The sequence below is a fragment of the Mameliella sp. LZ-28 genome (assembly GCF_012274245.1).
GTDB lineage: Bacteria > Pseudomonadota > Alphaproteobacteria > Rhodobacterales > Rhodobacteraceae > Antarctobacter > Antarctobacter albus.
This window is the reverse complement of record NZ_JAANYX010000014.1, coordinates 1-50,690: the sequence shown is the minus strand read 5'-3', so window position 1 is coordinate 50,690 and position 50,690 is coordinate 1. Positions and strand designations below refer to the sequence as shown.

35 protein-coding genes and 1 pseudogene are annotated in these 50,690 nt (G+C 69.9%); 19 read left to right on the top strand and 17 right to left on the bottom strand.

The window, feature by feature from the left end:
- From G9Q80_RS11560 to G9Q80_RS11550, 3 genes are all read left to right on the top strand, one after another.
- Positions 1-1,334: calcium-binding protein (locus G9Q80_RS11560; protein WP_282593845.1), on the top strand; the 1,334-nt coding region annotated here is incomplete at its 5' end.
- A 189-nt stretch (positions 1,335-1,523) separates the two neighbouring features.
- Positions 1,524-2,960, top strand: a complete 1,437-nt coding sequence (locus G9Q80_RS11555; RefSeq protein ID WP_210426192.1) for a calcium-binding protein — start codon at positions 1,524-1,526, stop codon at positions 2,958-2,960.
- Positions 2,961-2,998: 38 nt separating this feature from the next.
- The gene (locus tag G9Q80_RS11550; protein WP_168246484.1) at positions 2,999-3,958 is read left to right on the top strand and encodes a sulfotransferase domain-containing protein; all 960 of its coding nucleotides are present in this window, start codon (positions 2,999-3,001) and stop codon (positions 3,956-3,958) included.
- A 43-nt stretch (positions 3,959-4,001) separates the two neighbouring features.
- Here G9Q80_RS11550 and G9Q80_RS11545 read toward each other — a convergent pair whose 3' ends face one another.
- The 5 genes from G9Q80_RS11545 to G9Q80_RS11525 all read right to left on the bottom strand — a co-directional run bounded on the left by G9Q80_RS11545 (position 4,002) and on the right by G9Q80_RS11525 (position 11,816).
- Positions 4,002-4,808 (bottom strand): FkbM family methyltransferase, encoded by an 807-nt coding sequence (locus G9Q80_RS11545; protein WP_043147246.1) that lies wholly within the window; start codon positions 4,806-4,808, stop codon positions 4,002-4,004.
- A gap of 53 nt (positions 4,809-4,861) precedes the next feature.
- Positions 4,862-5,671: a sulfotransferase domain-containing protein gene (locus G9Q80_RS11540; RefSeq protein ID WP_043147247.1), complete on the bottom strand. Its 810-nt coding sequence runs from the start codon at positions 5,669-5,671 to the stop codon at positions 4,862-4,864.
- Between the two features lie 155 nt (positions 5,672-5,826).
- Entirely contained in the window at positions 5,827-8,070 is a 2,244-nt protein-coding gene (locus G9Q80_RS11535) for a glycosyltransferase (RefSeq protein WP_069211132.1), read from the bottom strand.
- Positions 8,071-8,086: 16 nt separating this feature from the next.
- Positions 8,087-8,683 carry a hypothetical protein gene (locus G9Q80_RS11530; protein WP_168246483.1) on the bottom strand — a complete coding sequence of 199 codons (597 nt, stop codon included), beginning with the start codon at positions 8,681-8,683 and terminating at the stop codon, positions 8,087-8,089.
- A gap of 229 nt (positions 8,684-8,912) precedes the next feature.
- Complete coding sequence (locus G9Q80_RS11525; protein ID WP_168246482.1) at positions 8,913-11,816, bottom strand: tetratricopeptide repeat protein; 2,904 nt, start codon at positions 11,814-11,816, stop codon at positions 8,913-8,915.
- Positions 11,817-11,984: 168 nt separating this feature from the next.
- Between G9Q80_RS11525 and gmd the strand changes: the two genes are divergently transcribed.
- From gmd to G9Q80_RS11505, 4 genes are read left to right on the top strand one after another with little or no spacing between them, the layout of a single operon-like run.
- A complete protein-coding gene (gmd, locus tag G9Q80_RS11520) occupies positions 11,985-12,998 on the top strand; it encodes a GDP-mannose 4,6-dehydratase (protein ID WP_167647043.1) in 1,014 nt (337 codons plus the stop codon).
- Positions 12,991-15,447 (top strand): glycosyltransferase, encoded by a 2,457-nt coding sequence (locus G9Q80_RS11515; RefSeq protein ID WP_168246481.1) that lies wholly within the window; start codon positions 12,991-12,993, stop codon positions 15,445-15,447. Before gmd ends, G9Q80_RS11515 begins: the two co-directional genes overlap by 8 nt.
- Before the next feature lie 3 nt (positions 15,448-15,450).
- Positions 15,451-17,214 (top strand): SGNH/GDSL hydrolase family protein, encoded by a 1,764-nt coding sequence (locus G9Q80_RS11510; RefSeq protein WP_168246480.1) that lies wholly within the window; start codon positions 15,451-15,453, stop codon positions 17,212-17,214.
- Positions 17,215-17,244: 30 nt separating this feature from the next.
- The gene (locus G9Q80_RS11505) at positions 17,245-18,654 is read left to right on the top strand and encodes a mannose-1-phosphate guanylyltransferase/mannose-6-phosphate isomerase (protein ID WP_167647046.1); all 1,410 of its coding nucleotides are present in this window, start codon (positions 17,245-17,247) and stop codon (positions 18,652-18,654) included.
- 299 nt (positions 18,655-18,953) lie between these two features.
- Here G9Q80_RS11505 and G9Q80_RS11500 read toward each other — a convergent pair whose 3' ends face one another.
- Both G9Q80_RS11500 and G9Q80_RS11495 read right to left on the bottom strand, forming a co-directional pair.
- Positions 18,954-19,241, bottom strand: coding sequence for a hypothetical protein (locus tag G9Q80_RS11500; RefSeq protein WP_168246479.1), 288 nt, complete (start codon positions 19,239-19,241; stop codon positions 18,954-18,956).
- 11 nt (positions 19,242-19,252) lie between these two features.
- A complete protein-coding gene (locus tag G9Q80_RS11495) occupies positions 19,253-20,299 on the bottom strand; it encodes a DUF2793 domain-containing protein (RefSeq protein WP_168246478.1) in 1,047 nt (348 codons plus the stop codon).
- A 465-nt stretch (positions 20,300-20,764) separates the two neighbouring features.
- Between G9Q80_RS11495 and G9Q80_RS11490 the strand changes: the two genes are divergently transcribed.
- On the top strand, positions 20,765-21,193 hold the full coding sequence (locus G9Q80_RS11490; protein ID WP_069211540.1) for a nuclear transport factor 2 family protein: 429 nt from the start codon (positions 20,765-20,767) through the stop codon (positions 21,191-21,193).
- A 98-nt stretch (positions 21,194-21,291) separates the two neighbouring features.
- Here the strand turns inward: G9Q80_RS11490 and G9Q80_RS11485 are convergent, their stop codons facing one another.
- Positions 21,292-22,308, bottom strand: coding sequence for a replication initiator protein A (locus G9Q80_RS11485; RefSeq protein ID WP_168246477.1), 1,017 nt, complete (start codon positions 22,306-22,308; stop codon positions 21,292-21,294).
- 482 nt (positions 22,309-22,790) lie between these two features.
- On the opposite strand from G9Q80_RS11485, the gene G9Q80_RS11480 reads away from it, so the two are divergent.
- Both G9Q80_RS11480 and G9Q80_RS11475 read left to right on the top strand, forming a co-directional pair.
- Complete coding sequence (locus G9Q80_RS11480) at positions 22,791-24,167, top strand: AAA family ATPase (RefSeq protein WP_168246476.1); 1,377 nt, start codon at positions 22,791-22,793, stop codon at positions 24,165-24,167.
- Positions 24,168-24,450: 283 nt separating this feature from the next.
- Entirely contained in the window at positions 24,451-25,440 is a 990-nt protein-coding gene (locus tag G9Q80_RS11475; protein WP_043147260.1) for a ParB/RepB/Spo0J family partition protein, read from the top strand.
- 23 nt (positions 25,441-25,463) lie between these two features.
- Here the strand turns inward: G9Q80_RS11475 and G9Q80_RS11470 are convergent, their stop codons facing one another.
- From G9Q80_RS11470 to G9Q80_RS11460, 3 genes are all read right to left on the bottom strand, one after another.
- Positions 25,464-26,594 carry a hypothetical protein gene (locus G9Q80_RS11470; protein ID WP_168246475.1) on the bottom strand — a complete coding sequence of 377 codons (1,131 nt, stop codon included), beginning with the start codon at positions 26,592-26,594 and terminating at the stop codon, positions 25,464-25,466.
- Positions 26,591-28,774 (bottom strand): glycosyltransferase, encoded by a 2,184-nt coding sequence (locus tag G9Q80_RS11465; protein WP_168246474.1) that lies wholly within the window; start codon positions 28,772-28,774, stop codon positions 26,591-26,593. Before G9Q80_RS11465 ends, G9Q80_RS11470 begins: the two co-directional genes overlap by 4 nt.
- 307 nt (positions 28,775-29,081) lie before the next feature.
- Positions 29,082-29,909 carry an ABC transporter permease gene (locus tag G9Q80_RS11460; protein ID WP_082024844.1) on the bottom strand — a complete coding sequence of 276 codons (828 nt, stop codon included), beginning with the start codon at positions 29,907-29,909 and terminating at the stop codon, positions 29,082-29,084.
- 410 nt (positions 29,910-30,319) lie between these two features.
- Here G9Q80_RS11460 and G9Q80_RS11455 point away from each other — a divergent pair, with 410 nt between their 5' ends.
- Both G9Q80_RS11455 and G9Q80_RS11450 read left to right on the top strand, forming a co-directional pair.
- A complete protein-coding gene (locus G9Q80_RS11455; RefSeq protein WP_043147269.1) occupies positions 30,320-31,441 on the top strand; it encodes a KpsE/RkpR family capsule polysaccharide export protein in 1,122 nt (373 codons plus the stop codon).
- Positions 31,442-31,660: 219 nt separating this feature from the next.
- The gene (locus tag G9Q80_RS11450; RefSeq protein WP_043147270.1) at positions 31,661-32,329 is read left to right on the top strand and encodes an ABC transporter ATP-binding protein; all 669 of its coding nucleotides are present in this window, start codon (positions 31,661-31,663) and stop codon (positions 32,327-32,329) included.
- A gap of 68 nt (positions 32,330-32,397) precedes the next feature.
- Here G9Q80_RS11450 and G9Q80_RS11445 read toward each other — a convergent pair whose 3' ends face one another.
- Positions 32,398-33,354 (bottom strand): glycosyltransferase, encoded by a 957-nt coding sequence (locus G9Q80_RS11445; RefSeq protein WP_168246473.1) that lies wholly within the window; start codon positions 33,352-33,354, stop codon positions 32,398-32,400.
- Positions 33,355-33,524: 170 nt separating this feature from the next.
- Between G9Q80_RS11445 and G9Q80_RS11440 the strand changes: the two genes are divergently transcribed.
- On the top strand, positions 33,525-36,383 hold the full coding sequence (locus G9Q80_RS11440) for a DUF4214 domain-containing protein (protein ID WP_168246472.1): 2,859 nt from the start codon (positions 33,525-33,527) through the stop codon (positions 36,381-36,383).
- A gap of 59 nt (positions 36,384-36,442) precedes the next feature.
- On the opposite strand, the gene G9Q80_RS11435 is transcribed toward G9Q80_RS11440, so the two are convergent.
- Entirely contained in the window at positions 36,443-38,533 is a 2,091-nt protein-coding gene (locus tag G9Q80_RS11435) for a calcium-binding protein (RefSeq protein ID WP_168246471.1), read from the bottom strand.
- A gap of 174 nt (positions 38,534-38,707) precedes the next feature.
- Between G9Q80_RS11435 and G9Q80_RS11430 the strand changes: the two genes are divergently transcribed.
- Both G9Q80_RS11430 and G9Q80_RS11425 read left to right on the top strand, forming a co-directional pair.
- Positions 38,708-40,597, top strand: coding sequence for a DUF4214 domain-containing protein (locus G9Q80_RS11430; protein ID WP_168246470.1), 1,890 nt, complete (start codon positions 38,708-38,710; stop codon positions 40,595-40,597).
- Between the two features lie 59 nt (positions 40,598-40,656).
- On the top strand, positions 40,657-41,340 hold the full coding sequence (locus G9Q80_RS11425; protein WP_168246469.1) for a M23 family metallopeptidase: 684 nt from the start codon (positions 40,657-40,659) through the stop codon (positions 41,338-41,340).
- Between the two features lie 77 nt (positions 41,341-41,417).
- Here G9Q80_RS11425 and G9Q80_RS11420 read toward each other — a convergent pair whose 3' ends face one another.
- The 3 genes from G9Q80_RS11420 to G9Q80_RS11410 form a co-directional block, all read right to left on the bottom strand.
- Positions 41,418-42,386 (bottom strand): sulfotransferase family 2 domain-containing protein, encoded by a 969-nt coding sequence (locus tag G9Q80_RS11420; protein ID WP_043147133.1) that lies wholly within the window; start codon positions 42,384-42,386, stop codon positions 41,418-41,420.
- 15 nt (positions 42,387-42,401) lie between these two features.
- The gene (locus tag G9Q80_RS11415; protein ID WP_168246468.1) at positions 42,402-43,628 is read right to left on the bottom strand and encodes a glycosyltransferase; all 1,227 of its coding nucleotides are present in this window, start codon (positions 43,626-43,628) and stop codon (positions 42,402-42,404) included.
- A 246-nt stretch (positions 43,629-43,874) separates the two neighbouring features.
- Positions 43,875-45,377: a glycosyltransferase family 4 protein gene (locus tag G9Q80_RS11410; RefSeq protein WP_043147138.1), complete on the bottom strand. Its 1,503-nt coding sequence runs from the start codon at positions 45,375-45,377 to the stop codon at positions 43,875-43,877.
- A 137-nt stretch (positions 45,378-45,514) separates the two neighbouring features.
- On the opposite strand from G9Q80_RS11410, the gene G9Q80_RS11405 reads away from it, so the two are divergent.
- Positions 45,515-46,690 (top strand): hypothetical protein, encoded by a 1,176-nt coding sequence (locus G9Q80_RS11405; protein WP_043147139.1) that lies wholly within the window; start codon positions 45,515-45,517, stop codon positions 46,688-46,690.
- On the opposite strand, the pseudogene G9Q80_RS28435 reads toward G9Q80_RS11405, so the two are convergent.
- Positions 46,687-46,863, bottom strand: a pseudogene (locus G9Q80_RS28435) (hypothetical protein); the annotation flags it as partial. The gene G9Q80_RS11405 and the pseudogene G9Q80_RS28435 sit on opposite strands and share 4 nt — an antisense overlap.
- Before the next feature lie 292 nt (positions 46,864-47,155).
- Here G9Q80_RS28435 and G9Q80_RS28430 point away from each other — a divergent pair.
- The 3 genes from G9Q80_RS28430 to G9Q80_RS11385 all read left to right on the top strand — a co-directional run.
- On the top strand, positions 47,156-48,598 hold the full coding sequence (locus G9Q80_RS28430; RefSeq protein WP_168246467.1) for a calcium-binding protein: 1,443 nt from the start codon (positions 47,156-47,158) through the stop codon (positions 48,596-48,598).
- Between the two features lie 214 nt (positions 48,599-48,812).
- Entirely contained in the window at positions 48,813-50,297 is a 1,485-nt protein-coding gene (locus G9Q80_RS28425) for a calcium-binding protein (protein WP_168246466.1), read from the top strand.
- 181 nt (positions 50,298-50,478) lie between these two features.
- Positions 50,479-50,690: hypothetical protein (locus G9Q80_RS11385; protein ID WP_168246465.1), on the top strand; the 212-nt coding region annotated here is incomplete at its 3' end.

Below are 50,690 nucleotides of genomic sequence, written 5' to 3'. Positions count from 1 at the left end.
GCCTGCAGGTCTTCAACACGCCGGTCATCGCCAATGCCGCCAACGCGCTGCTGGTGCAGGGCTCGATCCTGGGATTCTCCGTGGGTGTGAACGCGCTCAACGCCTCCGCGCTGGAGGTGGTGGTGGGGCAGAACGGCTCGATCCTGTCCAACGGCCGCGGCATCCAGGCGGATGTTACCGACAACACCCGCATCATCAATCACGGCAGCATCAACGGCACCATCACCGCGCTGGAGCTGACCTCGGACAGCGCCGCCGTCCTCGCGATCAATCATGACGTGGTCAACACCGGGGTGCTCAGCTCGACCCGGGGGCCGACGGTGCTGCTGGAAATGGCCAACACCGGCTTCATCGAGTTTTCCAACAGCGGCCAGATCGTCTCGTCCTCGGACGCGATCGACAATTCCATGAGCGTCTCGGGGCTGGCGATCTTCCGCAACACCGGCGAGATCCTCGCCGGGCAGGATCTCGATGCCTTCGGCAACGTGGACTTCGCCTTTCTCGGCGGGTCGGTGGTGGAATATTTCATCAACCAGGGGGTCGTCAGCGGCGAGATCAACATGGGCGGCGGGGCCGATTTCTTCAACGGCAACGGCGGCACGGTCTCGGGCACGGTCAAGGGCGGCACCGGCAACGACACGTTGCAGGGCGGCGAGAACGCCGACGTGCTGGAGGGCGGCGAGGATGCCGACCTGCTGATCGGGCGCGGCGGCGACGACGTGCTGGCGGGGGACGCCGGCAACGACATGATGCTGGGCGGTGCGGGCAACGACAGCATGACCGGCGGCAACAACAACGACACGATGAACGGCAACGCCGGCGACGACACGATGGAGGGCGGCGCCGGCAACGACATCCTGGTCGGCCAGGACGGGTCGGACGTGATGGACGGCGGCGCGCTCGATGACACGATGGACGGCGGCAACGGCGATGACATCCTGGAGGGGGGCACCGGCAACGACATCCTGCGCGGCCGCGCCGGCGAGGACGAGCTTGCGGGCGGCGACGGGCGCGACTTCCTGACCGGCGGCCAGGACGCGGATGTCTTTGTCTTCCGGTCGCTGTCGGAAACCGTGGTCGGCGCCAACCGCGACCAGATCCTGGATTTCGAACAGGGGCTGGACAATATCGTGGTGGCGGGGCTGTCGCCGGGCGTCTTCGAGTTCCGCGGCACCTCGCCCTTTGCGCCCTCGGGCAACCCGGAACTGCGGCTGGTCGAGACGGCCACGGGATCGACCATCGTGCAGCTGGATGCCAATGGCGACGGCACCGCGGATGCGGAAATCCGCGTGGCCAACGTGACCGGGCTGACGGCGGACGACTTCACGCTCTGAGGGCCTGGGCGGGGGTCTGCCCGCCTTTTCCCGAAGGTGTTGACGTTCCGGGGCGGGTTCGCAAGGCTCAGCCCCGGGGGCATGGCCATGTGGTCGCGCCGATTTTCCGGCTGCGCAGGGAGGCATCGCGTCCCGGTTCGAAACCGCCGGCCCGACCCGTTCAAGCAAGACCTGACAGGACAATAGATTATGGCCATACGCACAATTGTGAGCACCACCTCCGGCATCGACGTCGACACCTCCGGCGATCTCTGGGTCCTCCGCGACGGCTTCAGCCTCGGCAACGCGGGGGATGCCTTCGATTTCCTGGCGTTCAGCAACAGCAGCCTGCTGGTCGAAGGCCTCGTCTATTCCCAGACCGATGCGATCGATTCCGACGCTGGCTCTTCCTACAACACCGTCACGGTGACCGCGACCGGGACGGTCTATGGCGACAGCGACGGCATCGAGCTGGGCGGGGACAACCACGAGGTCTTCAATTACGGCACGGTCACGGGTGTCAATGACCGTGGCATCCAGCTGATCGGCGACGGGGGCGAGGTGGTGAACACCGGCACCGTCTCGGGTCAAAGCGACGGCCTGTCGCTCGAGGGGGACAACGGGGTCCTGGTCAACCACGGTTCGATCAGCTCGGCCGCCTTCGACGGCGTGAATGTCAACGGGACCGGCAACTACATCAGCAACAGCGGCCAGATCGTGGGCGCGCGCTACGGGGTCGAGTTCAATACCGTGCTTGCCGAGACCAATACCCTTGTCAACACGGGCACGATCACCGCCAATGTCACGGCGGTGCGCGGCGATTTCGGCGACGAGACGGTGATCAACAGCGGCACCATCCTCGGCCTGGTCGAGCTGCTGGACGGGGCCGATTTCTTCAACGGCAACGGTGGCACGGTTTCGGGCGCGGTCAGGGGCGGCGCCGGCAACGACACGCTGCAGGGCGGCGAGAACGCCGACGTGCTGGAGGGCGGCGACGATGCCGACCTGCTGATCGGGCGCGGCGGCGACGACGTGCTGGCGGGGGACGCGGGCAGTGACATGATGCTGGGCGGTGCGGGCAACGACAGCATGACCGGCGGCAACAACAACGACACGATGAACGGCAACGCCGGTGACGACACGCTGCAGGGCGACGCCGGCAACGACATCCTGGTCGGCCAGGACGGGTCGGATTTCCTCGACGGCGGCACGCTGGAAGACACGCTGGACGGCGGCAACGGCGACGACATCCTGGAGGGGGGCGCCGACAACGACATCCTGCGTGGCCGCGCCGGCGAGGACGAGCTGGCGGGCGGCCTCGGCCGCGACTTCCTGACCGGGGGCCAGGACGCGGACCAGTTCGTGTTCCGCAGCACGGCGGAAACCGAGGTCGGCGCCAACCGCGACCAGATCCTGGATTTCGAACAGGGGCTGGACACGATCGTGGTGGCGGGGCTGTCGCCGGGCGTCTTCGAGTTCCGCGGCACCGATGCCTTTGCCCCCTCGGGCAACCCGGAACTGCGGTTGCTGGAAACCGCCACGGGCTCGACCATCGTGCAGCTGGATGCCGATGGCGACGGCATCGCGGATGCCGAGATCCGCGTGGCGGGCGTGACCGGCCTGACGGCGGAGGATTTCACGCTCTGACGCTTGTGCGGCGTCCCGCCCGCTGCCAGAAAGCGGGCATGGACGATCCCGCCGAGACCCTGAACCTGGCCCTGCTGGAGGTGCTGCGCGACCGCGTGACCGAGGCGGGCGCGGCGCCGGGCGTGGATTTCGACGCCTGGGTGCTGGAGCTCTTGCAGGGCTACCGGCTGTTGCGCGGCACGGGCCGGATCACCGCCGGCGAACAGCGGCTGATCCTCGAGGTCATGCGCGGGCTGGAAACCCGCCACGGGCCGCCCCGCGACCAGGTGCCGGCCCAGCCGCAGCGCTACATCGCCTCCTACCCGCGCTCGGGCAACACCATGACGCTGGGCATGCTGAAGGCGCTGACCCCGGTGCTGACCACCTCGGACATGCGCGACAGCAAGCTTTGCACCATGCCGGCGCTGGAACGCCCCGGCTTCCCGGCGCTGCGCCTTGCCAAGACCCACCAGGTGCCGGCCTGGCGCCCGGAAAACCGCTATCTCTTCGTCTTCCGCGACCCGCGCGACCTGCTCCCCTCGCTGGCCTACATGACGCTGAAGGCCGGGGAGCACGCATTCACCGAACGCCACCAGATGGCCGAGTTCATCGCCTTCCTGCATGAGCGCTACGTCTTTGGCAGCTGGCTGGACTTTGCCCGCGCGGCGCTGGCCCTGCAGGGGCATGAGAACGTGGCGATCGAACAGTACGACGCGCTGGACGGCGACTGGCGCGCGCTGGCGCGGGTGGCGGCGTTCCTGGGACTGGACGTGACCGAGACCCGGCTGCGCGCCGCTTTTGCCGACCGGGGCCGGACCCTGGAGAAGATGCGCGACAAGCCGCGCTGGGGGCTGGACGGGGCCGCGCCGCCGGGCAGCCTCTACGAGGCCTGGATGGCGGCGCGCGGCGGCAGTTCCTGGCGCGAGACGCTGGACGAGGCGGCGAAGGAGGCGCTGAAATCGCGCGGCTATACCCCGGCCCTGATCGCGCTGGGATATGCAGAGGACGACAGCTGGTAGGGGACGGGGTGTTTCGCGCGCGAAACACCGGGCGCCGCAGGCCTCAGGCCTCGGCCTTGTCCATGAACTCCTGCGCCACGGCCTCGGCGCCGGCGATGAACTCCGGTGCCAGCTCGCCGCGTTCCGCCGGGCAGGCCAGGTAGTAGCTGGGCAGGAACTTGTCATAGGCCATCCGCCGCCGCGTCACCTTGTTCAGGAAGATGTCGTAGAGCGTGTAGTCGAGATCCTCGAAGAAGCCCGAGAACTCGGCCATCGTGTAGCCGTTCAGCTGTGCCGCGTGGCGCGGCGTGTTCTCGAAGCAGATCACCGGGCGCAGGTCCTTCAGCAGCTGACGGCCGCCGCGCAGCGCCGGGAACTCGGCATGTTCGATGTCCAGCTTGATGAAGGCGCAGGAGGTCAGCCCCTCGTCGCGGGCAATCTGGTCAAGCTGCACGAAGGCCACGTCGACGGGCTTTTCCTCGCCTTCCTCGCCGGGGTGGACGTGGTCGGAGTAAAGCGACGACCAGCCCGAGAAATTCTCGCGGACGTAGAAGGTGGCGTGCCCCTCGCGGTCGGCGGCGGCGCCTTCGACGATCTTGAGCGTGTCGCGGAAGGCCGGGTCCTTTTCGATCCGCTCGACCAGGGCGGCGGCGACGCCGGGGCTGGCCTCGATGCCGATGCCGCGGCCCGAGGGCCCCACCCGCCGGGCCATCGGGAAGAGGTGGTGGCCGACCCGCGCGCCCACGTCGATGAAGGTGTCGCCCGGCTGCAGGACCTCGGTGTAGTAATGCGCCAGCAGGCGTTCGCAGAAATCGTGGTGCGTGCGCTGGTAGAGGATCAGGTCTTCGATCCGGGCGGGGTCGTTCAGCATGGGCAAGGCTCCGGTGGCGCCCGCCCCGGTGACCGGGGGGACGCCGGTCAAGGTCAGATGTAGTTGTAGCGCAGCAGGGTCGAGGAATAGGTCTTGTTGATCTCGGCGATCGTCTCGGGGCTGAGCTTGGTCATGTAGTTCTGCGGGTGCACCTGGCGGATGTGCTTGGAGGCGTCCTCGGCCTTGGGCACCACGTTGAAGCGGTTGGCCAGGTTCATCGGCTGGCCGGGCTGCATCTTCCATTCGAGGAAGTTGAGCATCGACATGATCCACTTCTTCTTCATGTAGATGATTTCCTCGTACTGGAAGAGCCGGGCCTTCGGGTGCGTCTTGAGCACCTCGGAATAGGTTTCCAGCTTCTTGACGAAACCGCCGACCTCGCGCAGGGCGAACTCGTTGATGTCGCTGCCCAGCGTCTTCTTGCGCTGCTCTTCCATGTGCTTGTAGAGCTTGTCGTCCGCGTCCTTGCCCGGCATCGGGTGGCTCTGCGACAGCGAGAAATACTGCGACACGACCGCGTCGCGCGGGTCGCGCACCAGCACGATCAGCGGGCAGTCGTTCAGGCAGGGGATCTCGTACTGGTTCGGGAAGTAGCGGAAGCCCGAGTAGACATAGCCCCTGGGCTTGAAGATCTGGCTGGTGTCGGCGGGGATGTCCGCGTCCGAGATGCCGGTGTTGAAGAAATGCGACTGGATGTCGACGAACTCGTAGTCCAGCATTTCGCAGGCGGCGCGGATGAGATTGTTCATCAGCGTCGAGCCGGACTTGTGCACCGACATGAAGAAGACGGAGGGGATCTCGGGGCTGCGCGACTCGGGCAGTTCGTAGATCGTCTTGCCCTTGTAGGCGATGCTGGCGGTCATTGGTGTCTTGTCCTCGTCTCTTGCCGGCCCCGGTTGTTCCCCGGTCTCTGGCGTGATCTCTGCCCTGGTCCCTGCCCGGCTCTCTGCGCGGGGGACCGCGGCCTTGCGGCCGCGCCAAAGCCTCATGTTTCTTGCCATTCTCGTCAACGCCCCATCTAGAGGTCCCGCAGCACCGACAAAAGCCGGTCTTTCGGTGTGGCGGCCAGGATACGTTCCAGCCCGTCCAGGTCGGCGCTGTGCCAGGGGTAGAGCCGCTTGAACCGGCTCATGGCCTCGCCGTCGCCGGCCCCTTCGGCATCCCAGTCATAGGTCGGGCGGGTCTGGTCGCGCCCGGTCATGACGTAGTGGACAAAGGGATTCATGCCAGCATCCGCCACGTCGGAATTGCGCAACAGGTAATGGCGGCCGTCGAAGAAGGGGTTGGGCTGCGCGCCCATGTCGTGCCCGACCTCGAGGTAATGCAGGATCGGGTCCTTGAAGGGACTGTCCGCGCCCATGTAGCGCGCCCGGTACCAGTCCTCGTAGAAGAGGCCCGAGCGGCGCAGCAGTTCGGCCTGGCTTTCCATCTGTTCGGGGTTCGACAGGATCGCGCGTTCGCCGAAAAGCTGCAGGTAGAGCCGTTCCACCGCCTTGACCGAGGGCGTGTTGGTGCGCGCCACGCGGAAACTCTCGCGCATGCATTGCAGGGTGCGCTTGGCCGACATGCCGCCGCCGACATAGGTGGCGATGACCGAATGGCAGTGCACGAAGCTGGCGCCCTTCGCCCGCATCGAGAACATGAAGTTGTGGTCGGCGGTGATGTCGAAGCTGAGGTCGTAGCCCTCGGTCGCCAGCAGCGCGCGCCGGGTCAGCGTGGCCTGGTGGCAGGGGATGCCGGTCCACCAGCCGGGCTTGAACTTGCCGGCCTGCAGCTGCGCCCAGGTGTCGGTGAAATCGGCGGCCTTGTGCAGGTTCGATACGCCGGTGTCATGGCGGTAGATATGGTCGCCGGTGATGAAATCCGGCAGTTCGCGCCGGCCCAACCAGGCCCCGGGCCCGCCGAAGACATTGTGCATCGCCACCTCCAGCGAGGTGGGCAGGTGGAAATAGTCGCCGGCGTTGATGAAGATGACGTAATCGCCGGTCCCCATGCGCGCGGCCTTGTTCATCGCGTCGTAGACACCCTTGTCGGGCTCGCTGACATAGTGGTCGAACCGGCTCTTGTGGCGTTCGAGGATCTCGACCGTGCCGTCGTTCGAGGCCCCGTCGACCACCACCACCTCCATGTTGCGGTAGGTCTGGGCAAAGATCGAGGTCAGGGTCTCCTCGACCTCGTCCTTCGAATTGTAGCAGACCACCGCGACCGAGACCTTTGGCAGCGGCTCGCGGGTGACGCGTTTTTTCGCGAATCCCTTGCCGAGACCCGCGCGGACATAGGCGCCCAGCTCGCGGTAGGCATCGGGATCGCCGAGGTCGTCCTTGAACAGCAGGTCCGACAGGCGGTTCTTCATGTCCCACTGCCATTCGCGGTGCCCGTGCACCACGGTGCGCCAGGCGCGGCGGCCGATGCGGGCATGGTTGGCCAGTTCCAGCGGTTTCGGCCGGTCCACGTCGTAGAGCAGCCCGTTGACCCCGTGGGTGATGTATTCGTTCATCGTGGGGTTGTCGGGGGCGATCACGCATTTGCCCGCCGCCATCGCCTCGAGGAAGGACATGCCGATGCCCTCGAATTCCCGGGGGGCGACGTAGATGTCGCACTCGTCGACGATGCGGCGATAGTCCGAGGCCTTGTCGAACCAGGTCGAGACGGTGAGCGGGCGCTCTGCCTGTTCCGCCTCCACGTCGACCGCGTCGCGCAGCGAGGGATCGCCGGCCAGGTGCAGGTGGAAGGGCAGGTCCGGCATCTTCGAGACCAGCGTCTTGACCGTGTCCCAGCTGGGCCGGTCGGTGCGCTGCCAGAAAAACGCCTTGGGCGGGCGCGGTTTCTTCAGCCGGTCCCAGACCGGGGTGGAAACCGGTTTCGGGAAGTAGCGGAAGAAGAAGGAATTGACGCCCAGGCTGGCGACGCGGAAATGCAGCGTGGGCGAGAAATTCACCACCCGCACGTCGTCGCGATGCGCCATCGACTGCCAGTAGTCGTCGCCCAGCATCCGCGCGCCGTCGTACATCGGCACGAAGACCAGGCGTTTCGCCAGCCGCCGCTCGGCGATGGTGCGGGCCAGCATCTCGATCTGGAAGACGCAGATCAGGTCGTAGTTCTCGGCCTCGAGCGCATCGAGGTCGAAGGCCGCCAGCGTCGCCGGGTCGGGCAGCGTGTCGCGGCGGTGGAAGGTGGTGGCATTGGCCTCCAGCAGGTCGGCCATGAAGTTGGTCGAGGCCGTCTTGCGGTGGTATTCGTGGCCGATGTAGCAGATCTTCATCGGTGGCCCTCCCGGATCAGCTGTCGCGCTTGTCGAGCTGGTTGAGCAGCGAGAAGATCACCGCCTCGTAGCGCGCCTCGCGGGCGCGGGCATCGTGCAGGCGCATCAAGGCCTCGGTCATGTCCAGCGGATCGGGCTGTGCCGGGCGGATCGCCACGCGGCGCTGGGTGACCACCAGGCTCAGCGGGCGGTGGCCCTGGTCGGCGCCCCAGAACTGGCCTTCCTTGACCAGGTCGATGTCCAGGATCAGCTCTCCGGGGACCTCCGCGGGGACGGTGACCAGCATGTTGCGGGTGTAGTGACGGCCCTTCTGGGCGGAAAAGGCATCGCTTTCGGCGCGGTATTCGCCGACCAGCGCGCCGCGTACCGGTTCCTCGGGCAGGCCGGTGTTGACGTAGAGCTTGGCGCCGATCTTCACCGGCTCGGAGTCGTCCCCGTAAAGCGCCAGCGGCGCGCCCTTGCCCACCGACAGCGTCACCGGGACCGATGTCGTGCCTTCGCCGCTGAAACAGAAAAAGGGCTGCTCGACGCGCAGGTCGTAATGCAGGCTACTGGAATCGAAGAGGTTCTCGGCGGGGCTCGACTGGTCCATGTGGTTGGCAGATCCGTCCATGGTGGTTCTCAATATGTCCTCGGCCTCGGAAACATCTGCCCCGGGACCGCCTGCGTGCAGGAGATCCAGAGGCCCCGGGCGAGACCTGCCCGAAGAGGCGTCTTGCAACCCCTGCGGGTTACCCGGGCGACGTATGCATGGGCCAAAACCGAGTTACAAGGTGCAAAAATGTGCCGTTGGCGGGCCTATGCGCGGGCCATTGCCGGTTTCGGCGGCAATGGCCCGGAATTTAATCGTTCGAATTGTTCCCGCCGTGCGGTGTCAGCCCGGAGAGCGCCGAGACCAGCGCCCCGGGGGCATGGGCGTCGCGGGCGTTCCAGTAGCTGCCCGAGCTCTTGTAGCCCAGCCGGACGTGGGGATGCACATGGGCGCGCAGCTGCGGCAGGCTGAGCAGGGTCAGCCCCCGCTCCGCCGCCGGCCCGGCCTCGGCCAGCCAGGAGGCCACCGCCCGGGTCACCAGCCCGGGGCCGGTCTTGAACCAGGTGCCGTCGTTTTCCCGCGCCAGGAGCGAGCGCCCCGCCGCCTCCAGCGCCCAGAGCAGCAGCGGGTGCCCCTGGGGGGCCACGATCACGTTGTTGGCCACCGCGCCCCAGGGTTCGCGCGCCAGGATCAGCCCCGGCCCCTCGGCGATGAGCGCGCCCGCGTCGCCGGTCAGCCGGTCGTCCGCATCGGCATAGATCCCGCCGTGCTTGTAGAGCAGGCAGAGCCGCAGGAAATCGCATTCCTCGGCCGGCGAATTGGCCAGCTGGAAGGCGCGGGCATGGCCGGTGCCGAAGGCCTTGCGCAGGAAGGCCAGGGCGCGGGCGCGGTCGTAGAGATGGTGTTCGAACCCCGGCGCGTCGCGCCAGCTCTGCATCAGGGCGCCGACCTCCTCGGGGACCGCGGGGCTGTTCCAGTACTGGAAGATCTGCCGCGGCACGCTCTCGTCGCTTCCCGGAGCGGGCCGGGAATCAGACCGGGAATCGGGCCGGGAATCGGACCGGGGGCCGAAACGGTCGGCATGGGCGGCGACGATGCGCTTGGCCGGAAAGAAGAAATCCCGCGCCAGCCGCGCCTCGACCTCCGCCTCGGGCTCCCCCGCCTGCAGCGCGTGGTCGCGCGCCGCATGGTAGAGCCGCAGCTCGTTGAACTGCGCCCCGTGCAGCGTGGTCGAGAAATGCGCCGCGTTCTGGCGCCCCGCGCCCGGTTCGCGCTGGACCTCCTGCGCCGCCCGGGCCGAGGCCTCGAGATCCCCCAGCGCCAGCGCCAGGTCGAGGAACTGCCGGGGCGAGAGCGTCCGCAGCCCCTGCGCCGCGCGCGCCTCGGCCAGGGCGCGGGTCTCTTCCAGGCGGCCTTCCTGGGTCATCAGCGCCATGCGTTCGGGGCCGGTGTCCAGGTCGGGGTCGCGGGTCTCCAGCCGGTCCAGCCAGGCATGGCCCGCCGCCAGCTGCCCGGTCTCGATGCAGGCGCGCAGGAACTGGCGGCGCAGGTGCGGGGCGGCGGGCCAGCGCGCCACGCAGGCCCGCAGGTAGCGAAAGCCCAGCCGCGGGTGGCCCGCGTCCAGCAGGCGTTCGCCGATGAGGGCCGCCCCCTGGGTATCGCGGGGGCCGGGCAGGTCGGCGCGGGCCTGGGCCAGCGCCTCTTCGGGGCCGGAAAAGAGCGCGGCGGACACGGCGCGGAACTCGGGCACGCGCGAGGGCGGCAGCCGGCTTTCCAGCGCCGCCTGCAGGGCCCGGGCGCGGTCCGGCGGGACGATGACCCGGGCGCGGGTCATCAGGAACTGTGCCAGCAGCGGCGAGATCCGCGCCCGCTGGTCGAGACTGTGGACCACCGCCAGCGCGGCGCCGGCGTGATCGGCCTGCTCGCCCAGCTTGAACAGGCGCAAGAGCTCGGGCTCGCTCATTCTCGGGGCCATCCCGGCCAGCCGGTCCAGCAGCGCGGCGCGGCCCGCGACCTGCCCCGCCTGCCCCATCAGCTCGGCCGCCTTCAGCCCCGGCGCGGGGCCGTCGCCCATGTGATCGGCCAGCACCGCCAGGCCCTTGTCCGGCGCGCCCTGCGCCTCGTGGGCCTCGGCCAGGCCCAGCCGGGCCTGGGCATTCTCCGGCGCCGCCTCCAGGCAGGCGGCATAGCGCGCCCCGGCCGCCGCCGCGCGGCCCGCGGCCAGTTCCGCCCGCGCCAGTTCCAGCATCAGCCGCAGCTCTCCGGGCCGGGTCTCCAACGCCGCCTCCAGCTGGGCGATGGCGGCGCCGGACTGGCCCATGTGCACCAGCAGCCCGGCCCGGCGCGCGATCAGCGCCAGGTGATCCGGGCAGGCCCGCACCCCGGCCTCGGCCAGGGCGCGGGCGCGGTCCGGGTCGCCGGCGGTCTGGGCGATGTCGATCCGGCCCAGCCAGGCGCCGGCCTGGCCCGGGTCCCGCTCCAGCACCCGGGCATAGGCGGCTTCCGCCCCCGCCAGGTCGCCGGTGCGGCGCATCAGCCCGGCCTCGAGCAGCGCCAGCGGCAGGTCCCCGGGCGCCCCGGCGCGCAGCGGCGCCAGCCGGTCCAGCGCCTCGGAGAGCCGCCCCTCGGCGTCCAGCGCGCGCACGCGCTTGATCTCCAGCGCCCGGGCCTGGCCGGGCAGCAGCGGCAGGGCCGCCTCGATCAGCTCCAGCGCCCGGGCCGCCTGGCCCCGGGCCAGGGCGATCTCGATCCGGGCCAGCCAGGCGCCGGGATGATCCGGGCGCAGGTCCAGCACCCGGCCATACATGTCGAAGGCCCCGTCGAGGTTGCCGGCGCGGTGGCGCATCCCGGCCAGCGTGGCCGCCAGCGGCACGTCATCGGCGGCCTCTTCGGACAGATCCTCGAGCAGGGCCAGCGCCTCGGGCCGGGCGCCGCCCGCCTCCAGCGCGCGGGCCCGCTTGGTCCCGATGGCGACCCGGTGGCCGGGACAGTTCGCCAGCGCCGCCTCGCAGAGCTTGCGCGCCCGCCGCGCCTTGCCCCGGCCCAGGGCGATCTCGATCCGGGCCAGCCAGGCGCCGGCGTGATCGGGGCGCCGCTCCAGCACCTGTTCGTAGAGCCGCGCGGCCCGGGCCGCCTCTCCCGCCTTCTGGGCGGCCTGCGCCTCGGCCATCAGGCCGGGGATCGTCACGGTCCCGGCGGGGTGCGGGTTCGGCATGGGGTACCTCTTTGTCCTCTCAACTCACCGGCGCAACTCTGGTCGGGGCATCCGCGGCTGTAAAGCACCCCTCGCGCAAGGCTCCGCGGAGCGCGCTGCAAACCGATTGCCTTTCGCAGCCCTGCAAAGTAGGCAACCTGCAATCTGCGCCGAGGGGACCCCGAAGACATGAAAAAAGCATTCATCACCGGTGTCACGGGACAGGATGGCAGCTACCTGGCGAAACTCCTGCTCGACCAGGGCTACGAGGTGCATGGCGGTGTCCGGCGCATCAGCCAGGTCGAGACCACGCGGCTGGACATCCTGGGCATCACCGGGGAGGTGCAGCTGCACGAGTTCGACCTGGGCGAGGCCAACAACATCTTCCGCACCATCAAGACCGTGCAGCCGGACGAGTTCTACAACCTCGCCGCGCAAAGTTTCGTCGGTGCCAGCTGGGACCTGCCGGTCTATACCGCCGAGGTCGACGGCGTGTCCGTGGTGCGCATCCTGGACACGCTGCGCACGCTGGTGCCCGAGTGCCGATTCTACCAGGCCTCGACCTCGGAGATGTTCGGCCTTGTGCAGGAGGTGCCGCAGACCGAGACGACGCGGCTTTACCCGCGCTCGCCCTATGGCGTGGCCAAGGTCTTTGGCCATTACATCACCATGAACTACCGCGAGAGTTTCGGCATGCATGCCTCCTCGGGGATCCTGTTCAACCACGAGAGCCCGCTCCGGGGCAAGGAATTCGTCACCCGCAAGATCACCCTGGGCCTGGCCCGGATCGCGCATGGCGGCAATGACCCGGTGGAACTGGGCAACATGAACGCGCAGCGCGACTGGGGCTTTGCCGGCGATTACGTCGAGGGCATGTGGCGGATGCTGCAGCAGGACCAGGCCGACGACTATGTGCTGGCCACCGGCGTGACCACCACGATCCGCGATTTCTTCACCTATGCCGCCACGGCGCTGGGGATGGACCTGGAATGGACCGGCGAGGGCGAGGGCGAGACCGCCCGCTGCCGCAGCTCGGGCAAGCAGGTGATGCGGGTGAACCCGAAATTCTACCGCCCCGCCGAGGTCGACCTGCTGATCGGCGATGCCTCCAAGGCGCGCGAGAACCTGGGCTGGGTGCCGCAGGTCACGGTGGAACAGCTGGCCGAGATGATGGCGAAATCCGATTACGATGCGCTTGCCTGATGTCCTCCGCCGCCGGCTGCGAGGGCCGGCGGCACGTTTGCGCGGCTTCCGCGGCAACCTGGATGGCGAGATCGGCGGCGCGCTGGTGGGCTGGGCGCTCTTGGCACGGGGCGGGCCGGCCCGGGTCGGGCTTTACGTTCGCGGCGCGCTGCTGGCGCAGACCCCTGCCCATGTCTTTCGCGGCGACCTGGCGGCACAGGGAATCGGGCAGGCGCCGGGCGACGGGCGCGCCGGCTTCACCCTGCCGCTGACCCCCGAGATCCGCGGCATGCTGCGCGCCAATGGCGGCAGGGCCGAGCTGCGGGTGATCGGCCTGCGCGGGGGGCTGCTGGGCCATTGGTGCCCTGACGACGCGGACAGCGGCGCCTCCCTGCCTATCACGCCCCTGCCCGTCACGCCGCTGCCAGAGGACAGCCCGCCCCTGGCCCGCCGGCTCTACGGCGACCTGCAGCGGCTGGCGCTCTGGCAGGAGGGGCCGGCCCCGGACCTGGCCCCGCGCCCCGCGCCGCCGGTGCAGGCGCGGCTCTTTGCGCCCGAGGACGGCGCGGGTGGCCCCCTGCCCGCGCCCCTCTTTGCCTATGCCGAGTTCCTGCGCCTGCGCGACCGGCTGGAAAGCCGGTTCGACCCTGCCCGCCGCCCCGGCGACCTGCTGCCCTTCCTGCGCCATTACCTCGACGATTACGGCAGCGCCCGCGCCGGGCTGCGCATCCCGCTCTCGGCACAGGCGATCGACTGGCTGAACGCGCCCGGCAACGGGGATGCCCCGTCGCGCGCCATCGGCGCCTTCCGCGACGAGGCGCCGGGGTTGCAGGGCACGGCGCTGGCCTATTGGTGGGCCGCCCACCGCGCGCCCGGGATGGGCTGCGAGGACTGCCTGGTGCCGGAGGATGTCCTGGCAAGCCTCGCGGCCCCCGCCCCCGGCCAGCCGGCGGGCGACTGGCCGCTGTCGGTCTTCATGTCGCGCTTTTGTGCCGAGCTGCCGGAGCTGGCGGCGCTGGACCCCGCGCGCCCCGAGGGGCGCCGCGCGCTGACCTGCGCCCTGATGGTGCTGGCGCTCTCGCGCCCCGATCTCTTGCGCTACATCCCCGGGGCGAGCCGCACCGCCGCACTGGAGGGGGACGCGCTGGCGGGGTTCTGCCGGGACATGGGCGGGCCGGAGATCACCCCGGCGGGCTATGCCCGGGCGCTGGCGCGGGCGGGCTTCGACCTGCACGGCCTGTCCTTTGCCTGCCGCACCGCCGAGGGCCACCGGGCGGAATTCGCCCGCCACACGCCCCCCGAAGGGGGTCCGGAGGCCGAGGTGCAGGTGATCGGCCCCTTTGCCCGCGCCTCGGGGCTGGGCCAGGCCACCCGGCTGTCGGCGCGGATGCTGGATGAGGCGGGCTTTGCCGTGCACCGGGTGGATTGCGCGCTCGACGATCCCTCGCCCGGCGACGGCGGCCAGGGCACGGCCTGGCGCCCGGCGTGCGTCAACCTCTGGCATCTCAACGTCGAGGCGCTGCCGCTGGCCGCCGCCTACCTGCCGGACGTGTTTTCGGGCAGCACCAATATCGCCTATCCCTTCTGGGAACTGGACAGCCCCGCCGCCTGCCATTTCCTGGGTCTGCAAATGGTCGACGAACTCTGGGTGGCGGCGCCCTTCGGCGTCGAGAGCTTTGCCCCGCATTGCGCCTGCCCGGTCCACGAGGTCGGCATGAGCTATGAGCCCCTGCCCGAGATCCCGCGCGAGACGGCCCGTACCACCCTGCGCGCCCGGACCGGCGCCGGGCCGGAGGACTTCACCTTTCTCGTCAGCTTCGACAGTTTCTCCTTCCTGGGGCGCAAGAACCCGCAGGGCGTGCTGGCCGCCTTCGAGAGCGCCTTTCCCCGGGACGTGGCCGACGGCCCGCCGGTGCGGCTGCTGATCAAGACCCAGAACCGGGCGCGGGTGGCCGACCCGGCCCAGGCCCGCATGTGGCAGGCGGTGGACGCGGCGCTGGCGCGCGATCCGCGCATCACCCTGCTGGACGCGACCCTGCCCTATGACGAGGTGCTGCACCTGGTGCGGGGCGCGGATGCCTATGTCTCGCTGCACCGCGCCGAGGGCTGGGGCTTTGGCATGATCGAGGCGATGAACCTTGGCGTGCCGGTGCTGGCCACCGCCTATTCCGCCAACATGGCCTTCTGCAGCGAAGAGACCTGCTGGCTGGTCGACTACCGGCTGACCGAGGTCGGCCCGGACGACTATATCTTTGTCCGCCCGGGGCAGCACTGGGCCGAGCCCGACATCGCCCATGCCGCCGCCCAGATGCGCGCCCTGCATGCCGATCCGGTGGAACGGGCCGCCCGCGCCGCCCGGGCGCAGGCGCGGATCCGCCGCGACTTCTCTCCGGCGGCGGTGGGCGCGCGCTATGCCGCCCGGCTGCGGCCCCTGCTGGCGCATCCGCCCAGGCAGGCGGCAGAGGGCTGAACGATGGCAGAGCGGCTGATCCTGCAGGCGGGCTATCACCAGGCCGGGGCCGGGCTGATCCGGCAATGGCTGGAGGATCACGCCGAGACCCTGGCGCCGCAGCTGGCGCTTTACGGCCCCGACCACCCGCAGGTCGTCCCGCTGCGCGCGGCGGCGCTGGCCACGGCGCGGGGGCGGTCGGGGGGACGGGCGGCCCTGGCCGAGGCCGCCCGCGCGCTGGCCGGGGCGCTTGCCAGGGAACCGGCCCCGCAGGTCTGCCTGAGCGAGGAAGACCTGCTGGGCCCGCCGCTGGGACACGCCGAGGAGGGCCACCTCGAGACCGAGATCTATCCCGGCCTCTGCCCGATCCTCGACGTGCTGATGGCGGAACTGGCCGGGTTCGACCCGGTGCTGGCCCTCTTCGAGCGGGACCCCGGGGCCTGGCTGGAGAACCTGCACCGGCAGGCGGTGAACCGGGGCGGTTTCGCGGGCGATCTCGACAGCTACCTGGCGCAGTTCGACCCCCGGCCCGACTGGGCCGGCCTGCGCGACGAGATCACCTTTGCCCTGCAGGGGCGCGGGCGCCTGGCGGCCTGGTCCTTCGAAGAGGAGTTTCCCCGCGGCGCGGTGGCGGAAATGGGGTTCTTCCGGCTGCTCGACATCCCCGACCCCCTGATGGCGCAATGCCGCCCGACCCTGCGCGCCCGCCCGGTGGCCGCCCCCCACCCCGACGCGGGGCCCGCGGCCCCGCCCCCCGTCCTGCTGATGGGCGGCGCCAATGCGCTGGTGCCCGAAGGCTGGGGCCATGTGCTGCGGCGCGACCATGCCCGGCAGGTCGCGGGGCAGACCCTCTCGGGGGCGGCGGGCACCACGGCCACGGCGCTCTACCGGCTGCTGGAGCAGGGCGATGACTGGCCCGGGGCGCCGGTGATCTGGGAACAGGGGATCAACGAGTACACCCACCTGACCGGCGGCCAGGACCTGGACAGCCTGATCCACCACGTCGAATGGCTGTTGCAGCTCTGTGCACGGCAGGGAAGGCCCTTCGTGGCGCTGCTGACACGGACACGGATGCAGGCGGGCATGGCGCGGGACGACAGCTATGTCACCCGGCTGCGCGCGCTTTTCGCCGATTACGGCGTCACGGTGCTGGATGACGGCGCGCTGATCCGGGTGCTGGAGCGCGGCCCGCCCGGGGACCTCGACGCCTGGTATGCGCGCAACGCGGTCCACGACACGACGACCCCCCTGCCCCGGCGGCTGGCCGAGGCGGCGCTGGTGGCGCTGGAAACCGCCCCGGTGCCGCGCCCGCCCCGGGACCGCGCGGCGCATTTCGACGCGCTGGACCTCTGCCTGCGCGCGCCCGCCTCCCGTCCCGACAGCTTTGCCCTGGCCGGGATGGACTGCGCCTTTGCCCCTTTCGGCGAAACCCTGCCCATCGAGACCCCGGGCCGGGCGCTGGCGGCGATCCTCGTGACCTCGGGCAGCGGCCCGGTGATCCGGCTATCGGCCGGGAAAACCCTGCTGGGGTGCTACGTGACGCAGGTTCCGCACGGTCCCGGCCACCCGCCGCAGCAATTGCGCCAGCTGGTGCTGGGCCAGGGCGGCGGCGGGGTTGAGATACCCGGCGGGGTGGTGCAGATAGACACCGACACCCGTCACGATACCCCGCCCGACAAGCTGATCATCCAGACCATGTATCACCAAGGCGATCCCCCCTCCGATCCGCGGCCCGCCGGGCTGGTGGCGCTTTTGTGCGAAGAGCCGCGCAAGGGGGCGGCCCGATGATTTTGCTCCAACTCGAAGGATATTGATTCAATGATCTTCCCGGTTCTTCTCTGTGGCGGGTCCGGCACCCGTCTCTGGCCCCTCTCGCGCAAGTCCTACCCCAAGCAGTTCGCCGACGTGGTGGGCGAGGAAAGCCTGTTCCAGGCCTCGGCCCGGCGCTTTACCGGCGAGGGGTTCGCGGCGCCGCTGGTGGTCACCGGGGATCCCTTCCGCTTCATCGTGACCGAGCAGCTGGACGAGATCGGGCTGGACCCCGCGGGCATCCTGATCGAACCCGAAGGCCGCAACACCGCGCCCGCCGCCGCCGCGGCCGCGCTGTTCGCCCTGGCGCAGGACGCGGATGCGATGATCCTGCTGGTGCCCTCGGATCACGCCATCTCGCAGCCCGGGCTGTTCCGTGACGCGGTGCTGGCCGGCGCCTCCGCCGCCGAGGCGGGCCAGATCGTCACCTTCGGCATCGCGCCCACCCGTGCCGAGACCGGGTACGGCTGGCTGGAAACCGGCGCCGAGCAGGACGGCGTGTCGAAACTGGAACGCTTCATCGAGAAGCCCGATGCCGAGACCGCCGAAAAGCTGTTCTCCGACGGGCGCTACCTCTGGAACGCGGGCGTCTTCCTGGCCCGGGCCTCGGTGCTGGTCGAGGCCTTCCGCACCCATGCCCCCGCGATCCTCGACCAGGTCGCCGCGGCCATGCAGGCGGCGCAGGGCGACCTGGGCTTTACCCGCATCGACCCGGAACTCTGGGCCCAGGTCGAGGACCAGTCGATCGACTACGCGGTGATGGAAAAGGCGCCCAACCTCTCGGCGGTGCGGTTCGACGGCCACTGGACCGACCTGGGCGGCTGGGAATCGGTCTGGCTGGAATCGGACCGCGACGAGGACGGCAACGCGGTCTCCGACCATGCCACCGCGCTCGACTGCGAAGGCTCGCTCCTGCGCGCCGAGGCCGCCGACCAGGAACTGATCGGCATCGGGCTCAAGAACGTGGTCGCCGTGGCCATGCGCGACGCGGTCATGGTGGCCGACATGAGCCAGGCGCAGAACGTCAAGCAGGCGGTCAAGGTCCTCAAGGAGCGCGGCGCCAAGCAGGCCACCGCCTTCCCGGTCGATCACCGCCCCTGGGGCTGGTTCGAAAGCCTGGTGATCGGCGAGCGGTTCCAGGTGAAACGCATCCACGTCCACCCCGGCGCCTCGCTCTCGCTGCAATCGCATCACCACCGGTCGGAACACTGGATCGTGGTGCAGGGGACGGCCAAGGTGACGGTGGACGAGACCGTCAAGCTGGTGACGGAAAACCAGTCGGTCTACATCCCGCTGGGCGCGGTGCACCGGATGGAGAACCCCGGCAAGGTGCCGATGGTGCTGATCGAGGTGCAGACGGGCAGCTATCTCGGCGAGGACGACATCATCCGCTACGAGGACGTCTACGCGCGGAGTTGAGGCGCCCGGTCAATCCCCTTTCCCAAGCCCGGCATCAAGCCTGCAGGGCGCCGGGCAAGCGGCGGACCCTCCCGCGGTCTGCCGCTCTGGTGACGCCTTCGCATACCTCTGAGGTCCTTCGGATGTGTCCCGACAAACCGCACCCGTTCCGGCGACGGCGCGGCATCCCCCGCTCCGCCGCTTGCCCGGCTTGCACGCTGTTCGGACGCCCTGCCCCGTCTTCCGCCACCCCGTCTTCCGCCCGTTCGTGGCGCGATCTCTCCACCGGAGAGATCGTCAGGCTGCACCCGTACCGGCGCTCATCCGGGCACCGGCACCGGACCGTCCACCTCCACCACAACCGGCCGCGGAAAGCGCACCGCCTCGGACGCTTCCGCCCCGTGCGGCAGCAGCACCGTGGTCTCCAGCCCCTCTTCCGTCAGGCGCACCGATTGCACCCAGCCCTCGCCGGGGCTGTCGCTCTCCTCGGCGGCCAGCGCTGCAAGGTCATAGGTCTCGCCCCCCGCGATCAGGCTGTTCCCCTGCCGCTCCAGCACCAGCTCCCCCTCCCGGCGCACCGGGGCGAATACGATCGTCAGCTTGGTCATGGCTTTCCTCCTCAGGCCCAGCGTCCAAAGGCCACCAGCCCGGTGGCATAGGCCACCCGCGCCCCCGACAGCCCCCAGACCGAGAAATTCACCCCCGTCGCGACAGGCGCCCCCACACTGGCGAAATGCGCCGTCTGCACCTGGCCCGTGGCCTGCACGACGGGCACCGTCCCGCCCAGGAAACCGGCTGGAAAGCTCCAGAGCGTTTGGCCCGCTGCGCTCGAGGTCATCTGCTGCCAGCAGATCTGCGTGCCATCCGCCAGCCGCAGGTAATGCCCGTTGGCGTTTGACCCGCTCTCCAGCACCGCGCCGGTGGGCGTGCCGCCGGTCTCGCTGACCGTCCCCAGCAGGTTCCCCGGCCCATAGGCGTACTCCGCCCGCGCCAGTTTCCCCGCGCCGGTGTCGGTGGGGCTGTCCTGCAGCGCCGCGCCCGACACCGTGCCGCTGGCTCCGTCAAACCCCAGCGCCGTGATCCAGGCGGCGCCATCGGCGCTGACCTTGATCGCGAAATCATCGGTGCCCGTGGTGCCCATCTCGGCCCGGCCCGACCATCCGGTCTGGAACAGCAGGCTGGCGGTGTCCCCGGCGGCGGCCTTGTTCACCTTCAGCTGGTGGCCCGCGCCGTCATGGGTCAGCAGGGTGGCCGGCGCCACGCTGCACAGCCGGTTGGTCACATCCGCCGCGCCGTTCACGCCCAGCGTCTCGACCTGCAGCGCCCCGGCCCCGTCCTGCCAGGCCGTGCCGTCGAAGCGGATCTGCGCATCCTCGCCCAGCACCCGCGCGACCCAGCCCGCCACCGGCGCCTGGAAGATCCATGTATTCAGGTCGTATACAGCGATCTCATCCGCGTGACCGGCCCAGTCCCCACTGGCCCCGGCAGGCACCAGGTAACGGTCGCCCTGCGCCGGGCTGGCCGGCGGGGCGGTCACATCGCGGGCGATCACCGCCAGCTGCACCGCCACGTCCAGCCGCCGCAGCGCCTCGTTATGGGTGACATGTTTCTGCGCCTGCGACGGCAGCAGGTAAGGCAGCGTGAGAACCGCCGAGACATCGGACATGGGACAACCCTCCTCGAAGCACCGGAGGGGAGAACTAGACCGGCAGGGTTAACGGGTTTTTAGGGGAGCGTACGGTGCCCCTCTGCCGCCGCCATGTGATGCAGCCGGTAACGCCCGGCCCGCGATCCCGGCCGCCCGCAGCTCCCCGGCCAGGTCCTCCAGCGCCTCCGCCGCGTAGCCGGTGATCAGCACCATGACCGCCGCGCCCAGCATCGCCGCCCCTCCCCTGTCGACGGGCCGAGGCTAGCCGGGGGCGGCGGATGTGTCACCTGGGGGGCGTAGGGCGGGGGTCTCCCCGCCGTGATGGTCGATTGGCGGCGCAGGAAACGATCGTTTTTGGCAAGGACGGAAACGCATGAGCCTTGGCAATTCCGTGAAGGCCAGACGCGGCCAATTCCGAGCCCACAGTGATCGCGCCGCGATTGTGCTATACTCGCAACGGAACAGGCATCATGGAGATGCGAAATGACAGACCAGGAAGTCGTTCTCGCAACATTGGACGAATACGCTGACGCCTACTGCGCGAAGGATATTGATCGGCTAATGGCGGTCTTTGTCGATGGCGAGGAAATTTCGCTGATCGGAACGGGCGGTGATGAACTTTGTTCGGGCCGAAGCGAAGTGTCATCGGTTTTTGAACGGAACTTTGGTGATGCAACGGCCAACAGCTTCGAATGGGGCTGGAAACACGTTGCAATTCATGGCGACGCAGCGACCGTGGCAATCACGCTGAACATTCACCTGACGGTTGAGGGCGCAACGCTTACGGTGCCGGTGCGTTGGACGGTTTCACTCGTCAGAACCGATACTGGATGGAAATGGGTCCACAGGCATGCATCAGTCGCTGCAAGCTCGCAGGATGAAGGTACCGCCTACCCGACTGATAGTCGCTAACCCGAAGTGGTTCTCGTCGCAAAAGCTGACAAAACCGCAGGCACTCCCCCCCCGGGGCTCCGCCCTTCGTCGCCTCAAACTCTCCCCCGGAGAGTTTGTCAGGCTTTGCCTGAACCGGCGACGAACCCCAAAAACGCCTTGTCCGCGTTCCGCACCGGCGCCTTCCCCGTGCGCGCCCACCAGGCGCGCCAGTCGGCCTCCAGCGCGTAGACATCCACGCCCGGGCGCAAGGCCCGCGCCGCCTCCAGCGTTTCAGGCAGGAGCGGCGGCAGGCCGATCCCCGGCCCCGCCTCCTCGACCACCCCGTCGCGGCGGCTGAAGACCACCATGTCGCCCTCGACCTCCTCCAGCGCGTAATCCGGCAGGTGATCCTCCCCCACCATCTTGCGCAGCGCCGCCCGGAACACCCGCACCGGCGCCGCACTGCCGGCCTTCTTGTGCAGCACCGCCACGCTCACCCGCCAGCTCTTCTGCCGCCCGCAATGCTTGCGCGCCAGCTCGTAGATCCGCCGCTCCAGCGGTTTGCGCAGCCGGAAATAATCCCGGCTCAGCGTCAGCACCGATTTCGACAGCACCGCGCGATAGAGCCAGTCCGACAGCGTCACCCGGACCGAGACCATGCGCCCGCCGCGGGTCTTGCGCACGATCTCCCAGGCCTCGATCAGGCCGAAACCGCGCGTCGTCTCCTCGCCCCCCGTGGCGATATTGGTGGTGATCCGCGTGCCCGCCAGCCGTTCAAAGGCCTCCTTCAGCCGCGCATAGGCATCGCCCGAGGTGTCGCGGTTGGTCGCCACCAGCAGGTCATGGGCGCGCAGCGTCAACTGCCGCGAGACCTCGCGCCCGGCGTTCACCGCCGCCATCAACTGCGAGATGCAGTAGATCAGGATGTCCTTGTCGTGGATCGTCGCCCGGCCCCGGACCGAGGGCGTGACCTCGACGCTCATGCCGTTGTGGTCATAGCGCAGCACCCGCGTGTCCGGCCGCGTCGAAAGCGAAAAGATCGGATGTTCCATCGAGGCCATGTCATCCTTGGGCGCGGCATCGAAGATGTCGCAGACAAAGAAATCCCCGGTCGGATGACGGTCGGGCAAAAGCCCCCCGGTCGTGCTGCTCATCTTGCCCTCGCCGCCCCCCGGGCCTCTGGCGTCCCGGTTTGGTCCGGAATCGCTTTCGGGGGTTCAGTGACACCCAGCCTAAAGTTATCCACAAGACCCGTCCACCGGCCCGGCCGAAAAACCCCGGGAAAACCGCCGCGCTTTCGGGGGAGCAGAGTCGCCTCCTCGGGGGATCAGAGTCGCCCGAACGTGGGATCAGAGTCGCCCTCCTCCGACAAGGCCTGCAATTTCGGGGGGTTGCAGCGAAAATTCCCGCCTTAACGGATTCTATAACCTTGAATTAACACATCAGATTGGGCCAGATTTGCCACATCCCTCCGGTTCCCCCACAAAATCCCCGCCCATGTGCGCATTTCCTTCCCATGTGCGCGGTTTTGTCGTATCCTGAGAAAAAGAGCGCACATCGCGCCGTTTCGAGCCCTCCCGCCCCCGGGACACAGGACAGGACCACCCCATGAGAGCACTGCCGTGAGAGCCCCCGCATGAGCACGCTTCCGCCCTATGTCGGCATCGACCCCGAGCTTGCGGCGACGCAGCTCGACGCTCCCGCCGGCACCGCCGATTTCGCCCGCATCGCCAGCGCCTGCGCCGCCGGACGGCAGGACCTGGAAAGCCGCGGCCTCGAGGAGAACGGCAAGCGCAGCCTGCGGCTGTTCTCGACCTGGGAAATCACCCGCTACCTGATCCCCGTCGCCACCGGCCATTTCCGCCGCGTGCTGAAGGAGAACCCGGACCTGCCGCAGGGCCGCTCGGAAACCCAGGGCGGCGCCAAGTGGTTCACCCTCGACGAGGTGCTGAAACTGCGCGCGCATTTCGGCGCCAAGGGATCCAAGGCCAAGGATTACCGCCCCTACCGCCCCGGGGGCCTGCCCGCCAAGATGCTGGCGGTGGCGAACTTCAAGGGCGGGGTCGGCAAGACCTCGACCGCCGCCCATCTCGCCATGAGCGCCGCGCTCGATGGCTACAAGGTGCTGGTGATCGACCTCGACAGCCAGGGCTCCATGACATCGATCTTCGGCGGCAAGGTCGAGGATGAATGGCAGACGGTCTTTCCCCTGCTGGCGCGCCATTACGCCCGCCACCTGCAGGGCGACAACCAGGCCCGCGCCGCGCGGGGCGAGGCGCCGCAGCCGCTGGACGACACGCTCTCCGAGGCGCTGGACACCACGGCCCAGGGGCTGATCCAGGAAACCCACTGGCCCAACATCGACCTGATCGGCGCCCAGCTGAACCTCTACTGGGCCGAGTTCCAGATCCCGGTCTGGCGCATGGCGGCGCGCGGCTGGCGGCTCTGGGACGCGCTCACCGAAAGCCTCGAAGAGGACGGCATTCTCGACGCCTACGACCTCGTCTTCATCGATACGCCGCCGGCGCTCGGTTACCTGACGATCAACGGGCTGGCCGCCGCCGACATCCTGCTGGTGCCGCTGGGGGCCTCCTTCCTGGAATTCGACTCGACGGGGCGCTTCTTCGACATGCTGCATTCCACCTTCGGCTCCATCGAGGAGGCCGAGAACATCGCCGCGCGGGCGCTGGGGCGTGAAGGGCTTGCCTTCGAATGGGATGCGGTGCGCGCGGTGGTCACCCGCTACGACGGCGCCCAGCAGGCGGAACTGGCGGCGCTGATGCAAAGCTACCTCGGGACCACGCTGTCACCGCACCGGCAGGGCTACACGGCGCTGATCGGCCAGGCGGGGGAACAGGTGCAGGGCATCTACGAGGCCGACTACCGCGATTTCAACCGCGAGACCTATGTCCGCGGGCGCGAGACTTTCGACGCCACATGGGCGGCGGTCAAAAGCCTGGTGATCGGGGCCTGGCGGCGGGACGAACGCGCGAACGCACAGGCCGCCGAATGAAGCGGCTCCGCCGCTCCCCCCCCCGAACTCGCCCGCGGAGGGTCTGCCGCTTGGCGGATCGGGTCTCCCTGTTTCGCGTGCGAAACATCCACCGTGGCAGGGGGGCGCTGCCCCCCGCCTTCGGCGCCCCCCGGGGGTATTTGGACCAAGAAGAAGCCGGGGCCAGGCGCTTTTGTGTTTCTTCTTGGTCCAAATACCCCTGCCCGGCTGACCACCGCGCGCCGCGCTCAGATCGTCTTAACCCCGGACCGCAGACTTGGGGACGACCCAAGGAGGACATGACATGGCCAAGCGCAAACGCCTGACCCCCGCCAACCCGATGTTCCTGGACCCGGCGCCGGAAACCAAGTCTGCCGTCAGCGCCCCCTCCCGCGCGCCCATCGCCGATGTCGCCCGCGAGGCCAGCGCCACCGCCGCGGCCGAGGAACTGGCCCGCCAGCGCGACCGTGACCGCGCCGAGGGGCGCATGGTGATCGCGGTCTCCCTCTCCGAGATCCGGCGCGACTATCTTTCGCGCGACCGCATTCCGACGGTGGACGAGGAAGAGATGGCCGCCCTGGTCGAGAGCATCCGCGCCCGCGGCCAGCAGAGCCCGGTCGACCTGGTCGATCTCTATCCCAACCGGGACGGGGCGCGTTACGGGCTGATCTCGGGCTGGCGGCGCTGCCTGGCGCTGGAGCGGCTGCAGGCCGAGACCGGCGAGGCGCGTTTCGGCAAGGTGCTGGCGCTGTTGCGGCGGCCCTCGGAAAGCGCCGAGGCCTATGTGGCGATGATCGAGGAAAACGAGATCCGCGTCGGGTTGAGCCATTACGAGCGTGCCCGGATCGTCACCCGCGCGGTCGAGGCCGGGGCCTATCCCGATGAGACCGAGGCGCTGCGCGGGCTCTTTGCCACGGCGTCGCGCGCGAAACGGTCCAAGATCAAGAGTTTTACCGCGATCGTGCGGGCGCTGGACGGAGAGCTGGGCTTTCCCCGCGCGCTTGGTGAACGCCAGGGACTGGCGCTGGCGCAGGCGCTGGAGGAGAGCCCGGGCCTGGCGCGTCAGCTGACCGCCCTGCTGCGCCGCGAGACCCCCGCCACGCCCGAGGCGGAGGCGGCGCTGTTGCGCCGCGCCCTGGCGCCGGCGAAACCGCCCGCGCCGGCCCCCTCCCCTGCCCCGGTGACGGTGGTGCGGCGGTCGTCGCGCGAACTGGCACTGATCGGGGCGGACCTGGACGAGAGGTTCCTGAAGGATCTCGAGGCCTGGATCGCGAAACGCCGCCGCAAGGGCTGAGCGTTTCGCGCGCGAAACATGCCTTACCGGCCCAGCGACAGCCGCCGCCGGCGCAGCCCCGCGTCCAGCGCGATGAGGTGTTCCAGCGCCCGTGCCAGCGCCACGTCCCAGCTGTGGGCCGAGGCGCGGGTGGCCAGCACCGGCTGCAGCGGCGGCACCGGTTTGCCCGCGGTCTCTGCCGCCGCGCCCACGCCCCGGACCAGCGCACGGTAGAGTGCGGCCAATTCCTCGGGGTCGTCGAGCGGGCTGCGTCCGCGGATCAGCTCGGCGTGATAGGCATCCTCGGACAGTTGCCAGCGGGGATCGGCGCGCACCGCCTCGGGCAACAGCGGCAAGAGCAGGTCCAGGTCGGCGCGGGTGGCCGCGCGCAGCGGGCCCAGGTGGCGCGGCAGCACCGCCCAGGGGCGCGGGGCCCCCGCGACATGGCACCAGCGGCGAAAGACCTCCTCGGCGGTGCGGTCCCCTGCATCGGCGCGGTAGCGGCGGTTGCGCATCAGGAAGCCCAGGAAGGCGGGCGGCAGCGCGCCCGGGCTGCCCTGCGCGGGCCGGGGCAGATCGGTTCCCAGCAGCGCCTCTGCCGCCGGCAGCGGGTCGTCCTCGGCCAGGGCCAGCGCCAGCCGGGTGTCGGGCAGGGCGGCCCAGCGGGCCAGGGCGGCGCCCAGCGTGTAGGGCATGCCCATCTGCGCCAGCCAGCTGCCAAAGCCGCGCCCGCTCCAGATCCCCCAGTCCCAGTAGGCGGCGTTCAGCCAGTCCAGCGGCGGGCGTACCAGGGCGCAGAGCCCGGTCGGCGCGCCGGTCTCTTCCCTGAACCAGTCCGGCAGCGCCTCGGCGAAACTCTCGGCATGACCGATCCAGTCCGGGTTCGAGACCAGCGGCACCGTGCCGCCCCGCCTGCGCCGCAGCCGGTCAAGCGGGGCCAGCGGCGGCCCCTCGGTGCCGGACCAGTCCAGCCGCCCCGAGACCTCGCGCGCCGCCGCCCGGCGCAGCGCCTTGCCCGAGAGCACCGCCTGGCTGCCCGGGCGCAGCGCGGCATAGGACAGGCGGGTGCTGTCGCCCGTGGTCAGCTCGGGCGTGGTCGACAGGGCGCGCTGCAGGGCACGCGCGCCACACTGCGGCGCGCCCAGGTGCAGGACGATCGCCGGGGTCCCGCTCATGCCCCTGCCCCGCTCAGCCGGGTCGCCGCGTCCAGGATCGCATCCGTGTCCTCGACGGCCGCAAGCGGCAGCAGCGCGCCCGGCGCGCCCCGCGCCATCGCCGCGCGCACCGCGTCGCCCTGCGCGCCTAGGTCGAAGACCATGACCGGCAGCCCGCTGGCCAGCGCCTCGTGGGTGGTAAAGGAAAAGGTCTCGGGCCAGACCGAGGGGATGAACCAGCAGGTGATCCCGTAGCGGTCGACCAGCGCCGGCAGATCCTCGACCGCGTAGCGTCCGTGGTGGCGGGCCGGGCGGTGGAGCCGGTAGGCCGGGTCGATCTCTCCCAGCAGCACCAGGCCGGGATCGCGCGGTGTCAGCACCCGGCTCAGCCGCTGCACCACGCCGGCGCCCTTGTGCGGGGCGAGGCTGCCCAGCACGCCGATCACGGGCGGGCCGTCGGGGCGCGGGATCGCGGGCACATCGGCGTGCAGCGCGTGCGGGTGCACCTCGATCCGGGCGCCGGCATAGGCCTGGGCCATCAGCCGCGCCGAGGCCTCGGAGAAACAGGTGACACGGTCGGCGGCATAGACCAGCCGCCCCCAGTCCGCCCGCCAGCGCGACAGCGGCACGCCGGCGCCATCGGGACGGCGGGTGGCATGGCGGGCGCTGGCGGTCTGCGGGTCGGGCAGGCCTTTCCAGGTTTCGCCGGCCTCCAGCAACGAGGGCGTGGGCGAGAGCGGGAAATAATCATGCACCAGTACCTCGAGCGCATCGCCGGGAGTGCGCAGCGACAGCAGCAGGTCGGGCAGGGTGACCGGATCGGGATCGCCGACGCCGCAGGCATAGATGATCTGCCGCGCCGTGACCGGCGCCAGCAGCTGGGCGATCAGCGGCGCGCTGGCGGTGCCGCCCGAGGTCATGCCGGTGCTGCCGTCTGGGCGGCGGCTGTGCAGTTCCAGCGTAAAGCGGAACACGCCCCCCACCCGGATCACGAAGGCGGCGCCGATGCGGTCAAGGTCCCCGGCAATGCGGCGCTCCAGGTCGACCTCGGCACCGCCGCCCATGCTGTGCGCCAGATAGACGGGCAGCGGGCCGCGCCGGGTCTGTTCCACCTCGGCCAGCCCCAGCGCGAGGCGCGCGGTGACCAGGGGATCGCGGCGCAGGAACCCGTGCACCTCGGCGTCGAACCGCGGGTAGCGGCGGGTGATCCGCGCGCTGTTGCGGGCGATGAGCGCGCGCTTGGCCTCCGAACCGAAGCTCTGCCCGCCCATGTGGGCGACGAAAAGATCCGGCACGTAGAGATGGGTGAACCCCTTCTGGGCGGTCTTCTGGCACCAGTCGACCTCTTCGCCGTAGCCGGGGGCGAAGGCCGGGTCGAAGTCCGGCACCTCCGCCAGCGCGGCGGGCGAGAGCGCCATGCAAAAGCCCACGCCGGCGGGGGCGGCCCGCTGCGCGGCGCCGTTCAGCGCGGCGGCGTAGCGGTCCACCGCCTCGGCGACCTCCGGGGCGATCTCTCTCGCGCGCCCCGGTTCGGGGACCGAGCCCAGCTCGGCATCGTTCGACAAGGGCGTGACCGAGCCCACGCGCGCATCCTCCCAGATCGGGCGCAACAGGCGCGCGGCCCAGCCTTCGGGCAGGAAGGCATCGGTGTTCAGCAGCACGACCGGGTCGCCGGGCCAGGCCCGCGCCGCCTGCATCCCCGCGGTCACCGCGCCCACGAAGCCGAGGTTTTCCGGCAGTTCGATCAGCTCCGCGCCGGCCTGGCGCCCGGCCCAGTCGCGCAGGGCGGGCAGGACGTCGGGATCGGGCGAGGCATCGTCGACGATCACGATCCGCCAGGGGATCTCCGTATGCGCCGCCACCCGCCGCAGCGCCTCGCGGGTCAGGGCCAGGGCGTTGTAGACCGGCATGACCAGGGTGACAGCGGCCCCCTCGGGCGGCGGGGCATCGTTTCGCGCGCGAAACAGCGTGCCGTCCAGTTCCACCGGCGCCGGGCCGGAGAGGTCGAGCAGCTGCTTGACCCGCGCCCGCGCCGCCGGGTCGCGATGCCGCGCCCAGCGGAGCGCATCGGGCAGGGCGCGGGCGCCCGCCGCGACAAAGCCGGGCAGCAGCCGCAGGCGTGCGCAGCGCGGGCAGGGCGCATCCTGGGGCAGGTGATAGGCGGCGTAGATACCAAAGAGCCGCCGGACGCGATGCAGCACGAGGGTCCCCCTGAAGGCTGAACCCTCATCAACCACAGATCACCCGGGGGGCCAATCCCCGGGGGCGTTTCGCGCGCGAAACAGTGGCCTGCGCGCAGCCGGGCAGGCAAGGAAGGGGGCGCTGCCCCCGTCTCCCTTCGGTCGACTCCCCCGAGGTATTTGGGAAACCAAAGAAGACGGGGCGCGCGCTTTGCCCTTCTTTGGTTTGAAAAATACCTCGGGGGGAGCGCCGCAGGCGCGGGGGGCAGCGCCCCCTTCCTTGGCTCTCTCTCTCTCTCTCGCAGAGCCAAAGGGGGCGGCGTGGGTGTCACATCTCCAGCGCGGTCTTGTGGTCGCGCCGGAGCAGCATCAGCCCCAGCACCAGTGCCACCAGCCCGAAGAGCGCGACGTAGATCTCGGACACGTAGGGGGCGTCGTAGTTGGGATAGAAGCCGTGTCGCATCATCCCCACCAGGTGCACCAGCGGGTTGTACCACAGCCAGTTGTTGTAGGGTTCGGGGATGGTGTCGAAGAGGAAGAAGACACAGGACAGCAGGAACAGCGGCCGCATCAGGATCGACCAGAACCGCTGGTAGATCGGAAAGCGCAGCATCATGAAACAGTTGAAGGTCCCCACCCCCAGCGCCAGCAGCGCCGCCAGCGCATAGGCCCGCGCGATCACCGGCCCGTCCATCATCACCCGCGTGTCGAAGATCAGCAGGATCGAGCCGATCACCAGGTAGCTGACCAGGAACTGGGTCATCAGGTTCAGCCCGAAGCGCGCCAGGATCGTGTCGAGGAAGGTCACCCTGGGGTAGGCCAGCAGCTGCTTGGAGTAGTTCATCGACTGCCCCAGCTTGCCGGTGATGTCGGTGAACAGGGTAAAGGGCAGCATGCCGGTCGCGTAGAACATCGCGAAACTGACCCCCAGCGGCGGCGAGCGGAACCCGACCGAGAACAGCGCCGTCAGCAGGGCGATGCCCGCCGCCGGTTCCAGCACCGCCCAGGCATAGCCGCCCGGTGAGCGCCCGTAGGAGGTGGCCATCTCGCGCAGGATCAGCGCGGTGATCGTGCGCAGCGAGGCGAAGCGCGGGATGCCGGCGCGGACGCGCGGGCGCTGGGGGCCGGGAAACCGGGGCTGGGAGGTGTCGGTCACGGGATCTCTGCTCGGGTCTGGGGTGGTCGGCTCTGCTCCGTCGGCGGCGGCATGGGCGGTCCGGCGCGCGTCCCTGCGTCCGGGCTGGCATCCGCCGCGCACATTATGTAGCAAGGACACAGCAGGAGCCACTTGAAAAGCCGCACCTTTCCGTGACCCAGACACCACCGCCCCGCCCGCCCAAGGGTCCCGCCCCCGCCGCCGCCGGCGGCGGTGACAAGGTTGCCTCGCTGCGGCCGCCCTCCGGTGCCGCGCCGGCGGGGCCGCAGGTTTCCGCCCCCGGAAAACCGGCAGGAAAGCCCGCAGGCCCGAATCCTGGCCCGAATCCCGGCCCGAATCCGAGTCCGGGTCGCACGCCTCTTGGCCCCGCCCCCCGCCCGGGATCCGGGCCCGGATCGGGCGCCCCGCGCATGGCCTCGGGCGCGCGGCTGCGCCGGCGCCATTACGCGGTGCTGCTCAGCCTGCTGCTGGGCGTGTTGCTGCCGGTGCTGCTGGTGGCGGGCTACCTCTGGCTCAAGGCCGCCGATCAATATGCCTCCACCGTGGCCTTTTCCGTCCGCACCGAGGAGGCGGGCTCGCCGCTCGAGGGGCTCCTGGGGATTCCCGGCATCTCGGGGTCGTCGTCGTCGGACACCGACATCCTCTATGAATTCCTGCAGAGCCAGAAGCTGGTCGAGGACATCGACGCCGAGATCGATCTGCGCGCGATCTGGTCGAAACCCACGGGCGACCCGGTCTTCGCCTTTGACAACGACGGCACGATCGAGGACCTGGTCGAGCACTGGAACCGCATGGTCAAGATCTACTACGACGACGGCGCCGGGCTGATCGAGGTCCGCGCCCTGGCCTTTACCGCCGAGGATGCGCAGCTGCTGGCGCAGACGCTGTTCGAACATTCCTCGGAGATGATCAACGCGCTCTCCGCCATCGCCCGCGAGGATGCGATCCGCTATGCCCGCGAGGATCTGAACGAGGCGCTGGACCGGCTCAAGACCGCGCGCGAGGCGGTGACGAAATTCCGCAACGCCAACCAGCTGGTCGACCCCTCGGTCGACCTGCAGACCCAGGCCGGGCTGCTGGGCACGCTGGAGGCGCAGCTGGCCGAGGCGCTGATCGAGTTCGACCTCCTGGCCACCTCGACCCGCGAGGACGACCCGCGCGTGACCCAGGCGCAGCGCCGCATCGAGGTGATCCGCGACCGCATCGAGGCCGAGCGCCGCAAGCTGGGCCTTGCGGGCGGCGCCGAGGGCGGGGCGGATGTCTATGCCAATCTCTTCGGCGAATACGAACGCCTGGTGGTGGACCGCGAGTTCGCCGAGAAAAGCTATACCACGGCGCTGGCCACCTATGACGCCGCCCAGGCCGAGTCGCGCCGGCAGAGCCGCTACCTGGCCGCCTACGTCCGGCCGACGCTGGCGGAAAGCTCGCGCTACCCGGAACGGCCGGTGCTGCTGGGGCTGGCGGCGCTCTTCATCTTCCTGGTCTGGTCGACGCTGGTGCTGGTGGTCTATGCGCTCAAGGACCGGCGGTGAGACCCGGTCCGGGGCCCGTGACGCGCTTTTCGGACCAGCCGGGGCGCGCCCCCGAGCGCAGCCCGAAAAGCGGAAACCGGTTTTTGGATCAAGCTGCGCGGGCCCCCGAGCGCAGCCCGAAAAGTGGAAACCGGTTTTCGGATCAAGCTGCGCGGGCCCCCGAGCGCAGCCCGAAAAGTGGAAACCGGTTTTCGGATCAAGCTGCGCGGGCAAGGTAAGATGATCCGCTTCGACAATGTCTCCAAGCGCTATGTCACCGAGGGCCGTGAAAAGACGGTGGTCGAGAACATGAACCTGGTCATCCCCTCGGGGCGGTCGGTGGGGCTGCTGGGGCGCAACGGGGCGGGGAAATCGACGCTCCTGCGGATGATCTCGGGGGCGACGGACCCCACCGAGGGCCGGATCGAGACCACCGGGCTGGTGTCCTGGCCGGTGGGCTTTGCCGGCTCGTTCCACCCGGACCTGACCGGGCAGCAGAACTGCCGTTTCATCGCCCGCATCTACGGCGTGGACACCGACGAGCTGGCGCAGTTCGTCGAGGAATTCGCCGGGCTGGGGATGCATTTCCGTCTGCCCCTGCGCAGCTATTCCTCGGGGATGCGCTCGCGGCTGGCCTTCGGCGTCTCGATGGGGATCTCCTTCGACACCTACCTCGTGGACGAGATCACGGCGGTGGGCGACGCGGCCTTCCGCGAACGCTCGGACCGGCTGTTCAAGGCGCGGCTGCGCAAGGCCGGGGCGGTGGTCTGCAGCCATTCCATGCCGCAGATCCGGCTCCTGTGCGATGCCGGTCTCGTGCTGGACGAGGGGCAGGCCTACTACTACGAGGATCTCGAAGAGGCCATCGCGCACCACGAGGACAACATGGAACGCGCCGCCGCCATCTAGGGCCCGTTTCGCGCGCGAAACACCGCAGTGGCATTCGGCCCCAAAAGGCGCCGGTGCACGGCGCCCCCCTACACCCGTCCCAGCAGCGCGGCCAGCCGCAGAAAGCTGGTGGCGCCGGGGCGGTCCCGGGTCAGGCCCAGCCGGGCGTGCAGCCGGGCGCGCCCGATTCCCCGGGGCGGGGCGGTGTCGAGCGCGTCGAGCAGGGCGCGGGCCTCTGCCGTCAGCAGCGGGCGGGCGCGGCTCAGCGCGGCGCGGTTCGCGGCCTGCCAGCGGGCATAGGTCGGCCCCAGCACCATCGCGGCGCGCGCCAGCCCCGCCAGCAGCCCGCGATGGGCGCCCAGCACGTTCTCGCCATGCTGGCGGTAGTCCAGCACCACTTCCGGAGAGACCGTGACCGTGCCGCCAGCGCCCGAGATCAGCAGGTAGAGCCACCAGTCGTGAAAGGGCACGTCGACCACGCCCGCCGCGCGCACCAGTGCCAGCGCCTGCGGGGTCAGCACCGCGCAATGGCCCGCCACCCGGTTCTGCACCAGCGCGTTGCCGAAGGAGGGCGCGCCGGAATGCACCCGGCTGAGCCCCAGCCCCCGGCCCGCGCCGTCGACGTGGCGGCTCTGGGCGCTGTAGACCGCCGGGCCGTCATGGCGGGACAGGGCCATCAGCGCATGGGACAGCTTGTGCGGATACCAGACATCGTCCTGGTCGGCGATCGCCACATGGGTGGCGGGCAGCTCGGGGTGGCAGATCAGCGACAGGAAATTCGCCGCCGCCCCCCGGCGCGGCCCCTCGACCAGGCGGATCTCGTGGCCGGGGGTTTCGCGTCGGAACCGCTCGACGATTTCCCGCGTGCCATCGGTCGATCCGTCGTCCGAGACCCAGAGCGCCCAGCCGGGGTGATCCTGCGCCCGGAGGCTCTCCAGCTGCGCGCCCAGGTGCGCCGCGCCCTGGTAGCTGGCCAGCAGGATGGTGACCGGGGGGAGACCGGGGGCAGGACCGGCAGACGGATCGGGGGGCGGGGCAGGGGGCATCACGGGACTCGCAGCTGGTGCGCGCCCTTCTAGCGGGCGGCGGGGCGGTGCGCAAAGCGGGGCTGCGCCCGCGGGTCCCGTTGACCGCGAGGCCGGTTCTGGATCACTACTTTGACAGGGGCCGCCGGGGGGGGCGCGCGCCCGGGTTTTTCAAGTGGTTGTCAGGGCACATGGTCACCATCACCGATCCGCGCTACGCGCAGCAATGGCATTTCGACCTCATCGGCGACATCGAGACGGTCTGGCAGGAGGTCAGCGGCGCCGGCATCCATGTCGCCATCTACGACGACGGCATGGACCAGGCCCATGTGGACCTTGCGGCCAATTACGACGCCAGCCTGCACTATGCCGGCCTGGGCAGCGATGACGGTCGCCACAACAGCGGCGCGGACGGCCACGGCACCTCGGTGGCGGGGCTGGTGGGCGCGGCGCGAAACGGGGTCGGCGTGATCGGCCTGGCCTGGGGCGCGCGGCTGACCTCGGTGGATTATCTCAACGACATCCAGACCCGGAGCGACGCGGTGATCGAGGATGCCCTGGCCTGGGGGCGGGTCTTCGACGTGGTCAACCAGAGCTACGGCGTCACGCCCGAGTTCTCGGATGACTGGGACGTGGGCGATCCCGGCAGCTATGCCTGGCAGGAGGCGCGCGGCATGGCCCGCGCCGTGACCGAGGGCCGCGGCGGTCTGGGCACGGTCTTCGTCAAGGCGGCGGGCAACGAGGCCAACGACCCGGTGCTGGCCGGTTACGGCATCCTGGGCAATGCCCAGGGCGAGGGGCACAACGTGCTGCACACGGTGATCGTGGTGGGGGCGGTCGGCCGTGACGGGATGGTGATGGATTACTCGAACTTCGGCGCCAACCTGCTGATCTCGGGGCCGGCCGCCAGCCTGACCACCGATGTCACCGGCAGCGCGGGCTATGACCCGGGCGCCTGGACCAGCAGTTTCGGCGGCACCTCGGCGGCGACGCCGGTGGTCGCGGGCGTGGTGGCGCTGATGCTGGAGACCGAGCCGGGGCTGGGCTACCGCGACGTGCAGGAGATCCTGGCGCAGAGCGCGTCCCAGACCGGATCCGCCTATGGCGGCCCGGCCGAGGGCTGGGAGGCGGGGGAGTGGCGCGCCTATGGCGGCAGCTGGAACGGCGGTGGTCTCAGCTTCAGCCCCAGTTACGGCTTTGGCCTGGTCGATGCCTTTGCCGCCGTGCGCATGGCCGAACACTGGCTGGAGATGCGCGGTGGCGTGGCGGCGACGGAAACCAGCCTGGTGCGCGCCCGTTTCTCGCAGGAGCAGTCGCGCCCGATCTTCGATTTCGCCGATGCCCGGCTGAGCATCACCGTCGACGAGGGCATGGTGATCGAACATGTCTACGTCACCGTCGAGATCACCCATTCCTATGCCTCGGACCTGACGCTGGTGCTGGTGGCGCCCGATGGCAGCGAGGTGGTGCTGGCCGATGGCGATGGCGGCAGCAGCGCGCTTTCGGGCGACTGGACCTTCGGCGTCGCCGCCCTGCGCGGCCTGTCCAGCGAGGGCACCTGGACGGTGCGGGTCAGCGACGGGGCGGGCGGTAACCTGGGCACGCTGAAGGGGATCGCGCTGGAATTCCTCGGCCGTCCCGAAGGCGCCGATGACATCTGGACCTTCACCGATGATTTCCCGGCGCTGCTGGCCGCCGATCCGGACCGGGCGCAGGCCCATGACGGCAATGGCGGCAGCGACTGGATCAATGCCGCTGCCCTGGCCGATCCGGTCACGATCGACCTGGACGAAACCGCGACGCTCGCGGTGGCGGGCAGGCCCTGGGCCGGGATCACCGGCGGGATCGAAAACGCGGTCTCGGGCGATGGCGACGACGTGCTGACCGGCGGGGCAGGGGCCAATGTGCTGCGCGCGGGGCGCGGGCGCGACCTGGTGACCGGGGCAGGGGGGGCGGATGACCTTTCCGGCGGGCCGGGCGGTGACGTGTTGCAGGGCGGCGGCGCGGGGCTCTATCACACCGAGATCTCGGCCCAGGTCTACCGGCTGTACCTGGCGGTCTTCGGGCGGCAGCCGGATGTCGGCGGGCACCAGGTCTGGGTGCAGCGGCTGACCCTGGGCCAGATGGGGCTGGACGGGGTGGCCGGGGCCTTCATCGCCGCGCCGGAATTCGCCGCGACCTATGGCGAGACAACGGACGAGGCCTTTCTGACCCTGCTTTATGCCAACGTGCTGCACCGCGCCCCCGACGCCAGCGGGCTGGCCTCCTGGCTGGCGGCGCTGGAAGGCGGCATGACCCGGGCGCGGGTGGTGCTGCTGTTCGCCGAAAGCCCCGAGCACCAGGCCGCCACCGCCACCGCGCAGGCCGCCTATGACACGGCGCGTGACGTGACCTCCTGGGCCGATGACATGTTCCGGCTCTACCACGCGATCTTCGACCGCGACCCGGATCCGGGCGGCTTCGAGGGATGGACCGGCGCGCTGGCGGCGGGCACGCGCAGCTTCGAGCAGGTGGTGAGCGGCTTCATGGGCGCGCCCGAGTTCACCGAGACCTATGGCGCGGCCACCGACGACACCGCCTTTGTCACCCTGCTTTATGAAAACGTGCTCAAGCGCATGCCCGACCCGGAGGGGCTGGCGGGCTGGGTGGCGCGGCTGGAAGACGGCATGAGCCGGGTCAAGCTGGTGATGTTCTTTCTGGCCTCGCCGGAATTCGTGGCCACGACCACCCCGGCGCTGGCGGCCTGGATGGCGGCGCGCGGAGAGGACGACGTGCTGCGCGCCGATGGCGGGGCGGACCTGCTGTCGGGCGGGCTTTATGCCGACCGCTTCGTCTTTGCCGCCGATGGCGCGGATGGCCCCGTCACCGTGACCGACCTGGAGCCCTGGGACGTGCTGGTCTTCGAGGGCTTCGGCATGGCGGCGGAGCAGCTGCTGGCGGCGATGACCCAGCAGGGCGACGACGTGGTGCTGGAGGCGGCGGGCGAAACCCTGGTCTTCCTCGACACCGACCTGGCGCAGATCGACGCGGGCATGATCGAGCTGGCCTGAGGCGGGCCCAAACTGGCCTGAACGGGACTGTTTCGCGCGCGAAACAGTCCCGGGCGCGGTCAGAGCCCGAAATCCGCCGCCGCCAGGCCGGTGACATCCGCCAGCCGGATCTCGGCATCCGGCGTGCCGTCGCCGTCCAGGTCCATCTGCACGATGGTCGACCCCGAGGGCGTTTCCATCAGCCGCAGCTCGGCGGGGCCGCTGGCGGTGAACCCCGCCGTGCCCCGGAACCCGAAACCGGCCAGGGCCGAGACATCGACCAGGTCCAGCCCGGGCTGGAAATCCATGATCTGGTCCCGCGCGGCGCCAAGACCCGCATCCGCGGCCGAGGCAAAGACGAAGACATCCGCATCCGCCCCGCCGGTCAGGAAATCCCGGTCTGCGCCGCCCGACAGATGGTCCATGCCCTCGCCGCCCCGCAGCACGTCGCTGCCGGCCCCGCCTTGCAGGACATCCGCCCCGTCGTAGCCGAAGAGCGTGTCGTTGCCGCCGTTGCCGGTCAGCCTGTTGTCCCGGTGATTGCCGGCGATCAGGTCGTCGCCCGCGCCGGTTTCGGCATTCTCGAAATTCCGGATCCTATCGCCCTGGGCCAGCGGATCGCCTGACACCGTGTTGTTCCAGAGCCGGAGGGTCACGCTGCTTGTGGCCTGCGCATAGTCGATCGTGTCGCTGTCGACCGGGGATCCGTCCAGGCTTTCCGCGCCGGGGCCGCCGATCAGACGGTCGTCGCCGAACCCGCCGATCAGGCTGTCGCTGCCCGTGCCGCCGTAAAGCGTGTCGTTGCCGCCGCCCCCGAGCAGCCAGTCATCCCCCTCGCCACCCAATAGGCTGTCGTCGCCCTGGTCGCCACTGAGACGGTCGCGTCCCGCCCCGCCCAGCAGGAGATCCGCCCCGCCGTAGCCGTAGATCGTGTCGGCGCCGCCGTTGCCGGCCAGCGTATTGTCCATGAAATTGCCAAAGACCTGGTCGTCGCCCGCGCCGGTTTCGGCATTCTCGAAGTTCAGGATGGTATCGCCCTGGGCCAGCGGATCGCCCGACACCGTGTTGTTCCAGAGCCGGAGGATCATGTTGCCCGTGGCCTGCGCATAAGAGATCGTGTCGCGTCCCCCCGGGGACCCGTCCAGGGTTTCCGCGCCGGGGCCGCCGATCAGCACGTCGTCGCCGATCCCGCCGGTCAGGCTGTCGCTGCCATCGCCGCCGTCGAGCGTGTCGTCGCCGGTTCCGCCCTGCAGGCTGTCGTCCCCGTCCCGGCCCAGCAGCATGTCGTTGCCGCCCGCGCCCATGAGGCTGTCGTCGTTCGGCCCGCCGTAGAGATCCTCGTGAAAGAATTCCCCCTGCAGGGTGGTGAAGGCAGAGCCCGGCGTCTGTCCCGAGAGCAGCACCATGCGCGGGAAATCCTCCGCGTCGCGGGCCGCGGGGCCGGTCAGCGCCTGCAGGTGGGCGGCCAGGTCGTCGTAGAAGGTCATCAGGGCGGTCGACTGCAGGCGGATGTCGCCGAAGGAGGGCCCCGGGGTCGTCACCCTGACCCCGCGCGAGGTCAGGCCGATCAGGTAGGTCTCGGCGGTGCCGTCGCCATCGGCGTCGTAGTCGAGGAAATTGCCGCCGCCGCTCATGCCGCCGACCACGTCGGGCGTGTCGATGGTGAAATAGCCGCCGGTGTCGCCGTTGACGGTCTGGGTGGCATAGCCCAGGAGCGCGCCCGAGGTCTGGTAGAGGGCGCCGCCATAGGCGGGGTCGTCGGGATAGCCGGTGACGGTCACGGGGCCCGAGAGGTCATCGGGGTCCGCCGCGATCAGCAGCGGCACCGCCGGACCGTCGTAGAAATCCCCGCCGGACAGGCGCGCGCCGACATGCAGGCTGGCGTCGAACCCGACCTTGATGAAATCGATGCCGTCGGGGTTGGGGTCGCGGTAGTCGGTCCAGGGGTCTTCCCCCGCGGGCAGGGTAAAGTCGATCTCCGTGGTCGTATGGGCCTCGGCCGGGTCGGCGAGGCCTTGCCGTGGCACCGCCGTGTAGGTGCCGCCGGGGTGGGGGTCATGGTTGTCGGACAGGTAGATCCCGCCGCCGATATGCACGCCGGAATCCTTGACTTCGACCGAGGCCAGGTGCGCCAGAAGGGTCGAATTCTGATTGACGGCGGTCAGTGTCATGTCCCGTTCCCCTGCGGTCTGCCTGTTCTGGCGACGCTAGCAGCCCGGGCCGGTCCTCGACAGGGCGGATGGGTCAAATGCGGTTGAATTCCCGCGCGCCCTGCGCAATTCCGCCCCGGGGATGCCGCGATCGGGACGCCATGTTTCGCGCGCGAAACAGCCAGGGGGCAGCACATGACAACCGTCGCCAGCGATCTCGAACGCTACATGCTGGATCTGATCAACGCCGACCGCGCGGCGCTTGGCCTGGCGCCGCTGGTGCTGGAGCTGAACCTCAATACCTCGGCCCAGGCGCACAGCGACTGGATGGTGGCGGCGGATGTCTTCAGCCACACCGGGGCCGGGGGCAGCAGTGCCACCCAGCGGATGCTGGCCGCGGGCATGGATCTGTCCGGCAGCTGGCGCAGCGCCGAGAACATCGCCGCGGTCTCGGTCTCCGGCTCGGACAGCTATTACGACGAGGTGGCGCAGCTGCACGCCAACCTGATGAACAGCCCCGGCCATTACGCCAACCTGATGGACCCCGACCTGGTGGTGGTCGGCATCGGCATCGCCCTGGGGCCGCTGACCTACGAGGGCTCGGGCACCTGGCCCAGCGTGCTGGTGACGCAGAATTTCGCCGCCACCGGCGGTTTCGTGGATCTCGACCTGTCGGGGGGCAGCGGCAATGAGATGCTGGCGGGGCAGGGTGGGGACGATCACATCGCGGGCGGCGCCGGCGACGACACGTTGAGCGGCGGCGGCGGAAACGACACGCTGGAGGGCGGCGCGGGCACCGACACGGTGCTGGTGGACCAGGCGCGCGGCGCGGTGACGGTGGGCGGCACGGCCGCGGCGCCGGTGCTGAGCGCGCCGGGCATGGTGCTGACCCTGTCGGGCGTCGAGCGGGTGCGCTTTGCCGATGGCGAGGTGGCCCTGGGCGCGCTTTACGGCGGGGCAGGGGGCGGCACCCCGGGCAATGACCTGCTGCAGGGCGCCGAGGGCGCGGTGACGCTGTCGGGGCTGGGCGGCGACGACGTGATCCTGGGTGAGGGGCGCGGGCTTTACGGCACCGATGTCTCGGCCCAGGTCTACCGGCTTTATGCCGCGGTCTTCGGGCGCGAACCGGATGTGAACGGCCACCAGGCCTGGGTCGCGCGGCTGGCCACGGGGGCCCGCACGCCCGAGGAGGTGGTGACCGGCTTCATGGCCTCGCCCGAGTTCCAGGCCACCTATGGCAACACCACGGATGCAGAGTTCGTCACCCTGCTCTACACCAACGTGCTGACGCGCGCCCCGGATGAGGCCGGGCTGGCCTCCTGGCTGGCCAGTCTCGACGGCGGCATGAGCCGCGAACGCCTGGTGCTGCTGTTCGCCGAAAGCCCCGAACACCAGCTCCGCAGCGCCGCCGCGCAGGAGGCCTTTGACATCGCCCGCGACCCGACCGACCAGGTGGACGATGTCTACAGGCTGTATCGCGGCATCTTCGACCGCGAGCCGGACGCGGGCGGGCTGACCGGCTGGGTCGCGGCGCTGGCGGGCGGCCAGCCCTACCCGGCGGTGGTGGCGCAGTTCATGGCCTCGCCCGAGTTCCAGTCGACCTATGGCGCCACCACGGACGCAGAGTTCATCACCCTGCTTTACCGCAACGTGCTGGACCGCGCCCCGGACCCGGGCGGTTTCGCGGCCTGGTCGTCGCAGCTGGCAGGCGGCATGAGCCGCGAGACGCTGGTGGAGCGTTTCGTGAATTCCCCCGAGTTCGTGGCCGGCACGGCCCCGGACCTGGCCGCCTACATGGCGGGGTTCGGCCCGGACGACGTGCTGCGCCCCGGCGCGGGCGACGACATGCTGTCGGGGGGCATGTGGGCGGACACATTCGTCTTTGACCCGGCGGGGCCGGGGGCGAAGACGGTGAGCGACCTCGAACCCTGGGACGTGATCGACCTCACGGGTTTCGGCTATGCCGACGTGGCCGAGGCCATGACGCATGTGACCACGGTGGAGAGCGACGCCGTCTTCGAGGACGCGGGCCTGCGGGTGGTGTTTTTGGGGGCAGAGGTGGACGCGGGGATGGTGCTGGTGTGAGATCGCGGGCCTTGCATCCCTGCGCGGGTTTGCAAGGATGGTCGGAAAGGGAGGGACCCATGCCGTACAGATCCGCCGCACTGCTGTCAGCCTGCCTGCCGGGGGTCCTTGCGCTCTGCCTGTCCTTGTCCCCTCCGGCCCTGGCGCAGGGGCAGCCCCTGCTGGACCAGGCGGGCAAGCCGCTGGTGCTGGGGGCGAAACGCGGGCCCCGGCGCAAGGCCGGCCTCTGCCTGGATTACGGCAAGACGCGGTTCCGGGATGGCGCGCCCTATCGGGTCATCGAGCCGGACCGGACCATCACCAGCCACGAGGGCATGGATTTCTGCAAGCGCGCCGGGTCGCCGGTGATCGCCCCGCTCGACGGGCGGGTGCGGTTCGTCGAACAGGACAACGCGGTCTACGGCGGTGTCGTGGCGATCACCTCGGGGGCCTCGGTACGGCCGCGCCCCGGCCTGGCGCCGCAGCAGATCTTTGTCGAGATGGTGCATATCGTGCCGCTGCAGGGCCTCCGCCCGGGACAGGCGGTGACGGCCGGGCAGGTTGTCGGCCATGTTCAGAGGGCCAACCGGCCCAGCATCGGCAAGAGCCCGCATGTGCATTTCGCCCTGCGGCGCTGCAACGACTGGGCAACCTGCCACCTGGACCCGAATTTCTTCTGGCGCGACGGGCCGGGGCGCCTGTCATGCCACGACGGATCGAAACCCCTGCCGCCGGGCCGGATCGTGGCCCCGGTCCCCTGCTGAGGTCTGTATATTACATAACATAGATTATCGGCAGGCATTCCTGCCACCCTCTCATGCCCCCCCCGCGCGGCCCTCCGTCAGCGCGCGCAGCGGTCCAGCAGAACGTAATCCAGGGCAAAGTAGTCGCGGATGAAATCCTCGATGTCGGGCGTCAGCAGGACCGCGTTGGGCAGGTTCCGGAACCTGTCCAGTTTCGCGGGGGGCACATCCGCCAGTGCCTCGTCCACCGTGCCCTCGTGGCGGGGCGCGACGTTCTGCATGCCCAGCCGTTCGCGGCGCAGCGCCTTCGGGCAACGGTCCAGCACGAAGCGTTCAAAGGCGTCGATGTCCTCGATCCGGAACAGGTGGTCCCAGCGGCAGGTTTCCAGGTAGCGCGACTGCGGCGCCCAGTGCGGGTCCATCTGCTCGCGCGGGGCGAGGTTGATGTAATGGCAGAACTGGCGGAAGGTGATCCCCTCCTCGACCTGCGCCTCGGTGATCTCCTCGCAGCCCAGCAGGAAGCGGTAGACCGGCGTGGTGTGATGCAGCACCGAGGCCACCCGGCGGTTGCGCACGAACTTGTCCCAGTAGCAGCTGATCAGCCGGTCGACCGGATCGCGCAGGATCGCCACCCGCGCCCAGTCCGGGTCGCGCATGATGGCGTCGAACTCCCGCTCGGAGCGGTAGCGCGCCTGCAGCCGCACCTTGCCGCTGTCCAGCAGCGTGTGCACCGGCTTGTCGACCGCATGCCCCGAAAGCCGCAGCGCCCAGTCCTTGACCGAGGTATTGGCCACCTTGGCGATCGGGCAGAACAGGATCCGCGCCGGTTCCACCACCAGGATCGACCCGTCCCAGGGCCCGCGCCGATGGGTCGCCAGCACCGGGCCCTTCTTCCAGTACTCGCGCGAGTTCAGCATGTTGTTTTCCAGCCGCCGCAGCGGCAGCTGGCGCTCGATCAGCGACTGGGCGGTCTCGGGGTGGGCGCTGCGGCCGAGGTAGAACCGGTAGGTGGCCTCGATCAGTGCGGCGTCGACGGGGGCCTTGGGGTCCGGGTCGGTGCGATCCATGCGGGGTCTCCTGGGTCAGGCCGCGCCGAGGCGGGCATAGGCCGGGGGCAGCGCGTCCAGCACCGCCTCCCATGTGTAGCGCGCCACGTCCCCGGGCGCGCGGCTGCCGGTCAGCGTGCCGGCAAAAAGCGCGCGCACATGGGCGCGGAACTCGGTCTCGGTCGCGGCGACATGGACGCCGCCCAGGCTCATGGCCTCTTCGAAGCCGCGAAAGGCGGTGCGCATGGCGATCACCGGCTTCAGCGTCAACAGCGCCTCGGCGGTCTTGAGGTTGGTGCCGCCGCCGGAATTGATCGGCAGGCAGATGCCCCTGGCATGGGCCAGCAGCGCCTGCAGCTCGTCCTCCTCGACCCGGCCGGTGATGCGCACCAGGTGGTCGTTGAGACGGCGGAAATGACGGTGGCGGGCATCGGCCTGCAAGAGATCGCCGACCCCGCCCACCACGGCCAGGCGGGCGTCGGGCGGGATGCAGCCGGGGATGCGGCCGATCACGTCCCAGTAGCCCTCGGCATTGGGCGCATGGCCGCTGCCGGCCAGCATCAGGTAGTCCTCGGCGATGGGACGCGGCACGGATCTGTCCAGCACCGGCGGCCAGCAGCCGTTGGGCGCCACGATGACGGGTGTCTCCCGGCCCGGCGCGCGCCAGCCCTCCAGCACCGCGGCATCCGCGGCGCTGACCGCCAGCACCAGGTCGGCGCGTTCCACCGCCTGCCGTTCCAGCGTCTCGGTCTCGGCGCGGTAGCGCTCGGGCGCCAGCACGCTCTCGATGTTCTGCGACCCGTAGACGACGGCGGGACGCCGTGGCAGCCCCTCGGTCAGGGCGTCGAGCAGCGGCATCAGCCAGGGCTGTTCGAAATGCAGCACGTCGGGGCGGATCTCTGCCAGCCGGTGGCGCGCCGCTTCGAAGGCGGGCAGGCCGGGGCGCAGCAGAGAATGCATGTGCAGGTCCTCGCGCAGCCCTGCCCGCGCCAGGTCGGCATGCAGCTCCACCGGCAGCGCGGTCAGCGCCTCCTCGGCGTCATGCTGCGGGTAATGCGGCCCAAAGAAGAAGGGCATGGCCCGGACCTCGTGGCCGGCCCCGCGCAGCACGCGGGTCACCGCCTCCAGCCGGCGCTGGCCGCCGTGGAACGGAGAACTGACGGGATAGGTCGAAAGCGTGACGATCTTCACGGGGGCAGAGCTCTCGTTGGCCGGAATGCGCGGTTCGGGCGGTGTATCGCCCCGTTCGGGACCGGAATGCAATGTGCCAACTGTGCCACGCCGCCCCGGTCGGAGATCCGCCGCGCATGGGGACGTCTTGCACGACAGAGGGGGGCGTCATGCCACCCGCCTTCGGCGCCTCCCGGGGGATGTCTGCAAGGAAGCAGCCAGGGGCGTCACGCCTTCGTGTTTCTTCTTGGTAAAAATACCCCGGGGGGTCCGGGGGGCTGGCCCCCCGGTGGTGGTGCGGTCCGGGGGGCTGGCCCTCTGGCGACGGTGCGGTCCGGGTCAGCCGGCGCGGCTTTCGACCGCGCCGTCCTGCAGAAAGGCCTCGAAATCGGCCAGCAGGTTGGCGCGGAACTCTTCCCAGCTGTAGCCGCCGAAGGCCTCGGCCCGGGCCAGGGCCCCGGCATAGGTGTCGGCGTCGGTCATCAGCGCAAGGGCGCGCGCCATCCAGGCCTCGCCGTCCATCAGCGGCAGCGTGTCCGCCGCCCCCTGTGCCGCCTCGACGATCGAGGGCGCGTCCGAGGTCAGGCAGGGTTTGCCGTGGTTGAGGCTTTCGACCACCGGCAGGCCCCAGCCCTCGTAATGCGAGGGGTAGAGCGTGAAGCGGCAGGTCTCGTAGAGCACGCCAAGCGCCTCGTCGTCGACATCGGTCAGGATGCGGATCGCCCGGTGCGGCAGGCCCACGTCCTCGGCCAGCATCTCGGTGAAACCTTCCATGTTCCAGCCGGGCTGGCCGACGAAGACCAGCGGCAACACCGCGCCCGGGTGGCGCTTGTGCAGCTCGCGCCAGAGCCGGTAGGCGAACTCGTGGTTCTTGCGCGGTTCCAGCGTGCCCACCATCAGCACAAAGCCGCCTGCGTCGAGATCGTGCCGCGCCAGCGTGCCCCGGGTGACCTCTGGCGTGGCCTCGTCCGAGGCGCTGTCGGCCCCCAGCAGCACCGGCGTCACCCAGCGGTCGGGCAGCGGCGGGTAGCCGTGGTCGTCGATATGGGCCAGCAGGTCCTGCCGGGTGGTGTCGGAGATGGTCCAGACCTGGTCGACCCCCCAGAGCACCCAGTGCAGCGCCAGCGGAAAGGTTTCCTTGGTGGTGGGTTCGGTCAGGTGCCGCCAGAGCACCGGGATCAGGTCGTAGATCAGGTAATGCACCGTCCAGCCATGCGCCTTGCGGGCATGGTAGGCGTATTCATAGCGGTTGTCCGACCAGAAACCGCCGACCGAGAGGTACTGTGTCACCTCTTCCGGGGCGATGGCGTTGTCCGGGGCAAAGCGGGCCTCGGCCTGCGCGTCGAGCTGGCCGTGGTGCAGCTGGTGGTTGACCATGTCGGTGCGCGACATCCAGGGGCCCAGTTTCGGTGCCAGCCGCTCGGCCCGGCCCAGCCAGCGGCGCAGGCTGGAATATTCCTCGAGGCTGACGCAGGAGAGCGCGCCGGCGATGGCCGCGTCGCGGCGGATCTCGGTGGCGGGATCGCTGCCGGGAAAGCTCCGGATCGCGCGGCGGATGTCGCGCGCCAGCCGCAGCCGCCGCAGGTGGCGCCGCCAGCGCGAGGGCGACATCGCCACCCGGTCCCGTGCCGGCACTTTCCAGGCCCGTGCCGAGAGCAGCGCGTCGATTTCCCCGGGCGGGACCCGGTAGTAGCCGCCCAGGACGGGATGGTAGATGCCAAAGGTGACCGCCTCGCCATAGGCGCTGCGGAAGGCGCGGATCACCTCCTGTTCGACCCTCAGAAGCCCCATCGCCTTCCAGTGGCGGAAATTGTAGCTGGTGGTGATATCGACAAGGATCATGGGCGGCCCGGTGCGGGGAATTTGGCGCGTGGCTATAGCAAGCGGCGCAGCCTGCCAAGGGCAGGCGGCGGAGAGTGGCGGAGCGCCGCATTCCGTGGCAGAAGCAGCGCGGTCAGAGGCCTGGACGAGGACATGGGATGGGGACGGAGCCCGGCGCGGCCCCGGTGCGGGCGATCCTGCACATCGGGGCACCGAAATGCGGCAGCTCGGCGCTGCAGCGGGCGCTGAGCGCCACGCCGGTCCTGCGCGGGGCCGAGGGCAGGCGGCATCTCTACCTGGCCGGGCGGCAGGGCGAGGCGGGGCTGGGGCCGGTCTCGGGGCGGCGGCTTTCGGTGATGATGCGCCACGCGGTGCATGGCTATGCCTGCTGGCCCAATGTCGCGCGGCAGGACGATCCGGGCGCCTACTGGGCGGCGGTGGGCGCGGCCATCGCCGCCGAGAATGCCCGCGGCCATGTGCCGATCCTGTCCAGCGAGGGCTGGATCGCCCATGCGGTGCGCGCCCCGGAGCTGGCCCGCGCCGCGGGGATCGACCTGCTGGACGCGGTGGTTTTCGTGCGCCCGCCGCTGGACTGGCTGAACGCCGCCTACTGGCAATGGGGGATCTGGCACACCGGCTTCTTTCACAACCGCCAGGTGGAACGCTGGCTGGAGCGGGCGCGCTACGACGTCGGGCCGCATGTGGCGGCCTGGGCGGCGCAGCCGGGGGTGCGGCTGGCGGTGGACAGCGCCCGGGGCGACGTGGTGGCGGGCTTTGCCGCGCGCTATGGCCTGCCGCTGACCCCGGGGGGGCAGGTGAACCGCGCCCCGCCGCCGGCGCTGACCGGGTTCCTGCTGCGCAACCGCCGCTTTCGCCCGACCCCGCATGACAGCGCGGTGGAATTCGTCGTGCAGCGCTGGTGCGATTTCGCGCCCTCGCAGAAACTCTGGGCCTTCCTGCCGCGCTTCGTGCAAACCGTCTGGCCGCGCCTGCAGGAGGACATGGCCCGGATGATGGAGGCGCTGCCCGCGGAGGTGGCGGAGCGGCTGCTGGCCGAGCCGGGCTGGACCTCGCTCGATCCCTACTGGGCGCGGATGAAGGCCGGGCCGACGCGGCTGGACGCGCCGGAGGACCTGGCGGCGCTGTATGACGGGCTGGCCCTGGGCGCGGCCCGGGCCGGTGCAGGGCCGGGCGATGTTTCGCGCGCGAAACCCGCCGCCTCGGCCCCGGTCGAGGACTGGGACAGGGCGATCGCCGGGCTGCTGGAGCCGCTGCTGGAGGCGGACCTGCGCTGGCGCCGCCGGGGGGCGCTCAGGCGGATGATCGGGGTCTAGAGCAGGAAATCCGCGTCGGTCAGCAGGATCGGCAGCAGGCCGCTGTTGCGGATCGCCAGCGTGTCGGCGCCGCTGCCCACCATCCAGTCGTCGCCGGCGCCGCCCGACAGGGTGTCGTCCCCTGCCCCGCCGCGCAGCCAGTCCGGCCCTTCGCCGCCAAAGAGCCCGTCGCCCCCCCGGCCGCCCCGCCTGCACCGGGTGCAGAATCGGGCGCGGGCCCCGCGGGGCGTGCCGCAGGTCTACCCGCCACCGCCCGCGCGGCGGAGGGAATTCGGACAGTTTGGGTAAACTTGTCGAACTCTCTGAAAGGAAAGGGAAAGCTTTTCCGCGCCGCGCCGGGCGCGGCCTGTTCCCGATCCGTCCCGGGGCGCGCCCGGGCGATGTTCACGGTTTGTTAAGCCCGGGAGGCGAGATTGTTAACCAAGATGAAGAGGCGGCCGCGGGCTGTCCCGGAGGATGCCAGCCATGACCACCACCTATCAGTCCAGCTCCTCCACCACCGTTTTCGTCGCCAATGGCGCCAACGTGGTGCTGCGGGACTACAACGACATCTACACCGCCAACGGCGACGGCTTCGAACTGATGGCGGGGCCGCTGATCACCAGCCTCTTTGTCTACGGCTATGTCTGGGCCGACGACAACGGGGTCGAGGTGCTGGCCGACAACGTGCGGATCGCCAATTTCGGCATGCTGAGCAGTTTCACCGGCGATGCGATCAATCTCTCCGGCGGCGCGGGCACGGTCGAGATCCTGAACTACGGCACGATCCTGGCCAATGACGGCGAGGTGATCGACATCGACAGCGCCGGGGACAAGACCATCACCCTGTTCAACGCGGGCACCCTGACGGCGCGGGACGCGGACCTGGTGTTCGACGGCGCCATCGCGGGGATCTCGATCACCAACACCGGGCTGATGGAAGGCGCGGGCCTGGCCATGAGCGGCACCGGGTCCAGCCGGCTGGTCAACTCGGGCGAGATCCTGGTGACCCATGTCGACATGCGCTCGGCCGGGCCGGCGGTGCTGATCAACCGCGGCACGATCACCGACCGCGACGGGACCGGAGAGCTGATCCGCACCGGCAACGGCGCCGGGGATACGGTGGTCAACGCGGGCACGATCCTGGGCGATATCGACCTGGGCGGCGGGCCGGATTTCTTCGAGAACGCGGGCCCCGGCGTGACGGCCGGGCGGGTGCTGGGCGGTGACGGTGTCGACACGCTGGTCGGCGGCGAAAGCGCCGACAGGCTGGAGGGCGGCGGCGGCAGTGACACGCTGGTCGGGCGCGGCGGCGACGACGTCCTGGATGGCGGTGCGGCGGATGACCTGATCCTGGCCGGGCTGGGCAGCGACGAGCTGCTGGGCGGCGCGGGCAATGACACGATGACCGGCGGCGGCGGCGACGACAGCCTGTCGGGCCAGTCGGAGGCAGACGTGCTGGTGGGCCAGGACGGCTCCGACTGGCTGGACGGCGGGGACGGCAACGACACGCTGGACGGCGGCGACGGCAACGACACGCTGGAAGGCGGCGACGGTGTCGACGTGCTGCGCGGGCGCGCCGGCGAAGACGAGCTGGCGGGGGGCCTTGGCCTCGATTTCCTGACCGGGGGGGCGGATGCGGATACCTTTGTCTTTCGCACCACCGCCCATGCGGGGACCGGCGCCACCCGCGACCAGATCCTCGACTTCGAGCAGGGCAGCGACCTGATCAATGTGGTCAGCATGTCGCCGGGGGTGTTTTCCTTTGTCGGCACCGATGCCTTTTCTGGGCCGAACCAGGTCCGGGTGATCGAGACGGCGACCGGGTCCAGCATCGTGCAGTTCGACGTCGATGGCGACGGCCTGGCCGACGCCGAGATCCGCGTCGCCGGTGTCACCGGGCTGACGGCGGAGGATTTCGCGCTCTGAGACCCGGTCCGGCGCCGCCATGATCGGGGCCGCGAGCTGACACATATAATTTTCCGGACAGACGCCCTGTGGGCGTAGCATGGGGGCAGGTCCCGAGTTCGGCCGTTTGCGCGCAAGCGGAAACGGACGCGTGTTTCCCGTGCAAACCCGATCATTTTGCGCCGGACGCTGCGCGAGACCCGCCGTGGGCCGGCCCTTTTTCCTGGAGGTTCCAATGGCCCTGAGTTTTCAATCCGTCAATTCGACATCCATGGTCACCGTCACCAACGGCGACGATCTGGTGGTGCGGGAATTCGTCGATATCTACGTCGTCGGCACCGCGGTCACGCTGTCCTCGGGCAGCGGCCGGACGGGCATCGTCAACCACGGCGACATCTACGGCTACCTGCCGCTGAACGTGAATTCCGACCATTCGCGCATCGTGAACTACGGTACGGTGACGGGGGTGCGCCAGTCGACCTTCAACGCCGGCGAGGCGATCAACATCGGCGGCGCCGGGGGCCGCCACGAGATCATCAACCTCGGGACCATCACCGGCGACGGCGACCTGATCGAAACCTCCGAGGCCACCGGCCCGATCGACCTCTATTTCCTCAACCGGGGAACCGCCGTCACGGACAGTTCGATCATCTGGTCCGGACATGACTTCGACGAGGTCCATGTCGACAATGCCGGCTACCTGAGGGGATCCTATCTCAGCCTGACCGGCGCGCGGACAGCCTTTGTGCGCAACACCGGCACGATCGAGACCGAGGGCCTCAGCTTTGGCGCCGACGAGGGCGGGCATCTCTACAATGCCGGGGTGATCGCCGGGACCGGCACCCGCGACCTGATCCTGACGGGCAGCAACAACGCCGGTGTCTCCGGTGGCGTCAACGACGATGTCGTCGTCAACGCGGGCCTGATTTCCGGTCGCGTCTTCCTTGGCAGCGGCGACGACCGCTACGAAGGCGTGCGCGACGGCATCGTGACCGAGCGCGTGCGCGGCTACGACGGCAACGACACGCTGGTGGGCGGCAGCGGCGACGACCTGCTCGACGGTGAGAACGACCAGGACCTGCTGGTGGGCCGTGACGGGGACGACACGCTGCTGGGCGGTGCCGGGTTCGACACGCTGATCGGCGGCGACGGCAACGACGAGATGGACGGCGGCAACAACAACGACACGATGAACGGCAACGCGGGGGCGGATACATTGCTGGGCGGGTTCGGCAATGACATCCTGGTGGGCCAGGATGGCAACGACCTGCTGGAGGGCGGCGCGGGCAACGACACCATGGACGGCGGGGCCGGGGACGACGTGCTGGAGGGGGGCGACGGCAATGACGTGTTGCGCGGCCGCGCCGGAGAGGACGAGCTGTCCGGCGGGCTGGGACTCGATTTTCTGACCGGGGGCGCGGATGCCGACAGTTTCGTCTTTCGCACCACGGCGCAGGCGGGGATCGGCGCCACCCGCGACCAGGTGCTGGATTTCGAACCGGGGCTGGATGTGATCAACGTGGTCAGCATGTCCCCCGGCGTCTTCGAGTTCCGCGGCACAAGTCCCTTTGCCCCCTCCGGCAACCCCGAGCTGCGGCTGGTGGAAACCGCCACGGGATCGACCATCGTGCAGTTCGACGTGAACGGCGACGGCACGGCAGATGCCGAGATCCGGGTGGCCGATGTGATCGGGCTGACGGCGGCGGACTTCGCGCTATAGGATATTTCTTTCCGGCGCCGCTCTTCTCTGGGTGGCGGCACCCCCTGCCGGTTCCGGGAATGTTTTGACCTTGCGTCAATTTTGACCAAGCATGGAGGCAGGTTCTTTGTCCCCCGGTCCCTCCGGAGGTGAGATTTGTTTTCGCGCCTTGCGCAGATTTTGACAGAGAGGAGACGGCCCCATGGCATCTTTCAACATCAACACATTGGTGACCACGCAGCAGGTGCTGGGCCCCAGCGAGGCCGGCATCATCGGCCCCGACGGCAGCCTGCAGGTCTTCAACACGCCGGTCATCGCCAATGCCGCCAACGCGCTGCTGGTGCAGGGCTCGATCCTGGGATTCTCCGTGGGTGTGAACGCGCTCAACGCCTCCGCGCTGGAGGTGGTGGTGGG

What these genes read in the sequence shown, in the direction of transcription:
- G9Q80_RS11555 (WP_210426192.1), top strand. Translation starts at nt 1,524, where the DNA reads ATGGCCATACGCACAATTGTGAGCACCACCTCCGGCATCGACGTCGAC.
- G9Q80_RS11550 (WP_168246484.1), top strand. Translation starts at nt 2,999, where the DNA reads ATGGACGATCCCGCCGAGACCCTGAACCTGGCCCTGCTGGAGGTGCTG.
- G9Q80_RS11545 (WP_043147246.1), bottom strand. Translation starts at nt 4,808, where the DNA reads ATGCTGAACGACCCCGCCCGGATCGAAGACCTGATCCTCTACCAGCGC.
- G9Q80_RS11540 (WP_043147247.1), bottom strand. Translation starts at nt 5,671, where the DNA reads ATGACCGCCAGCATCGCCTACAAGGGCAAGACGATCTACGAACTGCCC.
- G9Q80_RS11535 (WP_069211132.1), bottom strand. Translation starts at nt 8,070, where the DNA reads ATGAAGATCTGCTACATCGGCCACGAATACCACCGCAAGACGGCCTCG.
- G9Q80_RS11530 (WP_168246483.1), bottom strand. Translation starts at nt 8,683, where the DNA reads ATGGACGGATCTGCCAACCACATGGACCAGTCGAGCCCCGCCGAGAAC.
- G9Q80_RS11525 (WP_168246482.1), bottom strand. Translation starts at nt 11,816, where the DNA reads ATGCCGAACCCGCACCCCGCCGGGACCGTGACGATCCCCGGCCTGATG.
- gmd (WP_167647043.1), top strand. Translation starts at nt 11,985, where the DNA reads ATGAAAAAAGCATTCATCACCGGTGTCACGGGACAGGATGGCAGCTAC.
- G9Q80_RS11510 (WP_168246480.1), top strand. Translation starts at nt 15,451, where the DNA reads ATGGCAGAGCGGCTGATCCTGCAGGCGGGCTATCACCAGGCCGGGGCC.
- G9Q80_RS11505 (WP_167647046.1), top strand. Translation starts at nt 17,245, where the DNA reads ATGATCTTCCCGGTTCTTCTCTGTGGCGGGTCCGGCACCCGTCTCTGG.
- G9Q80_RS11500 (WP_168246479.1), bottom strand. Translation starts at nt 19,241, where the DNA reads ATGACCAAGCTGACGATCGTATTCGCCCCGGTGCGCCGGGAGGGGGAG.
- G9Q80_RS11495 (WP_168246478.1), bottom strand. Translation starts at nt 20,299, where the DNA reads ATGTCCGATGTCTCGGCGGTTCTCACGCTGCCTTACCTGCTGCCGTCG.
- G9Q80_RS11490 (WP_069211540.1), top strand. Translation starts at nt 20,765, where the DNA reads ATGACAGACCAGGAAGTCGTTCTCGCAACATTGGACGAATACGCTGAC.
- G9Q80_RS11485 (WP_168246477.1), bottom strand. Translation starts at nt 22,308, where the DNA reads ATGAGCAGCACGACCGGGGGGCTTTTGCCCGACCGTCATCCGACCGGG.
- G9Q80_RS11480 (WP_168246476.1), top strand. Translation starts at nt 22,791, where the DNA reads ATGAGCACGCTTCCGCCCTATGTCGGCATCGACCCCGAGCTTGCGGCG.
- G9Q80_RS11475 (WP_043147260.1), top strand. Translation starts at nt 24,451, where the DNA reads ATGGCCAAGCGCAAACGCCTGACCCCCGCCAACCCGATGTTCCTGGAC.
- G9Q80_RS11470 (WP_168246475.1), bottom strand. Translation starts at nt 26,594, where the DNA reads ATGAGCGGGACCCCGGCGATCGTCCTGCACCTGGGCGCGCCGCAGTGT.
- G9Q80_RS11455 (WP_043147269.1), top strand. Translation starts at nt 30,320, where the DNA reads ATGGCCTCGGGCGCGCGGCTGCGCCGGCGCCATTACGCGGTGCTGCTC.
- G9Q80_RS11450 (WP_043147270.1), top strand. Translation starts at nt 31,661, where the DNA reads ATGATCCGCTTCGACAATGTCTCCAAGCGCTATGTCACCGAGGGCCGT.
- G9Q80_RS11445 (WP_168246473.1), bottom strand. Translation starts at nt 33,354, where the DNA reads ATGCCCCCTGCCCCGCCCCCCGATCCGTCTGCCGGTCCTGCCCCCGGT.
- G9Q80_RS11440 (WP_168246472.1), top strand. Translation starts at nt 33,525, where the DNA reads ATGGTCACCATCACCGATCCGCGCTACGCGCAGCAATGGCATTTCGAC.
- G9Q80_RS11435 (WP_168246471.1), bottom strand. Translation starts at nt 38,533, where the DNA reads ATGACACTGACCGCCGTCAATCAGAATTCGACCCTTCTGGCGCACCTG.
- G9Q80_RS11430 (WP_168246470.1), top strand. Translation starts at nt 38,708, where the DNA reads ATGACAACCGTCGCCAGCGATCTCGAACGCTACATGCTGGATCTGATC.
- G9Q80_RS11425 (WP_168246469.1), top strand. Translation starts at nt 40,657, where the DNA reads ATGCCGTACAGATCCGCCGCACTGCTGTCAGCCTGCCTGCCGGGGGTC.
- G9Q80_RS11420 (WP_043147133.1), bottom strand. Translation starts at nt 42,386, where the DNA reads ATGGATCGCACCGACCCGGACCCCAAGGCCCCCGTCGACGCCGCACTG.
- G9Q80_RS11410 (WP_043147138.1), bottom strand. Translation starts at nt 45,377, where the DNA reads ATGATCCTTGTCGATATCACCACCAGCTACAATTTCCGCCACTGGAAG.
- G9Q80_RS11405 (WP_043147139.1), top strand. Translation starts at nt 45,515, where the DNA reads ATGGGGACGGAGCCCGGCGCGGCCCCGGTGCGGGCGATCCTGCACATC.
- G9Q80_RS28430 (WP_168246467.1), top strand. Translation starts at nt 47,156, where the DNA reads ATGACCACCACCTATCAGTCCAGCTCCTCCACCACCGTTTTCGTCGCC.
- G9Q80_RS28425 (WP_168246466.1), top strand. Translation starts at nt 48,813, where the DNA reads ATGGCCCTGAGTTTTCAATCCGTCAATTCGACATCCATGGTCACCGTC.